The sequence below is a fragment of the Pseudoalteromonas arabiensis genome, assembly GCF_001550155.1.
Classification (GTDB): Bacteria; Pseudomonadota; Gammaproteobacteria; order Enterobacterales; family Alteromonadaceae; genus Pseudoalteromonas; species Pseudoalteromonas arabiensis.
The window spans coordinates 115344-173014 of sequence record NZ_LRUF01000008.1; the positions used below are offsets into that span (position 1 = coordinate 115344).

General features: G+C 39.2%; 52 protein-coding genes (2 of these 52 cut by a window edge). 8 read left to right on the forward strand and 44 right to left on the reverse strand.

Annotated elements, in window-relative coordinates:
- The 3 genes from PAARA_RS03170 to PAARA_RS20700 all read right to left on the reverse strand — a co-directional run.
- A protein-coding gene (locus PAARA_RS03170; protein ID WP_062567627.1) for a M1 family aminopeptidase crosses the window boundary here: on the reverse strand, positions 1 to 2890 show its 5' portion. 251 nt of this gene lie to the left of the window's left edge; 2890 of the gene's 3141 nt are visible here — the first part of the coding sequence; it begins with the start codon at positions 2888 to 2890; its stop codon lies off the left edge, out of view.
- On the reverse strand, positions 2877 to 3752 hold the full coding sequence (locus PAARA_RS03175) for an ABC transporter ATP-binding protein (protein ID WP_062567628.1): 876 nt from the start codon (positions 3750 to 3752) through the stop codon (positions 2877 to 2879). The genes PAARA_RS03170 and PAARA_RS03175 overlap by 14 nt, the downstream gene beginning before the upstream one ends.
- Positions 3753 to 4036: 284 nt before the next feature.
- The gene (locus PAARA_RS20700; RefSeq protein ID WP_245219877.1) at positions 4037 to 4231 is read right to left on the reverse strand and encodes a hypothetical protein; all 195 of its coding nucleotides are present in this window, start codon (positions 4229 to 4231) and stop codon (positions 4037 to 4039) included.
- Positions 4232 to 4740: 509 nt separating this feature from the next.
- Between PAARA_RS20700 and PAARA_RS20705 the strand changes: the two genes are divergently transcribed.
- Positions 4741 to 5535, forward strand: a complete 795-nt coding sequence (locus PAARA_RS20705; protein ID WP_245219878.1) for a sensor histidine kinase — start codon at positions 4741 to 4743, stop codon at positions 5533 to 5535.
- Positions 5535 to 6209, forward strand: coding sequence for a LytR/AlgR family response regulator transcription factor (locus PAARA_RS03185; RefSeq protein ID WP_062567630.1), 675 nt, complete (start codon positions 5535 to 5537; stop codon positions 6207 to 6209). Before PAARA_RS20705 ends, PAARA_RS03185 begins: the two co-directional genes overlap by 1 nt.
- On the opposite strand, the gene PAARA_RS03190 is transcribed toward PAARA_RS03185, so the two are convergent.
- Genes PAARA_RS03190 through PAARA_RS03200 form a run of 3 tightly spaced genes read right to left on the reverse strand, consistent with a single transcriptional unit; the run spans position 6206 to position 7842 of the window.
- Positions 6206 to 6805, reverse strand: a complete 600-nt coding sequence (locus tag PAARA_RS03190; RefSeq protein ID WP_062567631.1) for a GDSL-type esterase/lipase family protein — start codon at positions 6803 to 6805, stop codon at positions 6206 to 6208. The two genes, PAARA_RS03185 and PAARA_RS03190, sit on opposite strands and share 4 nt — an antisense overlap.
- Positions 6805 to 7329, reverse strand: coding sequence for a DsrE family protein (locus PAARA_RS03195; protein WP_062567632.1), 525 nt, complete (start codon positions 7327 to 7329; stop codon positions 6805 to 6807). The genes PAARA_RS03190 and PAARA_RS03195 overlap by 1 nt, the downstream gene beginning before the upstream one ends.
- 48 nt (positions 7330 to 7377) lie before the next feature.
- Positions 7378 to 7842: a flavodoxin family protein gene (locus PAARA_RS03200; protein WP_062567633.1), complete on the reverse strand. Its 465-nt coding sequence runs from the start codon at positions 7840 to 7842 to the stop codon at positions 7378 to 7380.
- A gap of 77 nt (positions 7843 to 7919) precedes the next feature.
- On the opposite strand from PAARA_RS03200, the gene soxR reads away from it, so the two are divergent.
- Positions 7920 to 8381 (forward strand): redox-sensitive transcriptional activator SoxR, encoded by a 462-nt coding sequence (soxR, locus tag PAARA_RS03205; protein WP_062567634.1) that lies wholly within the window; start codon positions 7920 to 7922, stop codon positions 8379 to 8381.
- Between the two features lie 73 nt (positions 8382 to 8454).
- Positions 8455 to 9060 carry a hypothetical protein gene (locus tag PAARA_RS03210; protein WP_062567635.1) on the forward strand — a complete coding sequence of 202 codons (606 nt, stop codon included), beginning with the start codon at positions 8455 to 8457 and terminating at the stop codon, positions 9058 to 9060.
- A 34-nt stretch (positions 9061 to 9094) separates the two neighbouring features.
- Here PAARA_RS03210 and PAARA_RS03215 read toward each other — a convergent pair whose 3' ends face one another.
- The 34 genes from PAARA_RS03215 to tagH form a co-directional block, all read right to left on the reverse strand.
- Positions 9095 to 10261, reverse strand: a complete 1167-nt coding sequence (locus PAARA_RS03215) for a lipase family protein (RefSeq protein ID WP_062567636.1) — start codon at positions 10259 to 10261, stop codon at positions 9095 to 9097.
- 27 nt (positions 10262 to 10288) lie between these two features.
- Positions 10289 to 10807, reverse strand: coding sequence for a DUF6795 domain-containing protein (locus PAARA_RS03220; protein WP_062567637.1), 519 nt, complete (start codon positions 10805 to 10807; stop codon positions 10289 to 10291).
- A gap of 16 nt (positions 10808 to 10823) precedes the next feature.
- Positions 10824 to 11291 (reverse strand): DUF6795 domain-containing protein, encoded by a 468-nt coding sequence (locus PAARA_RS03225; RefSeq protein ID WP_062568150.1) that lies wholly within the window; start codon positions 11289 to 11291, stop codon positions 10824 to 10826.
- 252 nt (positions 11292 to 11543) lie between these two features.
- Positions 11544 to 12335 (reverse strand): hypothetical protein, encoded by a 792-nt coding sequence (locus tag PAARA_RS03230; protein ID WP_062567638.1) that lies wholly within the window; start codon positions 12333 to 12335, stop codon positions 11544 to 11546.
- 52 nt (positions 12336 to 12387) lie between these two features.
- Positions 12388 to 12654, reverse strand: coding sequence for a hypothetical protein (locus PAARA_RS03235; RefSeq protein ID WP_062567639.1), 267 nt, complete (start codon positions 12652 to 12654; stop codon positions 12388 to 12390).
- A 333-nt stretch (positions 12655 to 12987) separates the two neighbouring features.
- Positions 12988 to 13422, reverse strand: coding sequence for a hypothetical protein (locus PAARA_RS03240; protein ID WP_062567640.1), 435 nt, complete (start codon positions 13420 to 13422; stop codon positions 12988 to 12990).
- Positions 13409 to 14296 carry an N-acetylmuramidase domain-containing protein gene (locus PAARA_RS03245; RefSeq protein ID WP_062567641.1) on the reverse strand — a complete coding sequence of 296 codons (888 nt, stop codon included), beginning with the start codon at positions 14294 to 14296 and terminating at the stop codon, positions 13409 to 13411. Before PAARA_RS03245 ends, PAARA_RS03240 begins: the two co-directional genes overlap by 14 nt.
- A 251-nt stretch (positions 14297 to 14547) precedes the next feature.
- Positions 14548 to 15312: an immunity protein YezG family protein gene (locus PAARA_RS03250; RefSeq protein ID WP_062567642.1), complete on the reverse strand. Its 765-nt coding sequence runs from the start codon at positions 15310 to 15312 to the stop codon at positions 14548 to 14550.
- 9 nt (positions 15313 to 15321) lie between these two features.
- On the reverse strand, positions 15322 to 16827 hold the full coding sequence (locus PAARA_RS20865; protein ID WP_062567643.1) for a DNA/RNA non-specific endonuclease: 1506 nt from the start codon (positions 16825 to 16827) through the stop codon (positions 15322 to 15324).
- A 322-nt stretch (positions 16828 to 17149) separates the two neighbouring features.
- Positions 17150 to 17650 (reverse strand): hypothetical protein, encoded by a 501-nt coding sequence (locus tag PAARA_RS03260; protein WP_062567644.1) that lies wholly within the window; start codon positions 17648 to 17650, stop codon positions 17150 to 17152.
- Positions 17651 to 17763: 113 nt separating this feature from the next.
- Positions 17764 to 18156, reverse strand: coding sequence for a hypothetical protein (locus PAARA_RS03265; RefSeq protein WP_062567645.1), 393 nt, complete (start codon positions 18154 to 18156; stop codon positions 17764 to 17766).
- Positions 18153 to 22865, reverse strand: coding sequence for an RHS repeat-associated core domain-containing protein (locus PAARA_RS03270; protein WP_083515244.1), 4713 nt, complete (start codon positions 22863 to 22865; stop codon positions 18153 to 18155). The genes PAARA_RS03265 and PAARA_RS03270 overlap by 4 nt, the downstream gene beginning before the upstream one ends.
- Positions 22865 to 23710, reverse strand: coding sequence for a hypothetical protein (locus PAARA_RS03275; RefSeq protein ID WP_062567646.1), 846 nt, complete (start codon positions 23708 to 23710; stop codon positions 22865 to 22867). The genes PAARA_RS03270 and PAARA_RS03275 overlap by 1 nt, the downstream gene beginning before the upstream one ends.
- The gene (locus PAARA_RS03280) at positions 23707 to 24723 is read right to left on the reverse strand and encodes a hypothetical protein (protein ID WP_062567647.1); all 1017 of its coding nucleotides are present in this window, start codon (positions 24721 to 24723) and stop codon (positions 23707 to 23709) included. Before PAARA_RS03280 ends, PAARA_RS03275 begins: the two co-directional genes overlap by 4 nt.
- 2 nt (positions 24724 to 24725) lie before the next feature.
- Positions 24726 to 25016, reverse strand: a complete 291-nt coding sequence (locus PAARA_RS03285; protein WP_062567648.1) for a PAAR domain-containing protein — start codon at positions 25014 to 25016, stop codon at positions 24726 to 24728.
- Positions 25017 to 25041: 25 nt separating this feature from the next.
- Complete coding sequence (locus PAARA_RS03290; protein WP_062567649.1) at positions 25042 to 25398, reverse strand: hypothetical protein; 357 nt, start codon at positions 25396 to 25398, stop codon at positions 25042 to 25044.
- A gap of 3 nt (positions 25399 to 25401) precedes the next feature.
- Positions 25402 to 27255, reverse strand: coding sequence for a type VI secretion system Vgr family protein (locus tag PAARA_RS03295; protein ID WP_062567650.1), 1854 nt, complete (start codon positions 27253 to 27255; stop codon positions 25402 to 25404).
- A gap of 71 nt (positions 27256 to 27326) precedes the next feature.
- Positions 27327 to 27806 carry an Hcp family type VI secretion system effector gene (locus PAARA_RS03300; protein WP_062567651.1) on the reverse strand — a complete coding sequence of 160 codons (480 nt, stop codon included), beginning with the start codon at positions 27804 to 27806 and terminating at the stop codon, positions 27327 to 27329.
- A 226-nt stretch (positions 27807 to 28032) separates the two neighbouring features.
- The gene (gene tssH, locus PAARA_RS03305) at positions 28033 to 30636 is read right to left on the reverse strand and encodes a type VI secretion system ATPase TssH (protein WP_062567652.1); all 2604 of its coding nucleotides are present in this window, start codon (positions 30634 to 30636) and stop codon (positions 28033 to 28035) included.
- A 19-nt stretch (positions 30637 to 30655) separates the two neighbouring features.
- Positions 30656 to 31636 (reverse strand): type VI secretion system baseplate subunit TssG, encoded by a 981-nt coding sequence (tssG, locus tag PAARA_RS03310; protein ID WP_062567653.1) that lies wholly within the window; start codon positions 31634 to 31636, stop codon positions 30656 to 30658.
- Positions 31633 to 33459, reverse strand: a complete 1827-nt coding sequence (gene tssF / locus PAARA_RS03315) for a type VI secretion system baseplate subunit TssF (protein WP_062567654.1) — start codon at positions 33457 to 33459, stop codon at positions 31633 to 31635. Before tssF ends, tssG begins: the two co-directional genes overlap by 4 nt.
- Positions 33456 to 33941 (reverse strand): type VI secretion system baseplate subunit TssE, encoded by a 486-nt coding sequence (tssE, locus tag PAARA_RS03320; protein WP_062567655.1) that lies wholly within the window; start codon positions 33939 to 33941, stop codon positions 33456 to 33458. The genes tssF and tssE overlap by 4 nt, the downstream gene beginning before the upstream one ends.
- Before the next feature lie 17 nt (positions 33942 to 33958).
- A complete protein-coding gene (locus PAARA_RS03325; RefSeq protein WP_062567656.1) occupies positions 33959 to 34726 on the reverse strand; it encodes a type VI secretion system accessory protein TagJ in 768 nt (255 codons plus the stop codon).
- 2 nt (positions 34727 to 34728) lie between these two features.
- Entirely contained in the window at positions 34729 to 36255 is a 1527-nt protein-coding gene (gene tssC / locus PAARA_RS03330; RefSeq protein WP_062567657.1) for a type VI secretion system contractile sheath large subunit, read from the reverse strand.
- Positions 36256 to 36283: 28 nt separating this feature from the next.
- Positions 36284 to 37777 (reverse strand): type VI secretion system contractile sheath large subunit, encoded by a 1494-nt coding sequence (tssC, locus tag PAARA_RS03335; protein WP_062567658.1) that lies wholly within the window; start codon positions 37775 to 37777, stop codon positions 36284 to 36286.
- Positions 37774 to 38277, reverse strand: a complete 504-nt coding sequence (gene tssB, locus PAARA_RS03340; RefSeq protein WP_062567659.1) for a type VI secretion system contractile sheath small subunit — start codon at positions 38275 to 38277, stop codon at positions 37774 to 37776. The genes tssC (PAARA_RS03335) and tssB overlap by 4 nt, the downstream gene beginning before the upstream one ends.
- A 12-nt stretch (positions 38278 to 38289) precedes the next feature.
- Positions 38290 to 39402 carry a type VI secretion system protein TssA gene (gene tssA / locus PAARA_RS03345; protein WP_062568151.1) on the reverse strand — a complete coding sequence of 371 codons (1113 nt, stop codon included), beginning with the start codon at positions 39400 to 39402 and terminating at the stop codon, positions 38290 to 38292.
- 176 nt (positions 39403 to 39578) lie between these two features.
- A complete protein-coding gene (locus PAARA_RS03350) occupies positions 39579 to 40370 on the reverse strand; it encodes a Stp1/IreP family PP2C-type Ser/Thr phosphatase (RefSeq protein WP_062567660.1) in 792 nt (263 codons plus the stop codon).
- On the reverse strand, positions 40363 to 41091 hold the full coding sequence (gene tagF / locus PAARA_RS03355; RefSeq protein ID WP_062567661.1) for a type VI secretion system-associated protein TagF: 729 nt from the start codon (positions 41089 to 41091) through the stop codon (positions 40363 to 40365). The genes PAARA_RS03350 and tagF overlap by 8 nt, the downstream gene beginning before the upstream one ends.
- Positions 41073 to 44573, reverse strand: coding sequence for a type VI secretion system membrane subunit TssM (gene tssM / locus PAARA_RS03360; RefSeq protein ID WP_062567662.1), 3501 nt, complete (start codon positions 44571 to 44573; stop codon positions 41073 to 41075). The genes tagF and tssM overlap by 19 nt, the downstream gene beginning before the upstream one ends.
- A 10-nt stretch (positions 44574 to 44583) precedes the next feature.
- Positions 44584 to 45864 (reverse strand): type VI secretion system protein TssL, long form, encoded by a 1281-nt coding sequence (tssL, locus tag PAARA_RS03365; protein ID WP_062567663.1) that lies wholly within the window; start codon positions 45862 to 45864, stop codon positions 44584 to 44586.
- A gap of 15 nt (positions 45865 to 45879) precedes the next feature.
- Positions 45880 to 47208 carry a type VI secretion system baseplate subunit TssK gene (gene tssK, locus PAARA_RS03370; RefSeq protein ID WP_062567664.1) on the reverse strand — a complete coding sequence of 443 codons (1329 nt, stop codon included), beginning with the start codon at positions 47206 to 47208 and terminating at the stop codon, positions 45880 to 45882.
- Between the two features lie 15 nt (positions 47209 to 47223).
- Positions 47224 to 47679: a type VI secretion system lipoprotein TssJ gene (gene tssJ, locus PAARA_RS03375; protein ID WP_062567665.1), complete on the reverse strand. Its 456-nt coding sequence runs from the start codon at positions 47677 to 47679 to the stop codon at positions 47224 to 47226.
- Between the two features lie 17 nt (positions 47680 to 47696).
- On the reverse strand, positions 47697 to 48986 hold the full coding sequence (tagH, locus tag PAARA_RS03380) for a type VI secretion system-associated FHA domain protein TagH (RefSeq protein WP_062567666.1): 1290 nt from the start codon (positions 48984 to 48986) through the stop codon (positions 47697 to 47699).
- Positions 48987 to 49253: 267 nt separating this feature from the next.
- On the opposite strand from tagH, the gene PAARA_RS03385 reads away from it, so the two are divergent.
- Both PAARA_RS03385 and PAARA_RS03390 read left to right on the forward strand, forming a co-directional pair.
- Positions 49254 to 51215, forward strand: coding sequence for a serine/threonine-protein kinase (locus PAARA_RS03385; protein WP_062567667.1), 1962 nt, complete (start codon positions 49254 to 49256; stop codon positions 51213 to 51215).
- A gap of 129 nt (positions 51216 to 51344) precedes the next feature.
- On the forward strand, positions 51345 to 51695 hold the full coding sequence (locus PAARA_RS03390; protein ID WP_062567668.1) for a PEGA domain-containing protein: 351 nt from the start codon (positions 51345 to 51347) through the stop codon (positions 51693 to 51695).
- Positions 51696 to 51754: 59 nt separating this feature from the next.
- Here PAARA_RS03390 and PAARA_RS03395 read toward each other — a convergent pair whose 3' ends face one another.
- On the reverse strand, positions 51755 to 52114 hold the full coding sequence (locus tag PAARA_RS03395; RefSeq protein ID WP_062568152.1) for a DUF1294 domain-containing protein: 360 nt from the start codon (positions 52112 to 52114) through the stop codon (positions 51755 to 51757).
- A gap of 49 nt (positions 52115 to 52163) precedes the next feature.
- Between PAARA_RS03395 and PAARA_RS03400 the strand changes: the two genes are divergently transcribed.
- Entirely contained in the window at positions 52164 to 52688 is a 525-nt protein-coding gene (locus PAARA_RS03400) for a hypothetical protein (protein ID WP_062567669.1), read from the forward strand.
- Between the two features lie 55 nt (positions 52689 to 52743).
- Here PAARA_RS03400 and PAARA_RS03405 read toward each other — a convergent pair whose 3' ends face one another.
- A complete protein-coding gene (locus tag PAARA_RS03405) occupies positions 52744 to 53286 on the reverse strand; it encodes a carboxymuconolactone decarboxylase family protein (protein ID WP_062567670.1) in 543 nt (180 codons plus the stop codon).
- A gap of 101 nt (positions 53287 to 53387) precedes the next feature.
- On the opposite strand from PAARA_RS03405, the gene PAARA_RS03410 reads away from it, so the two are divergent.
- Complete coding sequence (locus tag PAARA_RS03410) at positions 53388 to 53969, forward strand: TetR/AcrR family transcriptional regulator (RefSeq protein WP_062567671.1); 582 nt, start codon at positions 53388 to 53390, stop codon at positions 53967 to 53969.
- 41 nt (positions 53970 to 54010) lie between these two features.
- Here PAARA_RS03410 and PAARA_RS03415 read toward each other — a convergent pair whose 3' ends face one another.
- Positions 54011 to 55510, reverse strand: coding sequence for a DUF3360 family protein (locus PAARA_RS03415; RefSeq protein WP_062567672.1), 1500 nt, complete (start codon positions 55508 to 55510; stop codon positions 54011 to 54013).
- A 460-nt stretch (positions 55511 to 55970) separates the two neighbouring features.
- Positions 55971 to 57671, reverse strand: the 3' portion of a protein-coding gene (locus PAARA_RS03420) for a methyl-accepting chemotaxis protein (protein ID WP_062567673.1). Its footprint extends 423 nt past the window's final position; only the last 1701 of its 2124 coding nucleotides appear in the window; its start codon lies off the right edge, out of view — the gene reads right to left on this strand; it ends in the stop codon at positions 55971 to 55973.

Here is a 57671-nt window from a genome sequence, read left to right on the forward strand (position 1 = left end):
CAACCCTTAAAGCTTGCTTATATCGCCTAGTTTCGTAGTCAACGAGTGCATTCATCGCCGCTTTTCCATAGCGTTTTTCTATCATGACTAACTCAATATACTTCGCCATTGACTCGACTAAAAAGGCGCTGTCATCAGGAACGCTGTTACCTATATCGTGACCAAACCACTGATGAGCCGTTTCATGAACAGCGCGCCGATAGCGCTGATCAAAACCAGCATCAAAACTAGGGAATGCCCTAAACCCCACATTATTTTCAATAAGTATAATCTCAGGTAAAGCATAACCCGCTCCACCAAACTTGGGCGCGGCAACCATGCTCAATGTCTTTGCTTTATAAGCAACAATATTATCTTTAAACCAAGTCAGTGTATCTTTCATCGCCTGTAAATTAACGGCTATTGAATCGGCTGGTTCCGTAAGCGTTTTTCGATTTGCATATATTAGTAGTTTTACCTCACCTAGTTGCTCGCTTATCAGTGAGCTTGGAAGCGTAAGCCATGCAGGTAGATTATTAAATGCCGAATCGGTTTTAAACTTAAAAACTTCGCGATTATCTTCGCGTTGATGGGCTATTCGAGTGCCCTGCGTCACAACATAGTAGCCTGATGCGGTTGATACCGTACTCGACATAGTTATGCGATCATACCTTGATGGTCGATTTTCCTTAACAGCAAGCAGCTCTGAAGGTAAGGAACTTGTCCTAGCGAACAAACCATGCTTTTCCCTAAGGTGCTTGTCTATTAGTTCGTAATTAACCTGATACCCAATCGTTGGCAACACAGGAACAGCACGAATATAACTAAACTCAGGAGTAATAATTTGATGCCCCACTGCGGGCCAAAGCTTTGCTTGGTGAATTTCAAACTGCGTGGTGAGTATTTTTATTTCACCGGGTTTTATAGCATCCTCAAACTCATACACCGCTTGATTTAATGATGGGTAAAAAGCAGCTTTCCTTGCACCAGTTATTTTTATGTCTGCCCATTTATAAAAGCCTGCGCGACCAACTAGGATACGTTTTATAGCAGTAGAATGAGGGTTAGTTAGAGTATATTTAAGTTCAAATTGTGCAAACTGTTTGTCAGGATAAAAGTCTATATTAGCATCAATATGACTAATGATTGGTTGCTCTTTATATTTCCAATTCACAAATGTGCTTTCATAGTTGGCTTTAAATGCTTCACGTTTATGTGAGTTAGTTAACGGCTTTTCTGCCACTAAATTAAAATGCAACTGCGCAAATAAATAAACAGATAAAAAGACTGGCAGCGCTAACCATGTGTCTTTCACTTTTACGGCCCGTCTTCCAAGCCCAGCCCCACGATGATTATAAAGCTGGCTTATGACAACAAAACTGAGTACCGCGACAATCCACACGCTCATATATGGCCAATAACTGTTTAAACTAGCTCTGTATCCCCAAAACTCGCTAGGTGCTTGTAATGGTGTCCAAGCTAAGCTCCAAAAAGTATGTGTGAGACCAAAGGAAGTCATTACTGGCGTAAACTTGAGTATTAAGATAACAATAACAACTAAGCCAGCGACTAAAGGCGAACGGCAAATATTGAAAATGCACACGCTCACCCAAGCAACTAATGTAAGTGGTAACAGCATTAGAGCGAGTATATAAATATGCTGACTAGCATGGTACTCACTGCCAGCAAACCACTCAGCAAAAGAAGCTCCCAAAAAGCTCATCACAGAAAAAACAATTGCTAAAGTCGCCACCGTGAATAATTGGCTGTGTAAAAGCGTTGCCGTTTTTACTGGCGATGCAGCAATCAGTTCAGCCATATGAAACCGTTTTGCCGCACAACTAACCTGCCAACTCCAAAGCACAAGTAATAAACAGCCAATGAGCAAATGCATATCAAACGCATAATGATTAATTGCATCGATACTCGTAGGGCTAACCACACTCATTGCTTCTGCATATTCAAAAGAAGACGCAACGCTGTTAAATACAATGACTGACCACAATACTAAAGTCAGTTGTGTTATAGGGAGCTTGAGTACATTTAAAATTGAAACTTTATAAAGTGTTAAAAATATGAAGCAATTATGCCCTTTTGGGGCAATACCCTTGTATAGCACTTTTAAATTTAAGACTGGCTCTGAGGCCTTTGTACCTTGTTTAATATTTTTCTTAGTGGTGCGAACTGCCACAATATAGATAACAATTGTAAGTGTTACTACCATCAACCGATTTATTACAAGCGCCCAATATTGAGGCTCTACGAAGCCCGCAATAATCGTGGAGTAAGCAAAAGGATCAAGCCAAATAGATGCCTGATATAAAGACTCACTTATAATACCACTACCTGCCAAAATGGGATTGCCGGTAATACTTGCGAAAAACAAATAACCAACCCATATGGCACCCAGAATAGTGTAAGTTACCAATGCACTTTGAAACCGCTTACAAACCCAAAAAGCCAAAACCACCAAAAAGCTGCAATTTGGAATAAGTAGCAAAAAACTATTTAACAATAGAGAGTTAACAGCTTCCCAATCCAAGCCTTGCACTCTTAACTGCCAATGCCAAACTATCAAAGATCCAATAAAAGAAATCATGATAAGACATAGTAGTAAACTCACTACACGAAACAGCTCTCTGTATTTTGACGTAATCGGGGTGACACCTATAAGCTCATCCATGTTGTGTAGTTGATCCCGTAAAAAAATAGCGGGGGCAAGTATTCCCACTAGCACGGCAAGCTGCATCATGTGTATTGATATTAAGTGTAAAGAAAATTGCTTAAGGGTATCTCCCTCTGCAATAGCCAAACCGGAAGATAACGTAAATGCAAAAAGTGGCGCAAACACACAACATAACCAAACAATAGGTTGAGTAAAAAGGTACTTTAATTCATTACGAAGTCGCATTTTTAGCCCCTTGCGATTTCAACTCATAAAAATATTTATCTTGTAGCGTCGCCGTTGCAGCGACGGCCTCAGGTTCTGGGCATTGAGGGGCGTAAACACGAAATATTGGCTTACCATAACGATAACTTTTGCTCAACACTAGGGAGCCTGCGGGTAGCTCTGATGGTAAGCGTTTCAATAACCAAACATTACCTGCCAGTTGATGCACTAGTTCATCAACATTGCCACTTTGAATGAGTTTGCCTTGATTGATCATTGCGACAAAGCGGCACTGATTTTCTATATCTTCAACAATATGGGTAGATAATAAAACTAAACGCTCTTTGCTAATTGAAACTAATAAGTTATTAAGGCTCTCACGCTCAGCAGGATCAAGGCCTGCGGTTGGCTCATCTAAAATAATGAGTTTAGGATTACCTAGTAAGGCTTGTGCGATTCCGAAACGCTGCTTCATACCACCAGAAAATTTACTTACTTTTTTGTTTGCAAACCCTGTTAAATTTAAAAGTGACAGTAATTCATTAATTTGTCGCTTTCGTTGCTCTGAATTAAGGCCTTTCAATATGGCAATATGCTCTAACAAAGCATGACAACTCATTGCAGGATAAACACCAAACTGCTGTGGTAAATAACCTAGCTGCTTACGCAATTCATCTGGGGACTCTAAAATATTTAAACCATCAAAATTAATATGACCTGTGTCTACATTTTGTAAGCAGGCTAATGTTCGCATTAAGCTTGATTTTCCAGCTCCATTTGGCCCAAGCAATCCCACCATTCCTTTGGGCAAATGGATTGTTATGTTATTTAATGCATGTGTGCCATCTGCATATTTCTTATTAATATTTGCGAGTGTAAGCATAGGTACATTCCTTAATTAACGAATCGTTACATTAAGTCACTGTAACCAAACCGGTTAGCCAATTATGATCAAACTATAAAAGCACAGGATGAAAGTAAGTATTTAGCGTTCATCAATAAAAATAGTACTTTCATCATTACATTCGTGCATTAACAACGAAAATCATTAATCTTACTTGAGTATATAAGGGCATGAAACAGCATGATTTTAACTATGCTCATAGGTCATCATGTATTAAGCTGGTTTGTTAGGTTGTAAAAATAAAATGGAGTGGCGTTTGCGGGCTATTTTTTCTCTTCTATCAGGCAATTCAAATAACAAATATTTGGTTGCTTTGCTGCCAGTATTTGCAGCCATTTTGCTTGAAGGTCATACACGCTACCTGTCGTTAAGGCTTGACTCCCCGGCTTTATATTTAAAAATAAATCTGCAACTGTTATTGGAATGCCTGCCCTTTTTAATTGCCCATCTTTTAACATTCAAGGGAACATATAAAAGCCCAACCTTGGTGTGGCTTACAGGCTTCACTCTGTATCCGCTCAGCATATATACACTTGCTCTAGTTTCTTCAACTTACGCTCAATGGCAATACTTAAGCGTGCAATGTTGGATTTTGTGCTCGTTAGCCAGCTTACTTTGGCTGGTTTCACAGCGTAATAAGACCAATAAAAACAGCTTAATTGCTAGGTGGTTTATCTCTTTTATATCATTAGATAACGTGGTGCTAATGATACTGATTTGTTGGGCTTTTTTGTTCGCAGGTATACTTAATAGCCATCAAGACCCTTTATTAAATCAACCATTCGAACTAATTTTTGATGTTGGCAAATTCTTTTCAGAGTTTGATCAGTTTTTATTTTACTTTCTTCAACTTGGCGTTTATGCCGTTATTATATACAGCTTATATTTAATAAATCGCTACGTGCTTATTCGCCATTTATTAGCAAACTACGGTGTCTTCACTTTTGTGGCCTCATGTCTCATTTTTATGGCTACACTAACCCCGTTACTTGTCGCACTGGTGCTAACATTACCTATTAATGATTTACCACAACATATTGCGAATCTAACACCTAGTGGTAACCAAAATATTTTTGCTAAATATAATTATCAGTTTATGTTTTTCTTTCTGATCATTACTACACCTATCATCCTTGCTTTTGAAAGACAGCAACAGCAAAGTAAATTAAATGAAATAGCAAAACAGCAAACCAAAACCGAATTAAAACTTCTTCAACAACAAGTTAACCCACACTTTTTATTTAACACCCTAAACAATTTATATGCACTCACGCTCACAAAATCAGAGCATGCGCCACAGTTGGTTATGCATTTAGCAGATTTATTAAGATACACTGTCTATGAAGGACAAAAGTCAGTGGTTTTATTAGAAAAAGAATTGGCATACCTAAAAAGCTTTATAGAGCTACAAAAAATTAGAAGCGCAAACAAATACTTATTTAACCTAACTTGGCCTGATAGAGTCGACGATCTTCATATAGCGCCTTTATTACTGATTATAATCGTCGAAAATGCCATTAAACACGGTGTAGAACCTGCATCGGACTCAACAAAAGTAACACTCGCAATTACTATAAATGACACTGTGCTAACACTCTTTTGTGAAAACTCTATAAATACCCAAACTGAAAAAAGCCACCTAGGCATGGGGCTTAGTAATCTGCAAAAAAGACTAGAACTGTTATACCCAAATAAACATACCTTAACAGCTAAAAAACACGCGACACATTGGCAGACAACCTTAACTTTGGAGTTATCATAATGATAAGAGCAATCATCGTTGACGATGAACCCCTTGCCCATCAAGTGATTGAACATCACCTACAGGCACATTCTGATATTAAGATTATAGCTCAATATGTTAGCGCAAAAGATGCCCTTTATGGGTTAGCTAAATCCACTGTTGACTTAGTGTTTTTAGATATAAATATGCCAGAGCTAACAGGAATCGAATTATTAAGAACTTTGGCACACCCTCCCCAAGTCATCATTGTAAGCGCGTACCAAGAATACGCTATAACAGGGTTTGAATTGAATGTGACAGATTACTTACTCAAACCCGTGTCTGCGCCAAGGCTTGAACAGGCTCTCAATAAGGTGCGTGAGCATTTAGTTAAACCAAATATAATTGAGCCTAATAACATTACGCTTAAAGTAGATAGAGAAAAACGAAAGTTTAACTTAGATTCTATTGAGTATATTGAGGCATATGGCAACTATGTGAAGGTGCATCAAGCTGAGCAAGTAACACTTGCGAGCACAACACTAAAACAGCTTAGTGAACAGCTATCCCATTCATTTACCCAAATTCATAAATCGTTTTTAGTAAACAAACAAAAGGTGATAGCTGTAAACAGTGAATTTGTTGAACTAAATACAGGTAAAACCCTGAAAATAGGTAAATCTTTTAAAGATCTTTCGCAAACTCTACTTTAAAGATATTCAAATAAATAGTCGGCAAGTAACTTATGCTCTTGGGCCTGCCAATGTACGCCCTCTGTTTGGCAAGGAGCAAGAAGAGCATAACCGTTTATAAAGTGACACTCATGGCGTTCTGTGACTAATTTATACTCAACTGTTAATTGCTTCGCTTTTTTGGCAGCGCCAGCATAGATAGACTGATAAGCCCCAACCTCATAAACCGCAGATGGACTCAGCACCACTATTTTAGGCATTTCTCGATGCAGATAGTGAATCTCGATGTCGACTATTAACGTATCCAGTGCTTTGGCAATATCATCGGCTGCTAATCCAAAACGACGCTTTAAATCGTTCGTACCTAGCTGAATAATGATGACATCAATATGATACGCTCGAAGATATGGCTCTAAGTACTTAACCCCTAATTTATCACCACTAAATGGTGGTTCATCAGCTATCGTACGATTTGGTAGCCCTGCTTCAATAACCAAATGCCCAGCACCGAGCTTGTCTGCAAGCAAACATGGCCAACGTGTATGTTCGTCAAAGCGCTTACCATCTAGTGGTGAAATTCCATAGGTATTAGAATCACCAAAACAAAGAATATTCATTAAAATGGATTCAGGGTATAGCCCTGCTGCTGTAGTTGTGCGTGTGCTGTCATGGCAGATAATGCCATTTGCACACCTGGTATCAGTTGCTCTTGCTTAACTTGCATATGTGTTGCCGACTGACCACATACATAAACAACGGTGTTGTGCGCGAGTAATTGTGAAATCAATTGTTGGTTTTTATTATCGCTATTAAAACGTTGCTTATAAGCGCCCGTTTTGAGTACATCCACGCTTGCACTGCCATGCACAACCAAAGCAAGTTCAATGTTTTCTGGTTTCACCCCATGGGCAATGTGCATATTAATAAAACGTGCTAGCGAGTTAATATTGTTATTTTGCTTACCTCTTTCTGCGGCATCGGCCACATCAAAGGCAATTTTAAACCTTGTTTGCTCATCAATAGCCGTATGATTTGGCACAGTATAATAAAAACCAAATCCTTTAATCGCGGGCTCTTTTTGCTCTGCATGACTTAAACTTGCTACCAATGCGAGAGATAAACCCAACAATGTTAATTTCATAAGTAACCCTGTTGTTTTTTATCTCTAGCCTAACCTTTTTTTCTGACTTTAACTAGCCTCAATATGCTGATGTGCTTTAAAGGTCATGCCTAAATAGTTAAAGGTATTTTTAAACATATCAATAAACGCACTTGGCGCGTTAATCGAACCTGCATTTGATAGCAGTGAGAACTGCTTTTCACGAAGCGTTCTAAGCTTAGGTCTGAGAATTTCATCGTCCATATAATCAGTAATACGGTCTAAAAATGCTTTAAATTGTGGCGTTGTGTTATACCAATAAACCGGTGATGCTATCACCCAATGTTGATAGCTTAATAGAGCTTCAAAAACGGCATAAAAGTCATCATTTTTATACTGTTTATCGTAGCGGTAAGCTGAAATAATATAATCATCAAGGCAGACGATATCTCCTCCATATTGCTTTTTATAATCATTAACTTGTAAGCTCGTATTTCCTTGTTTTCTTGCACTTGAATAGATGATTACTGTATTTTCAGTCGGTTTTTGTTGCATTATTATTGCTCCTTTTTTTATGATGTGCGCAGCGTAAAACCTCAAGCTAACTTTAGGTCAACACTTTGGAGCAAATTATGTCAGGATCAGAAAAAAAACTCGTTGATGCAAACCTATCGGTTGGCTTTGTGGCTAAGCGCAGTGGCGTTAAAGTCTCAACGCTGCATTTTTATGAAACAAAAGGCTTAATCCGTAGTTGGCGTAATAATGGCAATCAGCGTCGTTATAAGCCTGATGTACTTCGCCGTATCGCCGTGATAAAAGCAGCACAGGCCATGGGCATTACCCTAGAAGATATAAAGCACACGCTGAGTACTCTCCCTGAGCAACGCACACCAACAAAACAAGACTGGGCAGAGCTTTCAAAACGCTGGCAAACTCAATTAGATGAAAAAATTCACTATATGCAACGACTCAGAGACCGAGTGAACGGCTGTATTGGCTGTGGCTGTTTATCTATGGCTAAGTGCCCTATTTATAATAAAGAAGATCATTTAGGTGAAGAACACTCGGGTGCTGTGCTTTTAGAAAGAGATTAGCTTTGTTATCTAGTGATTAAACTTTCTTTATCTATTACAATGTTTTAATAGTATAAATGAAAGGAATCTAATCATGGATAACAGTAATAAAAACCCACCAAAGATCAGCAATGCCCTTAAAACAGTGGATAACAAAGAGCTAAAAAGTACCGGCTTTTGGCTTAATCAAGTTTTTTTAGTACTATCAACTGTTTTTGGTGTTTATCTCGCAGCGCAAAGTGGTTTAGAGCAAGCGCTAAAGTTTGATACTTTTAGCAAGATGGAAGATAACTATTACCTTCGTACTTCTTTGTACGATGAAGTGAAGGATAACGCAGATAATCTTAGTAAGTTTGCAGCCTTGTTGGCTAAAAGCCCACCTAAGTCTGAGCTTGAATATAATAAGCCAACAATCGAAAAGTACATTTGGCAAACAATGCAATATTCGCCGACAACATTAGAAACACCAAGCGAGTTTCTAACTCAAGTGCGTCGCTTTTACAGTAAGAGCCAATTTATTATAGATGCCGCAATAAACCGAAAAATGTCAGCCAAATATGCATCTGAAGAGTTGAAAAAAGCAGTAGCGATAATTGAAAATCAAACCTTGCCGAACCTACAAAGCAGTGCAGCATTACTTAAAACTGAGCTAAGTAAAAACGGGATCGATATCGGCACGTTAAAAGGGAATAACAACTAATAAAAAGGGCATGCAGTGCATGCCCTTAAATATTTTAGTCTAGGCCATTTAAACCATCTCTTGCAGCTTGATATAAGGCTCCAAGCGTCGAGTCGAATGCCCACTTAATCACACTGTATGTTAGCTCTACCGCCTTACCAATCACTTTCCCTGCAAAAACCAGCATATGACCAATTAAGCCCAAAGTCTGAGATGCAAATGAAGCAGACGCTTTAGCAATCTTATCTAATGTGCGAGCTAACATATCGTAAAAGGTTAAACCTGTACCAATTGCCGCTTGTGCCGCCACAGCACTGTAATAACCCGCATCTTTTAATAAAGTGACTAACGCAGCTCCTAATTTATCGGCCCAATGGGCATTAAATGATGCTTGGTTTCTATCTTCAAAGTTGAGTCTTACCGGCGTGTTAAGGTAATGGTTTGCTTTAACGGTTAAGTTATTCCAATCACTACTATTGGCTGTATTTACGTAACCTGGGTTTCCGCTAAGCTTATGTGCCGCACCTTTAAGGCCTTGGCCGCTGTCTAGGCGTATTTCTTGACCGTTATAAGGCGCATGAGAAAATGGCCATAACGGTACTTTAGTTACCGGATCAGCACCATGCGTACATCGGTAAATGTGATCTATTCTTGAAGTAGCCGATCTTGAGAAGTCTTCTAAACCTACCCTTGGCGAACCAAATGTATAAAGTTTTACCGGTAACGAGTATTCTGCTTTAATCCAATCAGCTGCCAGTGTTGCTAAAGCGCCCCCTAAGCTGTGGCCAACTAAATGAACACCCGCTGTAATTTTATCTCTTACATTCGCTGCCATAAACTCTTGAAGAGCTGGCTTCATAGTATAAAACGTTTTATTAAAACCAGCATGAACCATGCTGCCGTTAGCGCCACCACTTAAACCGAAATGTGCATCAGTTAGGCCATCTCTCAGTGAAGCAGTCCCGCGAATGGTAATAACTGAATGCCCTTGGAATGCATTTTTACCATGTGCAACCAGACCAAAGCCAGTGCTTAAGCCAAATAGGTGAGAGAAAAAGCCGCCTGAAACGCCCTGTATAGACTTACTATTGATAGAGAAATCAAACTGGTCTCGCAAAGACGCATGCAACAGCCCATTTAAAAGTTTTGTATTTTTTAATTCTTTAGCATCATAGGCAAGTGACGCTAATTGAACTGCTTGAGTAGGTGTTAACGTATTCATTTTAAATCCCTTTATTGGTTTTAAACGTTAGAGCTTACAAGTGGTAAAAACAGCAAATGTATGCTGCTTATCCTCTTTAGCCGCTATATCATATGTTTGTGGTTCATGTGCGATATCACACACCAAATCATTCAAGTACTCGGTGAGTGTATCTTTGTGCTCATAAGGAAATACTCTAACAGCCCAAATAGTTACTTCCTCTGCATTTTCATCTAATGTGTAAATATGTTGAATAACAGATTCATTGTCGAACATGTTTGATGGCTTTGATGTTTTGATCACTTTTTCAGGAAAAGAAAAACGGCCATCAGTACCCGTTGTTACTTCATCAATATAATCATCGCCATAATTTAGTTTACGAAATACCTTTTTACCAGCAACAGGCTGCTCTTCGTATAGCAAACGACCTTCAACCGGCGCTGATAGCTCAAACTCTTCCTTACTAAAAAAACCAAACATATTTGCAAAAACCTGTGTTGTAGTAAATAAAATTAGCAACGCCACTGCTGCAATAAGCATTGGCAATTTAAATCGCTCTATTAACAATATAATCTCCTTAAAATCACAACTCACAAGCGCCATAGATTGTAAAATAATGATCTAATGCTTCTTTAATAGGCACATCATAGGTGTGTGGTTTCTTAGCAACATCACACCGTAACCCATTAAGAAGCTCCCTTAGCGTTTCACTATTTTCATAAATTGAAATACCCGCATACCACAGTACAATGCCTTCGGGTGTGCCATTGTCAAGGTACACATGCTGAATTAGTGCATCATTATCAAACATATTTGATTTCTTCGAGGTGTAAATTCGCTTTTCATCAAAGGCGAAAAAGCCGTCATCATTTGTTATTGTTTCATCTATGTACTCGTCGCCATAGGTGAGTGAACGAATAACTTTTGTATTAACAACGGGCACCCCGTTATCTAATAAAACACCCTTAATAGGAGCCGATAACAAAAAATCATCTTTATTAAACAAACCAAAAATATTTGCAAAAGCGTTTGAGCCAGTGAATAACGCCATAATAGCCACGATTATTCCCAACAATGAACACTTTAACCGCGGCAACAGCAAAACTCCTTTTTAGCACTCAGATAAAAATAGGCTCTGTAATTAAGCTACTTTAAACGTGAAATAAGAATCTATAATGACTTAAGTACGCTTTAAAGGCTAAACACACTAATACAGCTAAAAAATATAATTATTTATTCTAATAAGGTACAAGTCGGATAACAAGCAAATTGCGCAAAAAAGATACTGAAAATTCACTTAAGCTTAATTAAAAAACAGCTCATAAATAACTTTGCATATCACACTAAAGCCTATTCCCATCATGAGTATATACCCAAAAAACAGCCCAATAGCCCCTGCTGATGGATCCTTTTTTACATCAATTTTTAAACACAAGGAGCAAAAAACAATAAAGATAATAAAGTTAGCAATAATCCCAACAATATAAGCTTCTCCAAATAACGGGGCGACCCCCGCCAGCGCTGCACCCAGCGTAATAAGCAGGCCAGAAGGTGCTTTTTTAAATGAACTATGATGTTCAATAACCTTTATCACAAGCGTTATTATCATGAGGATTAAAAAGTACAATGTAGGCCACAATGCGTTATATAAATAATCTACACTAAATAGCTGGCTCACTGTAAAAGCGCTTTCATCGTTTGCAGGGGGGATAGCAGTCTGTGCGGCCTCTACGGGGTCATCCATAAAAAAGTACGCAATTGCCATAGCAATTAATTTTATAATCCCGAAAAAGATAAAGCCTGCAATCGTAAAGCTGATCGCATCATCCTTTGTGACAGGTTTTTTGGCTTTACTTGCCAAAATTACAGCGAGTAATAACCCCAATACCCAGACCCCACCTAGGTAAAGTAGCGCCTCAAAAAACTGGCTAAAATAGAAAACAGATACCCCAGGGGTGACAAACAAAAATAGAGCATCATCATTTTTGACCGGTGTATCTGTCATAGGGTGAAATTCTGGCTGTTTAAACAGAGCCAAATAAACAAACAACGGCTGTAAAACCAGCATTAACATACATGTATTAATTAATGTCACACATCATCCTTGAAACTAAGTTTTTGCTAGCAAAGGCCTGCCTAAACTCCTGTTAAAGATTAATCTTTTGAAAGTAGGTTTTTAATTTTAACAACCCAGATTCAAGCTCAAACTGTTGTATTTTAGGGTTTTTAAACTTAAATCCATTGGAAATATGCGTATTAATCATAGCAGCCATGCCTTCAAAGCCTAAAGGCGCACTCGCGACTAAATCAGTCAGCAAAGGCTCAATTAGTGGCTGATGCTCTTCAATTAAATCAGGCTTGTTGTAAACATCGTTTACAAGCTGTGTGAGAGTTTGTTGGTGTTGTTGTTCCATAATATTTCTATAACGCTTTGGAGTTCGCGTTTATAGCTCCTTTTTCAGTGACGAGGGTTACGGCACTTTGTTTATTTTTTAAGATTATCTTTTTATAGCGAGGAAGAGAATACCCCAGTTTAATTAAAAGTAACTGAGCTAGAATCACAAAAATCCTCTGTAGTTGTTCCTAAATACACCTGTAAAAGCTGATTTTTTAGTATCAAATACAAAATGTTGACTAGTGGCTCTGTTTACAGGGACCATCACTGAATATACCAGCCCAGTTACTAAACTATCATGTGCAAAATTCAAGTTACAACTAATTACCCACTTCCCTTTTAATAGCCATTCCTAAAAGTTCTCAATAGAAGATAATTTGCTAACACTTGAATCATCACAAAGCCAGTAGTCTTTTTTGTCATCATGTTCAATAGTGACTGATTTCTCTTTAGTAATCATACCCAACTCTTCACTATGGTAGTCACTCAGGGTTATTTTATTACCATTGTGTGTAAACGTCATACTGTGTTCATTAACTAAAGAACGATGATAACTGGATTTACTCGCATCACTGATAGAGGTCATTTCAGTGAGCTTGACCTGTGCGGCGTTAAATTGCATAAGCTTATAACTGCCATCATGTTCACTGACAACCACATCAATCGGTGTGGGTTTATCCGCATGGCATTTAAAAATAATCGCTGACTCATTTTGCGATGCGCTGCACGAAGCAATAAAGCATATTGGTAATGCAATAAAAATCGAAGAAAATTTACTTTTTATCATATTTATCAAAAGCCTTTTTTAATTTCACGTCATACTTATTTTGTGCGTATTGAGAACCATTGTAACCTTCAGCAAATGCAGCCCAATTCAGTGTTATTAAGTGTTTTTCTAATCCTTTACTTTTCACAAAGTTGACAAATGCATCTAACTGTTTTCTTTGTGATGTAAACATTGTTTGAACAAACGCCTCTACACTAGCAAACCCTGCTGCACTATAGTTAAACCCCATAATTTGAAAACGCCCCCAAGAAGTCGATTTTAAAGCTTCTGTTACATCTAATTCCATAGCCTTTTCAAGCCTTGCGTATTCCTGCGGACCTCCTACGTATAAACTACGATTCCAACTTCGGCTCGAAATAGACGGATGACTTGAATCATATTTATGATTCGTTAGACGAGAGAAAATATGTGCTTCATATAGAATCTTAGGTTTGCGATTTGAGAAAAAAGCATCACCTGCGGATTCAACCTCAGCAACAGCTTTAATAGCAGCAACCTTACACCCAAGTTGATTCGCAACATCTTGAAAATCAGATTCTGACAATGCTTGTACATTCGAAGAGGCCACTGGTAATTTAAAATGAACCTGACCTATCGTTGTCAGCTTTTCATTTATTTTTCGGTGAGAACGACCATTTGGATCTATCCTGCCATCGGGACGCACCATACCTGCAACTTTGCTTTGAAACTGTTTTATTGCAGCAACAGTTTTAGAGTTTTCTGGGCGAGAACCTAAACGTCCGTCTACTGCTAATGCTTTTGTTGGTGAGATAAGTTTTAGTAATTTATTTAAAGCGGTTTGTACTGTTTTTACATCGGCTGGGGTATTAACACCACCTAGCCCAACAGATTGGGTTATTCTAATTACTGACATGTAAAAGTCCTTTTCATGTTTAAATATATAAACTGTGTTTATTTAAAACTGCTCTTAACCATATAAGAACGTACAGCGCGCATCTTATTATTAGTGATAGCGCTCTGTATCAACCTTACTTGACGCTTTCTTGAAATTACCAGAAGAAACACTCTATCTGTTATTTAGATTAACTGAATTTTAGTATTTGAACGCCAGAGCAAAAACAAGATAGACGCTTGGTTTATAAATAAAAAACCTTTAAAGAAACTCTAACTTAATTTAGAAATCTCTAAAAAAATCCATTTATAAAAGTCCAAGTCATCATTATCATTTTGATAAGGCATAACTGCAAAGTCATAATTAAGAGCAAAAATTAATTCATCTATGCTATATTTTTTTTCTTTTTTATTTTTATAGGTTTGCTTTACCTCTTCCCATAATCGCATTGCATTATCGGAATAGTTATCCTGCCAGTGCTCTTTCAATAAAGCCGAGTTATTGTATTTTAAAGTAAATGCCGACACATCTGCTCTTGTTAATGTATCTACATTTGGAAGTACTAATAGCGTTTTTGCCCAATACCTAGGATAACTTTCAGGTAAACCTTCCCATGACTTAATTTGATTTATGACATCTATGTCAAGATCTTCATATTCTTGACTATCAATATCGAGAGATTTGTACCACGCAAAATCTTCATCATATTTAAAATCAATTGAAAAGTCGCCTTCAGATGTCATTTCAAAACGTGCTTTATTCCAAGGAACATCATCTTCATTCTTTTTCATTATATGAAAGAGTGCATAGAAAGCATCAGAAACTTTTGATTCATATGCAACTCCATTTCGTTTATTAACACTAAAATATTTATAACCCTTGGAATCACTCTTATCTAAATATTTCTGAAACATCGTTACGGAAACATCTACTTTATCCATTAGTAATGTTAATGTGGCTATATCCCATTCATCAGGGAGAGCGTCAAACATCGCTTGCCCTATATGATTGTATATATCGTCGATTGTATCGAACATTTTGTATCCTTAGTTATCAAACTCTTTTTCTATTGGCTCATTACCATCAACCATATAAGTAGCAAAAAGAGTCTTCGGTGAAGTATTATCACCATCATATGTCACCGAAATCTCTACTTCTACTTCATTATCTTTATCTAATTCTTTAGCCCACTCTTTCTCCATTTCTCGCCATTCACCATAACGATTTTGGCCTTTTAGCTGGGGTACTAAATTTATTTTTTCTGCTGGGCCTTGAAAAAGCGTACCAATTAAATGCCCACCATCATACATTGGATCATCGCCACCATAGCTACTTTGTTTAGAACTGCGGTGTTTTTTATCTCTTGTCGTTTGATCTTTTATTGCTGATTTTGTGAGCTTACCTTTAACTTTTATTGTACGCCCTTGTTCATCTGTTTCATAAGTATAAATTGCAGGCTGACCATCATGAATAGAAGTTACCTCATAGATAGTATTAGCTTTAGGGTTTTCAAGTTCTTCAGCCCAACTTCCCCTCCCTCTCGGTTTATCAGACGCACTTCCAGCCAAGATTTTTACAATTGGCTTATCTACTTTTTCATTCTCAGCTTTAGGCTTTTTAAAGTTGAGTTTTTTCGGCTTTTCTTGCTCTTTGGATTTTTCTGGCTGATTGTTTGTGACTACAATATACCCACCAGACTCTTTACCCAAAACAGAACCATTAAACCTAAAGTCAGATAAAACTTTAGCATCTGGGTTTTTCTCTAACAACTCACCAACTGTTGCTTCTTTTAGCTCTACATCATTATCAAAATATCCCTGCTTCTTCCTTAGCTTTGTTAGCTCTCCCAAGTTTGGTTCTGAAGCTGCAAATAGGGCTTGATAATAATCAGGTTTTAAACCGTACTCCATTGCCTTTGAAACATCGAAAAACGGAGATTCATGAGGTGTCATAGGTGTACTTTCTAATGGACTTTCGAACCTGACTAACTTTGTATCGCTTGAAATATGCTCAACTATTTTTCCTGACGCACCTATAACTGGGATTAAATTATCAGTAGACGCACCTTCCTTACAACTCAATCCAAACGGATCTACCCAATTCACTGGATTAGGCGCATACTGATAATGATTTATACCACCTACCAAGCCAATGGGGTCTTGGTTTATAAAACGTTGTTGTTTTGGGCTATAATAACGGTAGCGGTTGTAGTGAAGACCACTTTCCTCATCAAAATACTGCCCTTGAAAACGTATTGGCTGAGTGAAGCTGTTTTTAATAGATGCCTCAGGCTCTTCATAGCCATACACATCCGCGTGGTTTTGCCATACAACTTCTGCGTTGTTGTTGGTTACAAAACGTGGGGTGTTGAGCTGGTCTAAGTGGTAGTAATACACCTCACCCTGTTTAATCAGTGCAACTGGGTGAAATTGATTGGGTAGGTTGATGTACCAGGTATATTCGCCGTGTTGGTATTCGCCAATTAGCTGGTCGTTATCCCAAATGTAATCAATCTTGCCATGCTCGGTATGCTTGGCAATGCGTCGACCCAATGGGTCGTAGTCGTAATGAGTGAGCGTACCATTGTTATTAAAGCTGCTTAATTGGTTGAACGCATTGTATTCACGGTGTGTTTTAATACCTTTACCGGTTTCACGAATTTGGTTGCCACATTCATCGTAATGAAAGTCGCTGTAGCCAAAGTGTGTTGGACAAAAATATCAACACGGTTTGAGCAAAACTGCCCAAACCTTTAAAACATCCATGTTGTTAAAGAGCGTTGTTGTTAGTATATAAATTTATAATTGCTGTCTATGTAATGCTAGGTGTTCTCGAAGTCAGGATTTAATCCCTTTGGATTTTATAGAATATTTATCACTCATTTGAATCATCGAAGTCAACCTCAGTGCCAAATGGCACCATTATGGCTTTCTCAACCATATGCTCTACTTTCTCATCATTTAACCTAGATAGGGAGTAAAATAGTTTTTGATTGACATACTTTGGTGTAGAGCCTTCATTTTTATCAAATGCTAAAAATGGATTACTATCGCATATTTCCGATGCTTTAAAATTGTGTAAAGTATTAATGTATGACTTAAGATCTTTAAAACTGTAAAGCTCTTTTAAAGAAGCAAGATCATCGTACTCCTCTTGATTCTCAGGAAAGTCGAACAAAAATACACCTTGAGCAGGTAAGGAATATTGTTGACAACAAAGTTCACAGTACCAAACCAAGTTATAATGATCAGCACTAAAACCAATAATGTATGGTTTCGGAGTTATTTCACTCTTTTTATTAATAGAATCGTTTAAATGGCTACACACTTTTTCACTTGAATTAAAAGCAAAATTTAATTTTTTATCAGATTTCATGCGCTGCCCCCAAATTTGGAAAGTTTCATCCTAAAAAACCTTACAAGGCTTAAGTAAAACAATATGTGTTTATTCTGCAAATTGAAGCTCGTTCCTACAATATTGTATTAAAATCAATCAAACTTAGGACGGAGTTTCTCTCGCATTTCGAACATATTACTAGGTGTAATGGCCCACCGTTTTGGATCATCAAATTCGAAATCAATTTTGAAGCGCTTTGTTTCTTTTTCCATTTGAAATAATAGTTGATTAAACTTTTCACCGCATTGCAAATAAATATCTTCTCTTAATTGTTCTAAAGTATTATCTAATAGCAATTGTTCATCTTCAATTGAAGCTATAGCAGGTCTAACCTTTTCACCATCGTATAAAAAACCTGAATTAGATATGTGCCCTTCTCCGAACTCAAAAATAAACACAAACTCTGTCCAAGGATTTTCCACAACTTTCTTACAACGCAAAAATAATCCAGCAATCTCGATTAATGTTTCATCTTTAATATTCATAAAATTCCTTTAAACTTCTCAATATCTTTCTTTGCAACCCGCCCAAAAGTCTCACCGCTCTGGTTATTAAACTTGTGTCGTTTTTCATAAACCACATCACCAGTTTTTGAGTCACATACCTCGTACTCACTAATTACATCAGTAGGCCGAACAGCTCCAGAAGGCTCAAGCGAAACCTTTAGCTTGACTTCAAATCCAGCTTCGGTCCAATCTGCCCACTCATTTTCCATCGACTTATAACTACCTCGATTGAAGTTAGAGTTCTGTGGGAATAAGTTCTTCGTTCCTTGATCACTCATAAAGCGATGGCCAACTAAATGACCGCCATCATCATCAGCTAGCCTATCTTCACCTCCAGCTTCACTTTGTGCTTTTTTCTCTTCATGTGAGCGTTTACCATGATAAGTAGATTTCAACGTTGCCTCAACTGAAATAGGCCTACCTTTACTATCAATTTTCCAAGTTGCTTTATTATCCTTAAACTCTTCCACAACTTCTGAAATATCTTCTTCACCTATCTTCCCATTCATCATATCACGTGTAAATTTACGGACTGATTTATCTCGAATAGAAGAGTTTTTAGGTGTACCTTCTATCCCACCAGCCTCCAACACGTCGAAAACGTGCGTTAAGCAACTTTGAGTAGCAGCATCATATAGAGGTGTTTGTAAATTATCAGGATCACCATCGGCTGCATCTAGGGCTATTTCACTATTGAGCATTAGCTGCCTCTGTAAATCAATCGCAGCTATCGCATCTGGCAACTTTATTGTAGCTTTTTCTATCAATTTACCTGCAAAGTCATCCTCTTCATCGTAGCTATCAATAAGGGTTCTACTACTAATACCATTATCATCAGTTCCACCCAGTTGATGTGTCTTAGTCACTTCAAGTTTAGTTTTTACCTGAATGGCAAAATGAGTATCTTTACCCCTGCCTATTCTAAGGACGGTGGCAATACCTTCCTTACAACTCAATCCAAACGGATCCACCCAATTAACTGGGTTCGGCGCATATTGGTAATGATTAATACCTCCCACTAAACCAATCGGGTCTTGGTTTATAAAGCGCTGCTGTTTTGGGCTGTAGTAACGATAGCGGTTGTAGTGTAGGCCGCTTTCTTCATCAAAATATTGCCCTTGAAAACGTATTGGCTGAGTGAATGTGTTTTCTTTATTAAAGTCAGCATTGGCCTCAGGTTCTTCATAGCCATACACATCCGCGTGGTTTTGCCATACAACTTCTGCGTTTTTATTTGTTACAAAACGTGGGGTGTTGAGCTGGTCTAGGTGGTAGTAATACACCTCTCCCTGTTTAATCAGTGCGACTGGGTGAAATTGATTTGGTAGGTTGATGTACCAGGTATATTCGCCGTGTTGGTATTCGCCAATTAGCTGGTCGTTATCCCAAATGTAATCAATCTTGCCATGCTCGGTATGCTTGGCAATGCGTCGACCCAATGGGTCGTAGTCGTAATGAGTGAGCGTACCATTGTTATTAAAGCTGCTTAATTGGTTGAACGCATTGTATTCACGGTGTGTTTTAATACCTTTACCGGTTTCACGTATTTGGTTACCACATTCATCGTAATGAAAATCGCTGTCGCCAAAGTGTGTTAGGCGGTCAGCCTCGGTTGCGGTTTGGATAACAGTATCATCAGTTAAGTTACTATCTGATGCTGCAATCGAATCGCTGTATTCGCTGTGAATAACATTAGTTGTATAGGCTGAATCGTTATTTTCAACGTGATTAATTGCATCGCTGGTATCAGCTTGCTGCTCGGTTAATTCGCCATTTTTTAGTTTTGACTGGCTAACAGGGTTACCAAAGCTGTCCCACTGGTATTGGGTAGTAGTATCAACCTCAGAGCTTGCTAGGTTTTGCTTAATTAACTGGCCAAGGTTGTTGTATTCAAAATTAATGTTATGACTACTAACCCCTTCTTCTTTACGCGCAATCAACTGGTTAACACTGTCGTAATTGTATGTACAGGTATCGAATAGTGCTTGCGCAGAATGGGTTAACTGCTGCTGTGTTAAGCGGTTGAATACATCAAACTGTTGAGTAAGGGTGACCTCATTACCAAAGTGCTGTGTTTGAATGTTATTTTGGCTGTCGTAACCAAGTTCAACCAGTTTTGTTAAATCGCCATTCGCCTGCTTTACTTGAATTGCACTAAGCTGACCAAATTCATTGTAGTGATAATCAAGCGTTGTTGAGTCAGGCAGAGTGAGAGACTGCCTTCTACCATAGTCATCATAGGTGTATGCAAGTTTATGTGTTTGATGTTGATTATGAATTTGCTCAACACTAATTAATCGCCCACCTTTATCAAACGCTTGTTTTATCGTCGACTGCGCATTATGAGCTCGCGCTATTTTGCCTTCTGCCGTGTAGGTATAATGGTTAGCGTTATTAATGATTTGTTTGCCTGTGGCAAGGCTTGCGTGCTGCGAAATTATGCGGCCTAGTTTGTCACGCTTAATTTTTACATGGCGTTTATCGCTTTGTGTAACTGACACTAAGCGATTACAAGCATCATACTTGTATTGTTGTATCGTGCCATCAAACCCCGTTACCTGAGTCGGGTTTTCATTTGCATCGTAGTTTATACGGTATACATGGCCGTCACTGCGCTCAATTGCCGTTAAGTTGCGCTCTTTATCATAAGTTAAATGCAGTGCGCTGCCGTCGGGTTGAATAACACAATGCGGCTGGCTTAGCCCTTCAAAATGTTGTTCTGTGGTATCGCCGTTGCTGTTTTGTGAGCTAACTAACCTACCCGCTTCATCGTATGTGAAGTATTGCTGTTGTTTATTTTCTGGATCATTTTGAGCAAACGCGGTGGTTTGCACAAGTTGCCCCTGCTCATTGTATTTATACTGAGTAAGCAGCCCTGCTTGGTTTATTGTTGCATTAATGCGGCCTAAGTTATCGTAGCTATAACGAATAAGCTCATTATTATGCTGCTTAGCAAGTAGCTCACCATGCTCGTTCCACGTATATTTTAAAACATGACCGTTAGGCGTGATATGTTGCGTTAAGTTACCTTGTTGATCGTAGCTATAAAGCGCAATTCGACCATCTGCTAGGGTTTCGCTTTGCAGTAATCCAGAGGCACTGTACTTACGTTGGATCTTGTCGCCATTTGGCAAGATAGTTAACACTTGTTGGCCGAGTTGGTTATAGCCAAACTGAGTACGAGTACCATCAGGTTGAGTAACAGAGGCAAGCTGACCATACTCTGTATAGGCATACTGAGTTTGATTGCCCAAGGGGTCTGTTTGTGTCAGCTTTTGTCCAAGCGCATTGTATCCGTAGGTTGTGGTGTGACCGTTGGCATCCGTATGCTCAATCAATTTACCTTGTTCGTTATGAACAAAATGCTCTTGATTACCGCGAGAGTCGATACTGGTTGTCTTATTCCCTTGATACTCAAACTCATAGCAATAGGTATTGTCATCACCCCATTGTTTTATACATTTGGCATCATAACCGTATGAATCCCATTCAAAATGATGACTAAAACCGCTTGCTCTGGTCCGCTTTATTAATAAATGCGCAGCATTGTACTCATAGCGCTCTTGCTCACCATGTTGGTTTGTTGCAGCAACTAAATTTTGCTGTTCATCGTATTCATAACGTGCCAGAGGCTGATCAATCAGAACAAGCTTATTTTGTTCATTTGTTCTATAAGCGTGAACTGTTTTTAGCAGTCCTTGTTTATTATATTTTAAAACGCAACCACGTGCTTTATTCACCTCTATGCGCTCTAAGCGCTCTTGAGAGTCATAATAAAAACGTGTGCTCTGGCCTTTTTCGTTAATGATTTTTTCAAGTAACCACGCAGATTCACTAGGCATAAACGTTAAGTGATGGTCATTCGGTGTTACCAACACTTGTTTGCCATTTGTTTTGTAATGCAAGGCAAGGTTACTGCTCAGCTGGTAGCTAGACTGGCCTGGTTTTACTTTTTCAAATCGATGAGTCGCACCATGTTCATCATGGTACTCTAACCAATAAGTGCCTTTTTTCTTCGGGCCTACTTTTGGGGGTGGTAAGTAATGCTCAGTTAATTTCACCATGTAATCATGGCGCCAACCATTACCAAGCAATGAGCGTTGATTACACTTTGATGAGCGATACAAACGTCGCCAATTAAGTGGCTTATTCGCAGCGAGCGTAAAATCCACTAACGGCAGTATTTCCTCGCCCGTCAACATTGAAACAGGGTCTGAACGACACTCTTGCTCTGTAATTGGAGTTTCACTGGCAGTGGCATTGCTTGCCCCTCCGCTATTACTTGCAGGTGCTTGCGTTGCTTTTTTACCGCTACTTGAGCTGCTTTGTGATTGTGATTTTTTGGCTTGCGATGAGCGAGTATTATCGCTCACTTGAATAACTGTTTTAGCTTTTTGTCGGTAACAGCTCACTGCGCCAGAGGTAAGCGCACTCACTAAGGCTGTGGCGGTTTCACGCGCAGATGCTTGCCTTGGACAATGAATACCCGCAGCTTGTAGTAGTTGAATGAGATCTAAACGTTTCGATGCATCACCACTTAATGCCGTGCCTAACTCAGCAACGTACTTGTACGCACTATCCGGCGTGCTCGTCGAAACAGGCTCAAAGCCACTGGGGGCTTTTTGCTTAGCTAACACCACACAAATTGGGTAGCTTATTCCTTGTAAAACAACTGCTCTGCTATCCATTAGTTGCACACTTCCTTACTTGTCCATAAGTATGACGCGACGGCTTGGTACTTGTTACTTTCTTGAGTTATCACTAACGCCTGAGACAAACTGTCATTGTAAAATGGGCTATTTGTCAGCGTTGCAAGGTTGATAATCCCTTCTAATGCACCTAGTTTTCCTAATTTATAATTAGGTAATTGAAAAATCGTCTGTTCATTAATTTTGTTACTTAACACTGGTAAATAATTTAACCAGTCATCACTTTCTACGCCATTTCCTGGGGCGAAAATTATATCTATTGGCTGCTCATTAAGCGATAAAACACGCTTTAGCTCCCCTTGAATAGGGTTATGCTTAGCAAGGTCTATCGAAGCAACCATCTCTGCTGATTGTAACATCCAACCAGTATTTATAAACTCGATATTAGCCGTGCTTGCAGCAACACCTAAATAATCAAACTGTTCGCGCTTATTTGCCTTAAAAACACCATCAATGGCAATCACTGTTACATTTTCAAGGCTGTTGGCTTGAGCCAACATTAGTGCTGAATGTATGCCATGGCAACCTTCAAAAAACAGATGCTCTAAGGGCGTGCCAAAGCATTGCTGTAAGCTCGTTGCAAAAAGTGTTTTTAGTTCACCTTGAAACGGCAACGCAGGTAAAAGCCACATTACAGTACCATTTTGCGCGAAATCCGTTTTATAAACAGACTTAGCTTTCATGATGCAGTCATACACAAACGCATCAGTTGAATGCCAAGGAACTACACAGCCTTCACTAGAGCCACCCTCTAATAGTAATTCTTCAGGACTGAGCTTATACGGCGTTTCAAACTGGTCGATGTTAATTTTAAATGCACTCAATGAACACTCTCTTGATAGTTTTTACTATCCAACTTAAGTGCATTTAAAATTGCTAATACTTGCCAGCTTTGTTGATCAACACCTTGCTGTTTTACTTTATCAATCGGTTGATTTAATGCATAGCCATATACTAAAGTTTTGCCAGCATAATATGACTCGTGCTCAGGCCAATGCTGGTTAAACTGCTGTTGAAAATCAACGATTGCTTGTGCATCTGTTAGTGCTTGCACCTGAGTTTCATAGGCCACTAAATTATCTAATTCAGCCCCCAAACAACGCTTTATACCATTAATAAGTGGCTCTGCATCTTCAATATCCGACAATAACGACACAACTAACGGAACATATTTAGGCATGCCTGTATGCAGCATCACTTGTAGCGCCTCTTCTCGAGACAGTGCTTGGCTTGCAAAGTTGCACACATGATTCACGCGTTGTTGATCCAGCAATAATAAATAAGCAGACATTAACGGTGAATTAATTAAATTTAGCTCAGCAAAATCGTTCGTGGTTTTAAACAACGCCTTTGTTGTTGGTAATTCTATAGCGGCTTGTTTAAATGCTTTAAATAACTCAGCATGCTGAGCAGACTGACTAAAGTAAATCGGCTTAAGTGCATCAAATGTCTGCGCATAAGCCGTTTGTGTACGACCACGATAAATTGCTAACTTTTCAACGAGTAGCTGTTTAACTGGCAACTCTTTTTCGTCATTTTCATTTAACTGCGCTACGCACTCATGAGTTAACTTTTTAGGCGACGTTAATAACGTGACCAAGCATGCTTCAGCCAATGTGCTTGTTAATACTTCGCCAGTATTCAAGTCTCGAAGAGCTTGCAGTAACTGGGTGGCTGACAATGTAACTTGCAGAATCTCAGAATCATAAGCATGAAGTTTTAATATGAGTTGCTGACGAGCTTGCATCAAATAGTCAACAGAATAGAAAGGATTCTGTTGTGCACTGTGTAGTTGATTTAAAGTATTTGAATGCGCTTTTAGCAACATAGCAAGCATGATTAACCACCGATCAACACGGTGGGATTACCAACGATAATTTTGCCGCCATGAGACGTTCCGTCTCCCATTCTAGCTGCTGGCTTTCCGTTTATTTTAACGGTAGATGATCCACTATTAATGCTATCAGGAGGGCCAACACAAATCAGCATATCGCCTTTTCTTGCTGCTGGCATACTACCAATTAATACATTTGATGAACCCGCCACAATTGGGCCACCAACGTGAGGAACTTGTGCAGTTACTTTAGGACAAAGGTGCATATGACCAATTGTTGAAGCGGGTTTACCCATAACCTATTCCTTGTTTTCACATCCATTAATCGTACAGAGGGATAACTTGTAACTTATTAACACTCACAAGCTTCGCTAGCTCTTCTACGATATCATCATAAGATAAGTCGTTTATGATTGAGCTGGTCTGTGTCGCATATTGATATACATAAGAAAGCACATTACTACTGTTCAAATTAGGATGAAGGTTATAAAAAAATTGCTCAGCAAAATAACCATCATGGCCTTTAAAGTAATCAATTGGCAGACTCAAAAAAGGATCATCTGGACGGTTTACCGATAAACACACTAAATGCGGTAAACCATAGCGACAATACACGGTAAAGCCGCTGCTAGCAGCTCCATGAACAGCACCTGTTTGAAAAGTTGTAATCAGTTCCATAGCTTAATTCAGCTTAATCATGCCGGCAGAGAGTGTAATTGCACTGCCATCTACTTTTACATTACTGCCTTTGATATCAATATTTGTGCCTTCAATGGCAATATTACCACTGCTGCTCATCGTTATTTTTGCTGAGCCCGTTTTAATAACAATTTCTTTTCCAGCTTCAATGTTAAGTGTTTTACCCACTTTTAAAGTGTCATTATCGCCAATATCAACCGTACGATTTACTTTTATTTTAGCGTCATCGTTGTTGCCAACTTCTAGAAAACGATCGTTATCAATTTTTTCTTTTTGATCGTTCTTTACATACAATTGTTTGTCTTTTTCTGCTTGCATGTAAACTAATTCGCTGCCTTTTTTATCTTCAAAACGCAGCTCATTAAAGTTATCGGCCCCACCTTCTTTTGTAGAGCGAGTTTTTATACCACTTTGTGTTTTTTCAGCAGGTAAAGCATACGGAGGCATTAGATCGGCGTTATAAACCGCGCCGCTAATAATCGGTTGGTCAGGGTCACCATTTATAAAGTCGACCAACACCTCTTGTCCAACGCGAGGGAAAAAGAATGCGCCCCATTTTTTACCTGCCCAATTTTGAGCAACCCTAATCCAACACGAGCTTTGAGAATCTTTTTTACCTTCACGGTCCCAATCAAATTGTACTTTTACACGACCATACTGGTCGATCATAATTTCATCGGCACTGTCACCCGTCACGATGGCCGTTTGTACACCGTTTATAACAGGTTTATTTTTAATATGGGCTGCACGGTAAGGCACATCTTTTGGAACACATTCAAAGTGATTAGAAAAAACCTCTTCAGTTTGAGATTGTTGTCCGCCAGATTGGTTTGGCACCGTGATCGCGGTTAGCAATGAGGTAATTGCAAATGTTTTGCCCTCTAGGCGCGGATCTTCGTGTTTTTTAAAACTGAACAGTTTACCAACAGAAAAAGATCGGCAGTCACTTCGACCACTACTTAATTTCATATTTCGCTGGAGTGACTCTAGCTGTAACGCAGCTAAATTTGCAGCACGAGGATGTGTTTCTGCTTCGCCTGTGTATTCAAATACTTCTGCAACCGACTGAGTGGGTAAATCAGCTTTAGCGTGATCACCATCTGGGTATCTTGGCGGTTGCTTAAAATCATAACCAATTCGTTTGTAGCTGCCTGGTGCTAAACTTAAGCCACCTTGCCATTTATTGACATGAGACTCGCTTAAATGGCCAGAGCTAAACACAACTTTAGCCTCTGCGCACTCTTCATAGGCAGTGATATCATCCGCAAGAACCAAAGTATGATTACTTTTACTGTGTTCGAAGAAGTAAAAAATCCCTTCTTGTTGTAGTAATCGCTGAATAAAGTCAAAGTCAGATTCTTGATATTGAACACAATATTCATACTTAGGGTACGTTTTAGTGGTGTTATCTTTGAATGCAACATTATGCTGACCAAATAAATCAGCAAAAATATCTTGAATGGTTTTCTTTTGAAAAATACGACTGTTCTTTCTGTTACGCATTGACGCTGCGTAAGGAACAATCGTTGCGTGATAATCAATATAGTTCTTTTGTTCGTCAACATCAGCCGTGCGGCTTCCGTTAGATACCAACTGGCTAACAATACCATGAAAGTATCGCTCACCTGTACCGTCGGCATTTCGAACTTTTATGGAAACAGGCTTACCAACAAGATCTTCATGTGCGATTTGCGTCCCAATAGTGAACATATTCACTGACATCACAAACAAATCTGACATCGATTCTTGTGCGACAAGTCGAGTCAAATACAGTGCGTCTTTGCCTGCTGGGGTGTTTATCTGAATTACATTTTTATCTTGTGTTGCTTTTTGCATTCCTTGCTTCCTATTCCTACAGATCAAAAAAGCTCTGAGTAAAACTCAGAGCTAGTCGGTTTCGCAAAAAATTACATTTGCTGACCTTTAACGCCACTGTAACCATAAACAAGTGGTGCAGTGATGTTGTTTTTATCATCAGTAGGCGTCACTGTCATCATCATTTCAGTGTAGCTGATAGTGATAGTTTCAATTGGGCGATCGTTTTGAACTGATACAGAGTAGCTAGAAATCATTGCATCTGTTAATTCGATTTTCATGATTTCTTCAACTTTATCACCTTGTTTAGTGATATGGAAAACAGCCGGTAAGCCTTTACCAATAGTTGCTTCTTTGAATAAGTCCGGAGACGCTTTATCTTGAAGTTTAGTGATAGTTACATCGCCTAAACGAGTTGAGCTAGACTCACGGTCCATTGCTGTACCAGTGTGAGCTGAAATTTCACGACTTACATTCCAATCTAGTGATAAAACCGTGATTAAGTCTTTGAAAGACTCAGCTGTAGTTTCACCTTTAATTGAACCGTATTTTAAATATGTATTTGCTTGCATATGATAATGCTCCTTTTTAATTTATAAATTTTATCCATTAAACTGGATTATTTACTTTTGGTTACCCAAAATTCCTTTGAAATCACTATCTTTAACTGCGCAACGAAAGGGTCTTCTCAATCCTTTCCCTAGACGAAGACAATGTCTCAATGTTCCATCAATTAATGAAGACGGAGAAATTATAATCCGACTCAAAAAAAGAAACAAGAAAACTTATGATTAATAATTAACTTACTTTAAAATCAAAGTGACCATCATTAATAAATAATGATATCTCATTTAACTGCTCACCTGAAACTATGTTATCAAGTAGCCTCTTCGATAAAAGTGGCAATACATTATTTTGCAACAATGTATGTATATTCCTAGCACCCGAACCAGAGTCATTGCAATTACTAACTATATAATCAATAACGCAATCAGAGTATACAAGCTCAGAATTATAATTATTCTTAACTCGCTTACATATTTTATTCAATTGCAGTCTTGCTATATCTGCAAGAGTACTCTTACTTAATGGAATGTAAGGAATAACATTTATGCGACCAAGAAATGCAGCTTTAAACACATCTAACAAATCATTTTGTAATGCTTTTTGCAGACCGGCAATGCTTGGTGCAGTCTCCTCATCCTCAAATAAGCTCATTGTGGTGTCGGTACCCACGTTAGAAGTCATGATGATGATGGTATTTTTGAAGTCGATATCTCTACCTTCACCATCCTTTATTGTACCTTTATCAAATACTTGATAAAAAATATCGTGAACACCTGGGTGTGCTTTTTCTATTTCATCTAACAAAATTACGCTATAAGGTTTACGACGAATAGCTTCTGTTAGTACACCGCCCTCACCGTAACCAACATAACCAGGAGGAGAGCCAAGTAACAGCGACACTTTATGCTCTTCTTTATACTCAGACATATTAATGATGGTGATATTTTCTTCACTACCATACACTTCGTTCGCTAAAGAGAGCGCAGTTTCTGTTTTACCTACCCCGCTTGGGCCTGCCAACATAAAGATACCATTAGGACGGCTTTCATCGGCTAAATGTGCTTTCGATGTTTGCACAACTTTCGCAATCAGATCGAGTGCATGGTCTTGGCCTACAACACGTTGTTTCATGGTATCAGCAAGTTTTAAAACACTGATAACTTCATCTTCATGCATTTTACCTACAGGAATACCAGTCCAATCAGAAATAACTTGGGCAATTAATTCATCATCGACTTGCCAATGCACCATATTCGAATCAAATTGTGCAAGGTTCTCTTTATACTGCTGCAGTTTCTGAATTTCCTCAGCGTTGTCATTGTCATCATCGTTAAGCGCAGTAAGTACTTCTTTTACGTCTTTAATTAATGACATTTCACTCTCAAATTGCGCTTTTAGAGGTTCAAGCTGCTGAGAGATTTGTTCACTTTTTTCGTTGAGTGTTGCAAGTATCTCGCTGTGATCAAGGCCGGTACGCTGTTCACGGCTTAACATAGCAATTTGAGATTTAATTTCTGACTGCTCGTTTTCTAGCTTTTCAATCGAGTTAGGTTTAGATGCTTGGCTCATAGCAACGCGCGCGCATGCAGTATCAAGTAACCCAACCGCTTTATCTGGCAGTTGTCTGCCAATGATATAGCGATGAGATAAGTTAACAGCGCTTTCTAATGCTTGCTCAGAAATAAATACATTATGGTGTTTTTCCATCACTGGCACTAAGCCACGTAACATAGCAATGGCTTTTTCTGGTGTTGGTTCTTCCACTTTAACAACTTGGAAACGTCTTGCTAATGCAGCATCTTTTTCGAAAAACTTCTTATACTCAGCCCATGTTGTTGCAGCAATCGTTCTTAACTCACCACGCGCTAATGCAGGCTTTAATAAATTTGCCGCATCATTTTGACCCGCTTGGCCACCGCTGCCGATCATGGTGTGTGCTTCATCAATGAAAAGGATGACTGGGTAAGGGGCATTTTTAATTTCTGAAATAAGTGACTTTAAGCGATTTTCAAACTCACCTTTCATACCTGCGCCAGCTTGTAATAGTGCAAGATCTAAAGTATGGATTTTTACATTTTTTAATACTTCAGGAACACTTCCTTGCGCTATACGCAGTGCTAAACCTTCAACTACCGCAGTTTTACCTACCCCAGCTTCGCCCGTTAAAATTGGGTTGTTTTGTCTGCGGCGGGTAAGAATATCGACCATTTGGCGGATTTCAAAATCGCGGCCTAAGATAGGATCAATTTTGCCTGCTTTAGCTTGCGCCGTTAAATCAACCGTAAACTGATCGAGATTAGGTGTTTTCGATGACACATTTACCGGCGCATCTTGTTGTGTCTGTGAAGCAGGGTTTACCTCATTCGACTTAGTAACAAGTTCTGGCCAAGCATGTAAAAGTTGCCCTGCATCAATTTTATTGAACTCTTTACTACAACGGCTGACAACGCTTGCTAACGTATCGTCTTTCACTAGCGTATAAATAATGTAGGCACTGCGTATTTGTGTGTCTGTAAACTCAATGCTTGTACTTAGCCAAGTTTGTTTCAATAAGCTTGTCACATGAATTGATAAACTAGGTGATGAGTTACACCCTGTTTTATGCGATTCAAGTGACTTATTTAAGTCGTGCTTAAGTTTGTCTTCATCAATATCGTAAGCACTTAAAATGAGTCTAAGGTCATCAACTTGCTGTTCAAGCAATGCTAAAATCCAATGCTCTAGTTCAACAGTAAAATGGCTGCGGCTATTACAAATAGCAACAGCTAGCTCAAGACTTTTTTTACATTCAGGACTTAGCTTTTCAACTAGTTTATTTAGTGTCATGGTAGACATAATATTTCCTTGTATTTATTTATCCTTTAAACGACAACTCAGTGACGTTTCCCTTACGAACACCACTTTGCGGTAAAAGAAAGCTATTACAGCCTAATTGAAAACGCTCTTCTTTTAGTTGTGTTGCATCTAATTCATAAAAATTCGACTTAATAACCAGCTCATGTTGAACTTGATTACCGAGAAAATCTTTCGTTATTTTGTGTGCCAGATCGTATAAATCTCTGCGCGGCAAAAGACGCGTTGTTTGCTTTGCATCTTTTGGTTTAACAATCACTTTTACTTTTGTAGAAATATCCCATACTTGCTTTCCTGCCATCGCATCAACACCTAAACGCGCATGCTTTGCATTAAAACCCGTACTGGTTATTTGTGTTTGTTCGCTTTGTTTTAATGGTTGCCACTGGCCAACAAACTGCGCAATCTCAACATCACAATCGAGATAGAAAGCGAGAATATTTCGCAAATCAGCAGCATTACGTGCTCTTCGGCTAAATAAGCCACCAAAATACAACTGGTGCGGGGCACGACCGCCGCTTAGCAAAGATAAGATCTTTGTATGTTGATCATGCTCTTTATTGGCAAAGTTAAGTGTGGGCTTATACTTCTTCCAAGCACGATAATATAAAGAGACTAAGCGATGATTAAACATGTCATAGAAATCACGCATGGTTGTATCTTTAAAGCGCAACCTTTGCATCACCAGCTCACTATAAAAATGAGGCAACGCACCAGAGCATCCCGTCATTCCCATAAATGAGACTTCCATATTAAATTTTGTGGCGCCTTCGTATGTTCCTGATGATTTTAGGTTTGTGATCGCATTGCCGGCAAAACCAAATTTTTGAGTGGCCGAAAAACGAATAAGTTCTAGTTTAGGGTGACTGTCATAGCCAACCTTACGATACTGCTGCGCAGATTCTTGTAACTGTGATTCAATAATGAATACGGCTTTATAAAAATCAGTTTGAGTTGCACTGTGCAGTAACTTATCAATCATAGTAAAACCCCAGAACCAACCCGAGCAGGCCATTGATGGTAAACTCGATCTTGCTCTTTGAGTTTTAAACTCAAACGGGTGAAGCTATTAATTGAAGCAAATTGTGAGAAAAAACAATCTAAAACAGATGCAAAAAAGAATACACCACTGCCCGAGAAGTCATCATTTGCAAAGGTAATTTCGATATCTGTGCCAGATGCAAACGCCACTCGACCATTTTGCACTACACGCGCCGTTGCTGGCTCAATCTTTACATTGTAGATATTATCGATCATGCCTTTTGATTGTGGCGTTGCTTTGAAATCATATAATCGAAGTGTTTCTTTCAACTTATCGACTGCGTTTTCACCGCTAAATGAATCAATGGTAAGGTGATTAATTAACTGCCAACGCGTGCTACTTCCTAATACCGGTCTGACTGCGTGAGTAGGTGCCACTAAACACCTAATTTTTTTAATTACATCGCCCCGTTTTGGCATAGACAAACCAAGTTCATCATCACCAAACGGTAAGCTTGCTGGCAGATTTCGGTTACTGCATTGAGCGCGCACGGTTAACACACTATTGCCTTCACTCAGCTCTTGGGCGCTATTTTCAAAGCCACCATTAACTAAAGATAAATAGGTTTCTGTTCCCGCCTCTGCATAGCCGCCAGCCCATAAAGCGGTTTCACGGCGTGTATGCCAAAATAGATCTTTATGTTCTTGATATTTAGGGTGTGTTTGCCCATAAAAAGGCGTAACGATTTGTTTATTACCTTTATGGTCAAATGCCACGACTTCTTCAATGCTTATGATTTCAGATATTTCAGAATCGATATAACGTGGTGCAAGCTTGTACTCGTACTCACTTAGCTCAGGTCTGATCGGCTCAATTTCCTGCTCAAACATATTAATAATGGGTGTGCATCCCAATAAGAACATGTCTTTATCAACCTGTTTTTCTAACTCTGTAGATTCTGTATCTAAATAGAAATACAAGGTCGTTGTGTTTGAATCACGCGGCAACACATGGCGAATATTTTGTAATTCGAAAAATTTAAACTTTTCAGGAAAGATAAAGTGTTCAACCAATAACCTAAAGCCAGATGAAGAGCGCAATGAATAAGGCACTACAGCCTCATCGTGCTCAAAACCAACAGGCTTTAAATGCTCATTTGACAGATAGTGAACACCTTCATCGCCATTATCAACGGCAATACCAATACAGTGTTTAAATAATAATTCGTACACTTTTAACGAAAAATGCCACTGCCCGTGTATAAATACTTTTAGATTATTAAGCTCAGTCTCATGCAGCGGTACTCCTTCGTACTCACCTGTGAGCTGTACTTTGAAAATGGCTTTTGCAGGCTCATTCCAAGTTGGTTTTGGTGCAATAAACGGACTATTATCAAATTGAGCCGCCGTGATTTCAACTGGCCAAAGGTTGGTGTCAAAGCAGCTTTTAAACTTACACTGCTTCATGTTTTCAACATTGGTCTCGACTTCACTTCCTCTCGGTATGACGATACCGGTTGTCGATAAGTTTTCTGACTCAAGCTTAATAACAGACAATGAAGGGATAGGCGCTTGGTAATCAGGATAAAGCTGACCTAATAGTGCATCTGTAAGTTCAGGAAAACTATCATCAAGCTTTTGTCTGATGTTGGCTGTCAAAAACGCAAATGATTCAATCAACCTTGAAACATGAGGATCTTCAATCGTTTCATCACTGAGCTTTAGTCTTCCAGCAACCTTTGGGTACTTCTCAGCAAAGTCTTTACCTAAGTGGCGAACATACGCCAACTCACGGTTGTAATATTTTAATAATTCATCATTCATAGTGAAGACTCGAAAATTTTCATGCCAAGGCTAACCGGCTCAACCTCAGAGTTAAAACTAATAAACTCAGGCTCAGGATCGGCATATAACAATGCATTTATTCTTAGGTTTAAAACACGATTAATTGGCAACTCTTCGTCAACTAACACTTCAACTTCAATGAAACGCGGCTCAAATCGTAAAATGGCATCGCGTACTTTTTCGCACAACACGAGTCGCCCTTCATGAGAGCTCACAGACATACTCGAAAAGTCGGGGAGCCCATAAGATAAGCAAGATGTCGCAAGCTCAGTATACTGACTAGGCCATGTATGCCATTGAATACGAGCATTAAGCAAAGCTTCCATATCTCGTCGCACTGAATTTTTTAACTGAGATAAACTAATTCCATCCGTTCTTTGTGGCGACTCCTGAATTTCAGGTTCATCGTCAATTAAACGGTCTAGAATCGAAGCTTTAAGTGACTGTTTGCTTTCAATCATGATTATGCGAACACTGCTTAAGCGATGAAACGACCAAGGTCAGAAATAAGAATGGCTTCATCATTTGCATAAAACATTTTCATTCCTTTACCTTGAATCAAGTTTTCGCTTAATTCTTGCCATTCAGTGACTTGCCCTAGCTTCTCAAGCTCCGTTTCAGAATACGGATAAACGAGAGGGATATGAGCTGTACCACTTGGGCCATTTTTGATGATAACTTCAGCGCGCAACCAAATTTGTTCAACAATTGAATCAACAGGTTCGAACTCAAGCTTTTCTATTTCATCAAAGCGAGCTAAATAAAACTCACCGTTCGTTCCAAGTATCTCTAAGTACGGATTAATCGAATCATCTAGGTCACGGATGGCAGCTTGTTGATCTTCAACTGTGTTAGTACGAAGCTGCTCAACTTGCGCTGCAATTTCAGTTGCTTTATCAATATCGTTAGCTAGTAAGTTGATATGCATTTCAAGAAAAGCTTCATCTAGCTCATTCGCATCATGAAATAACTTGGGTGCAGCTTTACCCGCGTAAAAGTCTTGTCTTGCTTGCTCTGCTCTAATCAGGTGTCTTAAATTAACAGCGCCTACAGCAAATTCTGGTGACTTGGTGACCATAAAATCAAGCTGTTTATCTGCCTTTTCTAATTCACCATTGACACATAACAATTCCGTGTAAGCACTTCTGATGTCAAAATTAAGCGGATCATCTTTTAATTTTTCAGCACAATACTCAAGTGCTTCTGTTAATTTTCCGTTTCTGATGAGTGCATGGATCTCTCTCATTTTTATTCCTTTATTTGGTGGTGAGGACTGAGCTCAGTCACTAATTTGATACTCGATATCATTTGATCAAGTTGAAAATGCGGCTGTAGTTGCAAAACTGAAAAATAATGCCCTGGCCTCGATTTATTTTCGGTCACTCTCACTTTTGCATTCGCAAGTGGGTATTTACTACGAATATGCTCAGACGCGGAGTCAGACGCCGTAGTGTAATTATTGACCCACGATTGCAACCCTTGCTCACATGCTTGTGCTGTGCTGTACGAGCCAACACGGTCACGGGCAAGTAATTTTAAATAATGGGCAAACCGTGACACACATAAAATATACTGCAGCATGGATGACAGGCGCGCATTGACAGTTGAAACTTCACTGTCGTAGTACTTAGCCTGTTGTACCGAAGCATTACTATAAAAAACTAAGTGTTCAGTATTTGTCACAGATGATGCAGGGATAAAACCTAACTCAGAGAATTGTTTTTCTAATTTACTCGTTACAATTAAATCCAGCGGTGGTTTCGCTTCTTTTCTGTAAACATCTGTCGAATAATAGTTTTTCGTAAGGCCGGTGACGATGCCTTTGGAAACCTTACCAGGCTCAATACCACGAATTTGACCAAACCAACCACTTTCAGAGTAAGCACGCACAAGCGTTAATACAAACTGATAAGCTGCATTGCCCCAAAGCATTTCGGTTTCTGGGCTGGTTATTCGTTCTTGATAAGCAAAATCTTGGTTGCGAGTGCCATCATTTTTATAAGGGGCACGCGCCAGCACATGGGGTAAAACAAGGCCTACAAAGCGTGAATCTTCCATCTGCCGAAAGCTTCGCCATTTAACATATTCAACTTGCTCGAATTGATTATACAAATCGAAGTAATAGCCAAGATCAGCAAAACTATCGGCACCAAATAAGTTTGCCGAAGCTGAACTTATAAAAGGTGAAAAAGAGGCAGCGGCTACTTTAGATATTTCTTTTAACGTATCTATGTCGTTATAAATCGTCCCTTTTGTATACCCATTGGTAATTTCATAATCACCAATAAGCACACCAAATGGCTCTCCACCTGGACGGTCAAATTCATTTTGATAAATAAGTTGAAAGAAACTACTTTGATCAAAGTCGATTGCTTTATTTACATCACGAGATAGCGTAATCCAATCGCAATTAAGTACACGCAACTTCACTTTTTTTTCTTTGTCGTGAAGTTCGGTTTGTCCTACTAACCACCACAAATTACGCCAACTTGCTTCTAAGCGTTGTAATTGTGGGTGATGCAAAATGTGATCTAATTGCTTAGATATAAGTGCGTCTATTTTGACAATGGTATGTTGTAAATACGAACCAACTGATTCTTTGTTCCATATTAATGGTGAATCTGATGAGCCTTCAAGCCATAGCAACAGTGCCTTATAGGTGTCTTTCTCGTTGAGAAAACGTTCCAATAAAGCACTGTTATCACATATATTAGATGCTGTATTGTGATTCAATACAGCATCTGATTCTATGAATGAAAACTCTTCAGAGTTCATTTTGCATCATCCTTAATGCACATAGGTATTAGCCAATCTCAGGGATCTTCGCTACTAATCTTAGTGACGAAGTTAGCTCTTCCATTTGCAACCATGGACGTAACCACGCAACAGCGTTGTACGCACCAGGTTGACCTGGTATTTCTTTTACAGACACTTTTGCATCCGCTAATGGGTAACGTGCACGGATATCTTGACCACCACCCTCAGTCGCATTCACGTATGACAGGATCCAACGGTTTAACCAAGACTCAACGTCTTCTGCTTCCATGAAGCTACCAATTTTATCGCGTGCCATTACTTTTAAGTAATGAGCAAAACGAGATGTTGCCATCAAGTAGGGTAGACGTGCTGAAATTGCAGCATTTGCTGTTGCATCTGGGGTTGAGTAAACTTGTGGTTTCTGACAAGACTGGCCACCAAAGAATACCGCATAATCAGTATTTTTATAATGACAAAGCGGTAAGAAACCAAGTTTGCTTAGCTCTGCTTCACGACGGTCAGTAATACCGATTTCAGTTGGACATTTAAGATCCGGATCACCATCATCACTGGTGAAAATATGGGTTGGTAAGCCTTCAACTTTACCGCCACCTTCCGCTCCACGGATAGCTGTACAGAAGCCATACTGAGAGAAAGCTTTTGTCATGTTAGTCGCCATTGCGTATGCCGCATTACTCCAACAGTAATCACCATTATCAGTATTCACAGAACGGCCATCAATCGGATCAACAGTGAACTCTTCAAAGTTAAACTCTTCTACTGGCTTAGACGCCGCACCGTAAGGTAAACGAGATAAGAAGCGTGGCATAGTAAGCGATACAAAGCGAGAATCATCGCTGTCTCTGAACGAGCGCCATTTAGTGTATTCAAGTGACTCAAATACCTTTTCTAGATCTCTAGGTTTTGTTAGCTCTTCCCAGCTGTCAAAACCGAATAAAGAAGGTGATGACGCAGAAATAAACGGACAGAAACCTGCTGCTGCAACATTAGACATTAAGCTTAATGTTTCTACATCTTCTGGGTGATTTGTGAATTCAAAGTCACCAACAATCGTGCCGTAAGGTTCACCACCTGGTGTACCAAACTCTGATTCATAAATCTTTTTAAATGTCTGGCTTTGGTCAAACTCAACCGCTTTACTTAAATCTTTATGAAGTTCTTTTTTCTTCATGTTAAGCACGCGTATTTTAAGCGTTGAGCTGGTCTCTGAGTTCATCACTAAGTGACTTAGACCACGCCATGAACCTTCAAGCTTTTGGAAGTCTTCGTGGTGCATAATGACGCTAAGCTGTTTTGATATTTTTTGATCAATCAGCTGAATGGCTTCATTAAACGTCACTGTCATGTTTTTATTCCATTGCACAGTGCCCTTCAATGCTTCTTCAGTTAGCGTACGTAATAACTCTTCCGCTCTGCTTGCATCAGTTTGTTTTGTTGCGCCAATCGCTTGCGTTAATAACGACGCCGACTCTGTTGTTGCTGTATTTTCTACATCTTGTGCTAACGTTTCGGTGCTCATTTTTCAGACTCCTCAACTTTTAATTCCTTCGCAATAGAGTCAAGACTCGCTGTGTTGCTCAGTACTTCTTCTAACACATTCTCTAACTCTTCAGAGCGGTCAATCTTTGTCATTAAGTCACGTAACTTGTTGCGTGTTTCCATTAGGTTACGTAATGGTTCAACTTGGTTAACAACAGCCGCAGGCTCAAAGTCATCAATCGTTTTAAAGTTCAGATCAACACTGAATTGTGAGCCATCATCCGTTAAAGTGTTGTCTACATTTAACTGCAGCGAAGGGCTCATTTTCTTTAAAACATCATTGAAATTGTCACGGTCAATTTGAATAAATCGTCTGTCTTTTAATGGCTTTAATACTTCTTTATTGTGGCCAGAAAAATCACCCATTACACCAACAACAAAAGGGAGTTCTTTTTTTACAACTGCGCCTTCAGTTTCTACATCATAGGTAATGTGGACTCGTGGTTTACGAACACGTTTTAATTTGTCGTGGATACTCATTCAAAACTCCTTTTACTCGGTTTCTGTTTCGCTAACTTTGATGCCAGACAGCTTAAAGTATCCAGTCCTAGCATCACTATCGGTTATTAATTCATTTAATAGCTCTGGTAACGACAATTCGCTCCATCGAATAACTTGCTCAATGGTATAAGACATAGGTGAATGTGGTTCTGTCTTTCTAAAATAGAGAGCTATTTCTTGTAATTTTTTAATTGCGCCTTCGCGGCTGGTGATTGCACCATTATCACTTTTGCTAGTGCTCGCTGAAGACGACTCTTGAGACTCATCTTCCTCAGCAATATCTTGTTGTTCTTCTAAAACTTGCTGTTCAAGCGCAGACAGTTTATCTGCACCAAGATGAAGTACAGCATTTAAACATTGTTCAAGCGCTTGTTTAATATAAGAAGTTGGCTGTGATTGGTTTGTTGCTTTATCAAGTGATGCACTCAGTTGTAAAAACTCTGTCAGCGCATTTTCAATGCCATTCTTTAAATCAACAAAATACTCAACGGGCGTTTCTTGGGCGCCTTTTTCGATGACATCAAAATCAATAGCACCTTGCGCTATTTTCTTTTCACGTTTTTCATCACTTAACCTAGAGGTGTCATAAGCTTGTTGATATTCCCAGAAAGTAAAAGGTTCATAGTTATGGCTTTCTGTCAGAGGAATACTTTTAATAGGGATAATTAGCGCACCTTCACTGGCAACACCATTTAAACCTATTAATGCAGAGACTTTATCTGATATCTCGTCGTCTTCATCCAGTAATGGGTATAATTCGTCGAAATGATTTTCGATAAGCTCATGCGCGGCACGAAAAGCAAAGGCTAAGCCTTTGAAACCGTGTACTCTACACATTGCTTCAATAAACCAAGCTAAGTATTCAATATCTTTACTTTCGGTTTTTAACGCATTGCTACATTGGTCAAGTAATGGCAACCAATCACGTGCTATAGATGCAATTCCTTCATCATCAACAAGCGCTAAGCGCTCAGCTGCACGCAACTGATTTCTTAAATCTTTCAGAGAATAATACGTTGATGTTGGAGACACATCTGAGCGAGGTTCAATACCCGCAAAATGATCTTCTGAGATGGGGGCTATATATTCTTCAAGTGTGAACATTCCATTGCCTTTATTACCTTCCATTTTACACCTAAAAAAGAAACGATATGGTATATTACATTTCTTATTTAAGATTACAAGAGAACATCGCTCTTATAAATACACAATTTCAATTATAACAACCAAAATAAATAATAAAACCATATTTATGATGGAGTTAATAAAAATAACAAAACTTACTTTCTTGACAACATCGGGATAGTCAAATCATCAAGCGTTAACTTTTGATTAGCACAAGAGTTAACCCCTTCATTCTTCACTAAAATAAATGTCACATTATCTTTTGCGCCACGCACAAGCGAAGAGTGAATTAGTGCCATGCCAGAATCAATAATATTTTTTGGTTCTAACGCCAGACTTATCTCTGAGTCGTTCAATTCTCCAGTTAAGCCATCCGAACAGAGCAAAAAGATGTCTTCGCTGCGCAAATCACCTTCTTTAAAATCAACATCAACTTCGTCTTGCACACCTACAGCACGCGTTATCACATTCGCTAGAGGGTGATGCCTTGCTTCTGCTTCAGATAAAACACCTTCATCGATAAGGTCATTGACTTGACTGTGGTCCCGAGAGACTTGTGATAAGCCACCGTTACGGTATAGATAAATGCGACTATCCCCCACCCACAGTACATAGTATTTGTCATCCTTCAACAGCAAAACGGTGACCGTGCTCCCTGCGGTTTTATTCGATAGGTAGTCAGTGCTGTACTCAAACAACTTTTGGTTTGCTTTTTTTATCGCGTTAATAAGGATGACTGTTGATATGGAAGAAGCAGGTAATGACTCTACTTCATTTTTAATCACATCAACAACCATTTGGCTTGCAAAATCACCAGCCTCATGGCCGCCCATACCATCAGCGACAACCCAAATATTAAACTTATTTAGCTCAACATAAGCATCTTCGTTTAACTGCCTTACTGCACCTCGATGAGACACCGCATAACTTGTATAATTTTTATTCACGCTCTCTTACCTGAGTATAATTCCACTCCCAATGCTGCCATCGGCCATCTAGCATTGCTGCAACCTGATTAACAGGCGGTAATCCAGCAGTAATAAATACCACTGGTTTGATGTTTATCGAACCATGTGTCCACCAAACACTGTAATCGCCATACTTACTTGAGAGTAAGCTATGTAAAACGTCCTCTAATGATTCGTCGCCAAGCTCAACCCCTTGAAACTCAAAAGCTATCGCTGATTTGTTTTCATCTGGTGAAGTATGCTTACTAAAACGTTTTTTAGTCACAGGCGTATTTTGCAATGTACCCAGCACTTTTTTACGCCACACGCTTAAGTCAACACTCTCTTCAAGAACAGATAGCACTGCATCCTCGTACTCCAATGAAAGCAAGTTTGAATGTAAAGCCTTCATTGGTAACTGCTGCGTGTCTAGCACGACGGTAAACGGGTAATGCCTGCCAACGGCATCAACACTTGGCAGTAATGTGCCTACTTTTCTATCCTCGGTGACGACATTTTCACATAATGCAAAATGCCACACAGGGCTGGTCAAGTATCGCTCCTGCCACTGTGAACCGAGCTGCTCTTTGCTTACAGCAATAGCAGCTTGTAACCAATGTTCCCAATGCTCACTAAATTGCTGACAAATGCCATCTTGGACAAAATCACCTAGAAAAGGGACCTTACCCAAGTAGCCTAACTTTAAAGCCTGGTCGGACATGAAAAACTCTCTATACTTGCGTTCCAGAATGGATGTCTAATCGATTTTGGCAGTAACTCAACTGTCGCATTATTTCCTTGCAATGAAAATTGCAGCTGTAAATCCTTTTCTGTCTGTGCTCTTTTCGCCTGTAAGTCATCTAACATGCGATACAAAGACCATTCACCCTCGTAGCTGGCATTGATAGTGCGTCCTCCATATGGTGGAGTAAACACAATACGCGTTTTATTTTGAGCGACATCACCAGGCCAAACGATGCTTTTAACTTTAGGTGGACCATGACGATAAATCATTGATTGACCATCTATCTCAAGCATGAAACTGGAAACTGTTTGATCTAACTTTAATGGTTTTAAACCAAACTCAATGCGCGGTGTTTTGCTGTTACCATCAAAAAATACTTCGCGAATTTTGGCGGCTTTTTCAAACATTTCTAATGCTGACTTGCTTACACCGATATTCTTTTCGAATCGCCAAGGGCTCTTACTGGTGTCGACACTTGGTGCGATATAAGTATTAAAAAAGCTATCGATTGTGCCATCTGGACCAAAAAAGTCTGAGAAATCTTTAAGATTTACCTCTTTAGATGAAGTCGAAACAAACGGATAACGACCCACAATTGCATCGTTGTACTCACGTAAAACAGTACTTTTCCATATTTCATTCAAGTGACGATTTGCACTGCTTCTGGTGATATTTGATGTATCTTGACTGATATTCAATAACCAATTGTTCGCAGGATAAGGTAACCCTTTACTCTGGAACTCTAATTGACTAAGGAACTCAGGCTTACTCTTACCACTTAATTGATTTTTTACAGATGATTTTAGTAACCCGCCTCTATCAAGTTGATTTAAGTAAATATTTAACTCTCTTAAACTTGCTTGAATTTGCTCAAGTTGCTGCTCATCAATTTCTAAAATATCACTAAAGGCTTCTTCAACCTGATAACCCGGAAGCTTTATATCAAACTGTGGTGCTTCATTTGGCAAATAACGCTTAAGTCTATTAGCCTTAGTATGCATTGCAACTTCAGCGGCATTCGCCGCAACCTTACCGGCTGCCTTTTGATTTTCTGAAATAGGTAGCTTAGTTAAACGCACATTCTTTTGTACGGTGGTAATAATATTTTTTATTGGAGTTTCTGGACCCGCCAACACATCAGTAACTCTGACGCCTTCATTAGGTGAGTTAAACTCATTTAGCGAAAGTTCATTAATAAACGAGCGCCAATAATAGATGTAATCTTGGAAATATTTCTGTTCAAGCTTTTTCTCTATATCTGCTTTCGAAATATCATAGGTCCCTGACGCTTCTTCACCATACACCCAGCTACTTGCCATCAAGTTACCCAACATCTTACTTTTCTCAACATTGAAGATGCCATGATAGCCATTATAAGTATAAAGACCTGGGATACTTTTCATGATTGAGTCTGAGTTTTGGAAGCTAAACTGTTTCGCACTTTCATAGCTGATAATGTCAGTTAATTTGAAAGGCGGAATGCTGCTGTCGATAAAGTCAGCTTGCAACCTTTGATAAGCACGCTCTGCAATAGGTAACTTAGTTAGCTCCGCTCGTGCTAATCGCACAGCTTGATGATCAATTTCTGATTCAGAGAAACCATGCTCTAACAATGCTTTTGTATGCTCAAATAATTCAGCACGTGTTTGGAAATTAACATCGCCTGGTAAGTTTCTCTCGTAATATGCACTAAACCAAGCAAGCACATCTTCATTATTGTAATGCTCAGGTTCAAAGAACATTAAATAACAACGTAAGGTTTCGTAGAGATAACTTAAATAATCAGCCTGCTCTGTCATCTCAGAGGTCAGCGCATTTAATAAGTAAGGCTCTAAGTATGTTTTTAATGAACGTATATATGCTTTTTGCGAAGCCTCCGTGAGAGGTTCTACTTTGCTAAAGCCATAAGCTTCAAAATCATCGGCTTCTAACTGATTAACCGGGAAATTTTTAAGCATATTAAAGCGCTGATTTAGCACAATTAAGTTCGCTTTATCGACCGTATTTTGATCAAGAGCTTGATACTCACTGAGCGCATTATCGGTTTTGCTGATAAGCTCATTGTTCCACGAAAAGCTCACATACCAAGAAATACTCAAGCCTAATAAAACAACACTCGTTACGGCTAAGCAAGATATACGTAGCCACTTGTTCTGCTTTTCATGGTGTTTGTTAGTGCTTGCTAAGTTTTGCTCAGGAAAAATGACTTTTTCTAATAAGCGTTTAATAAAGAAGCTTCTTGTCTGATTAATATAATCTTTCTTTACCGTACTTTGCTCGTTTAACAGGTTTGAAGGCACGCCTTCTTGAGTCGAACTTGTTAAATAAACACCGCGGAATATTGGCAGGCTCTCGTATGCATTAGGTGTGAAAATTTCTTTTAAGAATGAATAACCGACATTTTGTAAAACACGAAGCTGTTTAGGAAACTCAAAGATCTTCGATCTATTCGTTAGATCATGTTCATTGATCAAACGTCGATTAAGTAATGTTGTTAAATTAGAGATAAGCGCGTGAAACTCTTTATTAAATGCATCCATTTGATTGTCAGAGTTAGCATCAAGCTCGAAAGTAACACCCCAAACTTGCTCACACTCTTCATCACTGAGTTCACAAAAGAACTCTCTAAACCCTTCAATTAAGTCAACTTTTGATAAAATAACATACACGGGGAATGTCATTCCAAGTTGACTTTGTAGCTCTTGTAAGCGCTGTTTAATGGCGCGTGCGTGTAAGTTTCTCTCTGTTTTTGTTTGGTTCATTAATTCAGAGATGCCCATACTAATCACCACACCATTAATAGGTCTTTTCGGGCGGTACTTTCTTAATAAGCCTAAAAATCCTTGCCATGCTTTCGCATCATGTAGAGCATGACTATTTTGTGTTGTATAGCGCCCTGCGGTGTCAATAATCACGGCTTTATTGGTGAACCACCAGTCACAGTTTCGCGTTCCGCCCACACCATGCACTAAATCAGTGCCAAGCTTATCTTTTAACGGAAAATCAAGACCTGAGTTATTGATGATATTTGTTTTACCAGCACCAGGAGGGCCAATCATGATATACCAAGGCAATTGGTAGATGTTTCGCCCGTTGAATAACTTAGCATTCTTAAGTAATTCAATTGCCTCAACCATACGTGCTTTTAATGTTTTGATCTCCTCTTGGATTTCATCGCCAGCACCTTCATCAACCTCAATTAGTTCTTCGGCCATGCTTTCGTTGCGTTTATTTTGCTTTCTTAGATGCAATAGCTTGGTTAAGGTATAAATTAATAAAATAGCAAGTATCAGAATCGCGCGTGCCGCAACACTTGCCAAAGGAGTGTAATCAGCAATAGAGATCAATGGACCGCCAAACCAGATCAACAAGAAGAGCGCTATAAAGCCAATTACAATCATAACTTTACGAGAGGTAAGCGCGTACATAGCACGCTTGCACTTTTGAATAAAACTCATTGCAACTCCATTAAAAAAGTAAGTCGATTTCAATTCTGCGATTCAATGCTTTCTGATTTGAATCGGCATTACTCACCAAGGGCTCCGCAGAACCTCTTCCTTCTGGCCATAACCTACCCATTAAGCCTGTATTTTTGGCCATAGAGTTTGCAACTTGCGTTGCTCTTGCTAATGACAGGTGCCAATTTGAGGGGTACTGGTTGGTACTTATTGGACTGTCATCAGTGTGACCTGTTATTAAAATTTTACCTTTTGTGCCCTCAAGGCTCAGCGCAAGCTTTTCTAATATTGGTTGGAATGAAGGACGTAACGACGCTTCACCAACATTAAAGAGGCTTTCGTTATTAATGGTAATTCTAATTCGATCCGATTGACGCTCAATACTAACTACACCACGTTGTATTTCGGTGTGCATTAACTGTGTTAGTAGATCAAGCTGTGTATTTTTAGTGTCTTCGGTTTGTGAAGATGAAATAGGATGTACTAAATTTAAATTATCCGTAGTCGTTGCCACTTTTTCATTTAAACGCATATTAAAAAATAAATACACGGCCAATGTGAGTAGGGTTAAAACAGATACAACGACCCAAAGTGGGATCTGGTTTCTTAACTCCATACCGGCTGCAACACGGCTCTTCCAAGACGGTGTTAGGTATTTACTTTGAGGTCCATCTAGTTGATTTAAAATGTGATATACGCGATTTCGATAATCATCTATCTTACTATCGCCGCCAGTATCAACCCGATACTTACCTTTAAAGCCTAAATTTAGACAGTGGTACTGTAATTCTAAAAATTCTTTGTTTGCTTCAGGGTGTAGCAAGGCATCATCCAGCAGAGTGAAAAAGTATTCTCCGCCAAACGTCTCTTTATGGAATGTTGATAGTAAGCTTTCTTCCGCCCACTCCAGTGAGCTCCACTTAGCATTTAACGCAGCTTCATCCAATGCAGCACACAAACAATAGCGGGCATTATTTATCACTGACAAATCGATAGATTTGGCACGCAAAGTACTTTCAAAACGTTTAATCGACTCAATGGCTCGGTGCTTCAAGGCCGCTAAATTTTCAACTTCCGAAGATTGGTTGATGAAAATCACTAAAGAAAAGCAGTCATTAGCGGCTTCAAGTAAACCATTTTTGAATATTGAAATATTATTTAAAGGCGCACTTCCACTTTCAGATTGACTCAGTGATACGACTGTTTTATCTGAATGCGATTTTGAAGTATTTGCATCCTCCATGCCTCGACTCAAACGGCCTGGACGTGGTTTAATTATTGTTTCATCCATTGAAACTTCCCTCTGTTAGCTTCTAATAGCCCATAAAACCAAGTTAAGATCCGGATAGTTACCGGACAAGTGAATTGCAATCCCACCGCTTGATTTTAGCTTATTCCAGTGTTCACTTTGTTTGTTAAGCTCAAAGTAATGATAACCCGCATGATATGGAACCTGACGCGGTGCTGTTGGCAGACTGTTAATCGATATCCCTGGTATTTGGTTATTAACCAAGTCACGAATTGTCTCCACACTACCTATCTTAATTTGTGAAGGTAGTAATTTACGTAATTCTTCATGCGGCACGCTGGCTTTAACTGCAAGCACAAACTGAGACGAATCAAGAATACTTTTATCTTTTAAGGCACCAAAAGAAATACCAAACTTGCTTTGTTCAAGCTTAATTTCGGTTGCAGTTTGTTCAATAACTTGACTCAGAGATTGATACAAGAAGCTTACAACCTCTGAAAAGACGAACTGTAAATTTGCATGATCATACTTAGGTAAGACGGGCACACGCTTATTGGCTGCACTGAATGTTGCAAGTTCGCCAGCCATCTCAATTAAGCGCGTGTAAAATGCTCTTGGATGAACGTGAGAATGATTTAATAAGCTTTCAAAAACAGCGTCGTATTTGTTAAGTGTTTGAAGCATGATGAAGTCAGCCACAGACGCACTGCCAGCATACCCTTGACATAATCTTCCAGAGATACTTTCAGCGCGCTGTTTTATCAAACTGCCAATCTCTCTTACAAGACCAATTAACGGTTTACAATGAGTAATTTGCAAGCAGGGTGGAACGTATTTAGGGTCAAGCTTAATCGCCCCCTCGTTCGTTACTTCACTAATACGCGCAACGGGCAATGTTACGTAACCTGCTGTATCATCAGACATTAACATTAGTTTGCTATGAAGCTGTGCCACCTGAATAACTTCTTGCGCTTGAGAACCTAAGTTATCATCACTAATCGATAAATCGGCAATTCGATATCGCGTAACTAGCTCATCTTCTTCAGTCGCTAAATTTATACCACTGCTTTTCAACGCTGGAACAGCTAAACATACAATTTCATTGTAGGTATTTTTTGGTACAACAAGCGGAGCAGGCAACTGCTCATTACTTGGCATGTTAATTGGACACAAATCAGAGGTAACAGCCGTTAGACTGTCAATAGCAAACTGCCCTGTTACCAATAAACCGGTATCAATATCGATATCAACAACGCCCCACGAGTCAGCAACATTCGCTTCTATAATTTTCCTAATCGTGCTGAAGGTATGCTTGTCTGCTTGCTGGAAATGTTGGGGCCTTAAAAACATGCCCTCAGTCCATGCGACCCGCGTGTAATCACTCATTTTAATTCCTTTTAATCATCTCATGTAAGTCGCTAGCGACTCTACATTCACATCGATATCGTCGTAACCTGTTGGATCTACTTCAATAACTGAACGCCAGCGTGCTTTTTCAATATCTCTATACGCCAACACAACGCCAATGAATCGCGTGTTCCTATTTAAGCTCATTTTATACTCAAGCTTAGACCCTGGCTGTAACTCTAACTCATCTTTCTTTAGGAGATCTGGTCCTAAAATTTCTTCTGGTGTATCGTAAAGACTGAAAAAGTCTTGCGTATCAAAAATAGTTCGCGAACTAAGTTCAAACACTTTTAAAACTACAGGAGAAGGACGTCCTGAAATATCAGGGTTAACGTCAGCGGCAACATTAATATTTAGATCAGTTGACGGTGGCACAAATTTATTAACCGTTGAGCAGCCAACTAAAAAAACTAATAGAGCTCCAGCAAAAGTAAGTTTGGACTTTAACATGCTTTTATTCCCTTATATCACGCTTTACTGTGATTATTGTACGCTCGCAAAAATTCTTCAGATAATGCTAATACACCTTTTGTTTCAACATCTTCAATAATTTCAGCGTGTAATTTTTGATATATATCCCAACTCGATGAGTCAGAATAAGTTGGTAAGTAATTTAAAATACTCTCTTTGTTACGCACTTGCTGCTTGATGCCATCAGGAGATAATTGCTCTAATGCACCAGAAAGCGCGCCGGTGGCACCTGCTAACAGCCCTTTTTCATGGGCTTTGGTGTCGATAAAACTCTCTTGAACCGCTTTATTTGCCTGTAAGTAGCTTGAACTTTTACGAATAAATAAGTTTTGAATAGCATCATCAAGCGTGGCAGAGAACTTCAAAGGGTTATTTTGTTCAACCTGAAATGTCGTGTGGTTCAACTTGAGTTGATTTTTTAGTAAAGAACGTTGGCGAATTAAATCCATAGAGCCGACTAAAAAATGTCTCAAGCTCTCGCCCATTTGTGCCCAAACACGTTCATCGTTTAATTCATTCGCAAGTTCATCATTCACTCCCAAGCCTTCTAAAAAAGCAGCAACTAAAGGCGAATCACCATTGCCAGTAACCGGTTTAGGTGCTTTAGCAGGTTGAGTAGTACTATGCTGAGCTGGCTTTTGTTGAACTTGCACAGGCGGTTCAGCAACAGGTGGACTAGCCAAATGTTGGCTACTTTCACTTACTACTTCGTTACTTGAACCCATAAACGCTATTTCATCCCAGTCTTCAGGGATTGGTTGGCTTAATGAGCTACTGTTAACTGGCTCTGAAATAGGTGCTTGCGGTTGCTGGAAAGAAGGCGCTATCATCGCTTCGTCCATGCCACCAGCAAATTCATTGCTTAGCGAAGAATTCGCCATGTCATTATTCTGGTTATAGTTCTCTACTGACGGACTGGGCTGACTAAAAGCAGCAGCTGATTGATGTGAGCTTTGCTTTTGAAGCTGATTAGACAACTTAGCTTCAATTTGAAAATCACCAATGGATAGTACATCACCATCCGATAGCAAATGTTTATTTTCCTTACCCAGCGGTGAAACAGAATAGTTAATAAATAAACCATTCGTAGAGTAATCATAAACGTAGAAGCCATCTGCTTCTTTGACAACTTTACCGTGTTGACCAGAGATGACCTTTTCAGGGTCAGGTAAATGCCAATCACATTGATCAGAGCGGCCAAAAGTTAATTCCTGTTCTACTGTTTTTGTAGCCTCAATCTCAGGTGAAAGTCTATGATAGCTGGTAACATTTAAAACCACTTCCATTTGATTGTTAGTCCCATAAATCTAAACATTCTAATAGAATAAAATACTTCGTTAACCAAAGTCAACGCTGTCTAATATACAAAAAACCAATTTAATTATTTCATAAAACTAAACAATAGGCGTTCTATCTAATAAAAACAACTCAAAAATAGTTAAACAACATAGTTCCTTGTTTATTTATACTAGCTGAATGATTGCTTATTATTTTGTTTTTTGTAAAATACACACCAATCAAACAGGAATGTTGATTTCAAAAAAGGAATTTAAATGACGACCGATAACGATAAAACACGCATTGCTTCAATTGAAACTAAAGGCAAAAGCCACAATTCAAATAAACTTCATCTTATTGGTAAGAAGTTAGCCCAGCGATACCTAATTGAAGAGTTAATAGGCGAAGGCGGTATGGGCCACATATATCGTGCCCGCGACATTCACCTAGAAACAAGCACCCATCAAGATAACTTTGTAGCAATTAAAGTTTTACATGAGGAGCTGTGTGATTCTGAGGAAGCCATTTCGCTTCTAAAAGATGAAACAGTCAAAACTCGTTCTTTATCTCATCCAAATATTGTAAAAGTATTCTCTGCATCTTCAGATGAATCGCATCACTTTGTTGTTATGGAGTGGGTTGAAGGTGAAACATTAGAACAGCTTATAAAAAGAAATAAACCTAATGGCCTCACTCAAAAGCGTGCCAAACCTATTCTAAAACAGCTTATTGATGCATTGTCATACGCACATGCAAAAGGGATCATTCACAATGATCTTAAACCGTCTAACGTCATGTTTGATTCTCAAGGCAATCTAAAAATTTTAGATTTTGGTATTGCAAAAACACATAGCCATGAAGATCTATATGCAGCACCTAGCCTAAATGATGACAAACCAACCAGTACTGGTTATACCCCGACCTATGCAAGTCCTGCACAGCTAAATGGTAAAGAAGCTACCAAGAAAGACGATATTTTCTCTTTGGGCTGTATTGCGTACGAACTTTTAACCAGCAAACATCCTTATAACAGAAAAGCCGCTAACACGGTTAGCAAAGACACCACGGTTAAAAAACCAAGCAACTGCTCAGTCTTTCTCTGGTCAAAATTAAAAAGATGCTTACAGCTTGATGAAGCTAAAAGAGCTGAAGCTTTAACTGAACTTAATAATGAGCTAACTAACAGCAGAGTTCCTTTACTTGCGCATGTTGCATGTTATTTCATTATTATTGCGGGTAGCTTTTTCTACATCAACTCGGTTCAAGAGCAGCAAACAACATTGGATGCTAATTTCAAGAACTCAGTTGCTAAAGTTGAACAGCTAGAAGCATGGATGACTTGGGGCGGCGATGAGTTGCCTCAACGATTAGATGAAATACCTCCACAATATAATGTTTTAAAAGAAGGTCTTTTAAAAGTTCATCAAAACAAAATAGTTGGTAGGTTTGAGCAACGAGTCGACAACTTAGCTCGCACGTCACTTAATACAAAAGACTATGACAAAGCGATAGACATTTATAATGAGGCACGGGTGTATTACCCAGATTCACAATTATTAGCTAGCAAGCTTGATAGCCTACTAACAGAAAGACAGTCTATTATCTCAGATTTAAGCTACCGCTTAGATGTGCTGCTTGCCCAAGCTAGATATGATGAAGGTGGCGAAAACAGTATTGAAAACTTGATGAAGCAGCTTTCAATTATTGACCAAAGTTACCAGTATAAGCCAAGCGAAGAGTACGAGAATGTTTATAAATTAGCGGTAATGGATGCGATTGAAAACGATGACTTCGCAATGCAAAAAACACTGTTAAATGTTGGTGAGCTCGCATTTAAAAATGCTGACAATCTTCAACCTCTGCTGATTGCACTTAGGAAGAAAGAGTCAGCAATGACTGCACTTATTAGCTACAACAATAAAGTAAGCAACGGTCAATCAGCAAGTTACCCTTCTGAAGATGCGCTTATTTTTTATCATGAAAAACTAGAAGGCTTCAAAACTCGTTTAGCTGAAATAGAAGACTATAAAGAGCTAATGGAGTTCGATGAAGCATTTTCTAAACAAGCTGAGATTTTCCCAGATACATTTGAGCCTATTTTATTAATTAAAGATGAAATTGCGAGCAAGTATATTTCTATGGCAAGTCAACTAATGAAGCGCAAAATGTATAGAACCGCGGAAAAATTAGTCGAACGAAGTGAAGTAATAAGAAAAAGTTTAGAAAATACAATTTAGCGCTATTTATAAATTAGCCAAACGTCAAGGAAGACTCAATTTGCACATCTCACGTGCTGGTTTTCCTTGTTGTTACATTTAATTTTAGTCTATGCAGTCAACGTCAATACAACAGAATATGGAGTAGTTATGAAAAAGTTAAGTACGTTATGTGTCATGTTATTTTTAACAGGTTGTTCGACAACCTCTACCGAAGTTGCTCCTAAACCCGAGCCTGTAGTAGAGCCAGCGGCGACAGCCGTTGTAGCAGAAGAGACAGCAACCTCTTTAACTGTTATCACAACACCTGACGATGCGCGTGTGCGTATTATGAATATTAAGCCTGTTTACCAAGACGGTATTGAGCTTGATGAAGGTAAATACGATATTGAGGTAAGCAAACCTGGCTTCTTAACTTATCGTAAATGGGTCGAAGTAAATAAAAAGACTGTATTAACTGTTGAGCTTGATAGCGTCCCAGCAACTGAATCAGCACAATAACGTATCGTTACTTTTTAACAACCACAAAGGAAAGCTTAGCTTTCCTTTTTTATGCTCCACTACATATATTGCAAATAATACAACAATGATAAAGCACATCCATTTGCAATAATTGTAAGCCAAAGCACAAAGATAAAACGGCGCTTTTTAGATTTATGCCTTAACCATTGCTGAGCAAGTAATGAGCCTGGCCAACCGCCGAAAACACCTAAAATATGCAAGGTACGTTCAGGGACTCTAATCACATTCTCACCATGTTCAGCTGCTAAACGTTTATCCCAGCCATACACCAAAAAGGTTATCAGACTTACTACCGAGTAAATACCAGCAATCAAGTAAGATAGATTTAGCTGCCAAGATGCAACCCATAAAAATAGTAAAAAACAAACAGCAAAAAATGTTAGAGCTTTCTTAATCAAAGAATTATCACCTATACTAGACAAAATTATAACTAAACGAGGCATTATTATGGCACATCTAAAATCGCTTTTACTATCAATGTGCTTGTGTACTTTTTCGGTATTGTCGGCAGAGCCGCAGCTATCAGAACATTTGCAAGTTTTTAAACCTTATTTAGGCACATGGCAAGCTGACTTTGATGTTGCACAAGGTAAGCCAGCTGTTCAGGATGTAAGTACCTGGCAACGCGCACTCAACGGCATGGCAATAAAAACCATTCATTCAATAAATGAAGGTGAATATGGCGGCGAGTCGATGATTTTTTGGGATAATAACAAGCAGTCTCTGGTATTTTATTATTTCACGACCGCAGGGTTTTACACAAAAGGAACGATGAACGTCCTCAGTCCTACTCAATTTGTTGCTTACGAGAATGTGACTGGCAGTCAAGAAGGTATCACGAAAGTAAAATCGACCAGTGAGTATAAAGATAACAGCTTTATTGTTTCAACGTCATACTTAAAAAAAGGGCAATGGACAAAACCTGAAAAGCGTATCTATACCCGAAGTAATAAAGAGGTGAAGTTTAAATAATCACTCAGTTTGAGCACGGTCTAAGCGAGTAAACCTAAACCGTGCTCAGTAAACGCTATTTTGCAAACTTTTTAAAAGGTTCATCAATCTCAGTGTTAGCAAGATGATTAGTATAGTTACTCATCACTTTTTGCGATAAGCCTAATACAATTTCTAATAACTGCTGATTCGAATAACCCGCATCAAAAAAAGCGTCTAGTTGCTGTTTATCAATAACCCCTCGATTCCGCGTCATCGCTAATGTAGTACCACGAAGGATCTCGAGCTTAGCACTCGCTAAAGGGGTTTTATTAACAAGCGCATCCACAATTGCTTGATCAACTTTCATACTTGCCGCTATTGCACTATGTGCTGGCACACAATAGTGACAAGCATGTTCTACATTAATCGTCTGCCATACAACCGTTAGTTCCTCAGCCGTGAATGATGTTTTTTGGAATAGCTCATGCAACACTTGATATCCCTCAAGTAATGTTGGTGCTTCAGCCATTACAGCATGCAAGTTAGGGATCATCCCAAACGCAGACACTGAATTATCTAGAAGTGATTTTGCCGCTTCTGGAGCCGTATCTTTAGTATGTAACGTAAAGTTTGACATGTGTTCTCCTTAGTCTTTTTTAAGTGATGGATGCATAGCCTAGTTGTTTTTGAGCACTCGCTCAAGTTAAAATTGAACAAGTGCTCAAATTGGTGTTAAAAATGGTAAATAAAGTTAAGTTCGACCGAGAAAAGGTAATAAAAAAGGCGGGGATTCTATTTTGGCAAAAAGGCTTTTCGGCCACCTCAACGCGGGATTTACAAACCACTGTTGATATGCGCCCTGGGAGTATTTATGCCGCCTTTGGCTCAAAAGAAGGTCTATATAGTGAAGCGCTTAAAAACTACGCTGAACAACTTAAGACATTACTCGCCACACACTTATCAAGTAGTGCTAGCATACTTGAAGGGTTGCACTCTTTTGTTCAAGCTGTATTGGAAGATTCAGAACCCGGTTGTGAAATATGTATGTTAATTAAAGCGAATGCTGAATTTGACTACTCACAGCCACTACTGAAAAACTTAACGAATGATCTATTGCAACAGTTTGAATGTTACCTAACAGATATTTTTGACACTGCACAAAAACAAAATGAACTAGCAACTAACCATGCTCCGCTAGAATATGCGCGCTTGTTTCAAATCCAATTTACAGGTCTAAGAAGCTACATGCATAGGTCCCAATCAAACACTATAAGCAATGAATTAGTGAACATGATGTTTAAATTAATTAAAGATTTTTAACTAAGCAAGTTAGGGCAAGACACTCAGCTTGCCCTTAAAAATTAATGTCTAAAGTCAGCCATTAACGCTGGAATACCAGGTAGCATACCCACAATAGCCATCACACCAGTTAAAATAACGAACATCACCAGTGGAATAATCCAACGGCTCATTGGGGTTAACTCAGAGCTACGTTCTTTACAGCCAATCAAACCCAAGTTATCTAATAACATAGTCAGTGACCAACCAAACGCAGGATTCACCAAAGCAGAAGAAAACACCACAATAGCTGCCGACTGAGTGGTTTTGCCTTCTCGCGTCATTTCCATACCAGCTTCAAGTAATGGAATAAATACCCCGACAATCAGTGCCACACATAATACCGGTTGCCAAATGGCTAAATCCATTGGGTAGCCCCAAATACCTGCAATGATACAAAATAAAGCCGTCAAAATCGCACCGGCTGGTATCGGTCGCTTCGCGATGGCTGCTGGCACAATGTAAGTTCCCCATGACGAGGTAAAGTTTGAACCACCTAACAACGAACCAAAGGTCTGACGAATTGAGGCGCTAAACATTGTATCATCTATGTTCATTTGAACCTTTTCAGTGCGCTCAGGGTAACTGATTTTTTGAAACACTTGATGCCCCAAAAAGTCAGGTGACCACATCGCAACCGCAAGCACCGCGAATGGCAATACCACTACAAAGCTCTCAAGTGTCGGTAAGCCAAGCATCCAGCCGGTGTTTTCACCCCACCAATACATCGGGTTCATATTAGGCAATCCAGGAGCTGTTTTAAACTCAAACGGCGCGCCCAGTAAAAAGGCGATTAAACCACCCAACAAACAACTTAACGGTACGGCTAACCAACGCTTTTTGTAATGCTCAAGCAGTGCATACAAAACAATAGTCGATAAGATCACAATAAAGGCAATGTGAGTCATATCGATGCCCTCAGCCCATGCAAACAGCTTTTTAACCTGTGAAATTGTACCGATAAAGCCAAGGTAAAGCAGTAATCCCCCACACACACCACGGCTTGTTAAGCCCGCCAGTAAACTGCCTCCTTTACTGAGTGCGAGCAATAAACCAAATGCCCCGATCAGTAATCCAAACGCCATAGGATGACCACCCGCAGCAACCACTATAGGTATTAAAGGGATCAGCGGCCCATGCGTACCAGCCAAGTTTGCTGTAGGTAAAAAGAATCCTGAAAACAATAAGATAAATATAGAAACAATTAATAGCTCATAACGAACGTTTTCTAAAATAAATGCTTCGCCAAGGCCAAGCGGGGCTGCAAATGTGGCAGCAATTGCACCCACCATCACCACTTTACCAATCGTGCCTGCCATCGCGGGGATTGAATCTTCTAACTCAAAACGATAATCCCGAAAGGGTAAGTTTGGTCGCCAACGCTTAGGTTGCATGATTTGCAGTTCATTCTCGAGGTATTCATCGCGGCTTGAAAATTCGCTGCTAGGTTTGTGGAGTGCTTTATAGCTTTGCTGGTCGAGCTCAGCAGGCGCAGTTGATGCTTGATGCTGCGTCTTATTCATGACTTCTCCTACTACTTAATCTTGAAAATTGTGTGAGTCTTTATTCTGCATTTAGGGTAAAGCAGCGAGGTACAAAACACGATTAAGCAAAAGGTAGGGTATGAATTTGTAAAAAAGGCAGTTTTAAAATATAGAACATTAAGAAAGAAAAGTTAAACTCATGAAATCAAAAAACTTTTTAATATCTAGTTTATAAAAAGGCAGGCAAACAATAAGTAAATGCTTACTTTTTAAGCATATTAACTATTAGTCTAATAAATTGTATGAATAGCAAACAGATAGATAACAGTCGAGAAATGGGGTGCAAGATACGAACATCTAGCAGCGATTTCACATCGCGTTTGTCCCATATTTCACTCATTGCATCTTGTTACTGTTCACTTATGACGCGGTATAAAACCGCTGCTACATGCAGGCGTAAGACAAGTTTCACGCCTGCATTTAATACCTAATTTAACACCTATTTGGTTTTCAACTTATTCAATTCATCATCTTGCTGTGCAACGAGTGCATTAAGCGTTTGACTACCATCTCCAGCTTGTGTTGATAGCTCGGCTAATTGCGATGCGGCATCTGAAATTAAGGTAAGATTACGATTTATCTCTTCCGTAACTGAGCTTTGCTCTTCTGCTGCCGTTGCTATATGGGTAATTTGTTGTGTAATTTCATCAACTTTTACCACAACTTCATGCAGCGCATCAAAAGCGACCGAGGTTTCATCCACCGCTGTTTGAGCTCTCACAACCCCTTGCTCAATAACTTTAGAGGCATTGCCCACTTCAAGCTGCAAGCTGTCGATAAGACCACTGATATCATCCGTTGAAGCGCGTGTTTTAGACGCAAGCGCCCTTACCTCATCGGCAACCACAGCAAAACCACGGCCTTGCTCCCCTGCCCTTGCCGCTTCAATTGCTGCATTAAGCGCAAGCAAGTTAGTTTGCTCTGCAATTGTTCTGATCACGTCTAGAATTTGTGTAATATCGTTACTTCGCGCCGCTACTTTCTCGACGGCTTGATTAGCTTCTTTTATCTCGCTCGACATTGTTTTAACTTGTGTAACCGCAGACGATAAGCTTGACTCACTGCTGACCACTAACCCGTTAATTTCATCAGCTTGTTGAGCTGACTGCTCTGAAGCTCTCGCTACTTCCAGTGCAGTCGCACTCATCTCATTCATTGCAGTTACTACGCTCTCAATTTCTTGGAACTGAGCTTGAACATTGTGTTTGGTATCAACGGCAACACTGGTGGCAAGCTCTGCCTGTTGCTTTGTTTGAGTTGATACGTTTTTTAGCTCGCTAATCAGTGTTCGTAGTTTGGCAAGAAACGCATTAAAACCTGTAGCCAAAGCAATAAGCTCTTCGTGGGTCTCAACATGCAAAGTCTGCGTTAAGTCACCTTCAGCACTGGCAAGATTATCGACCCGTTGCTGAATTTGTTGCAATGGTGCAACAATCGTTCGTATTACCAGCAGCATAATCAAAAATGCGGCACCAGCAATGATTAGTCCTGTAACCAGTATTAAACCGCCTAACGTATTTGCATTTTCACTCATCGTATTCGCAAGAGCTTGCGGACCTTCAAGGGCAAGTTCTGCCGGCACCTCTATTAATAAATTCCACTGTGTGTTTGCAAGCTTAATGGTGATTGGATAATTAACTAAATACTCTGCGCCCACCTTAAAAATACCACTTTGCTTTTTTAACTTATTGTAGTTTTCAAGCATATTTTTTGGCACCGCTTCTTTAAGAGGTCTGCCAAGTTTATCTTTGTAATGACTACTGCCAACGACTAAATCAAGCGAGCTTAATAAAGTAACCCGGGCTTTGCCGTTATAAAGCTCTTTTGACAACTTTTCTGTCATTTTTTGGAAAACAGGAAGGGTTAAATCAACACCTGCAACGCCTATAAACTTTTCACCTCTAAGAATTGGAACTGTTAAAGAGGTCATCATTTCTGAATACCCAGGCGAAATTTCATAAAGATACGGCTCCATAATGCAAGGGACTTTCGTGTCTTTCACACACAGGTACCATTCAGCTTCTCGTTGACCAAATTCATTGAGTGTGTCTACGTATTTTTCTTTAACATCTTCAACAACTTGCTGTTCAATAGTACCATCACGATTACGGGTAAAATAAATTTCAAGCGTCCCCGCCCC

Bases quoted from the DNA above. Each gene is read 5' to 3' on its own strand.
- tssM (WP_062567662.1), bottom strand. From the start codon at position 44,573: ATGAGTTTTATTCAAAAGTGCAAGCGTGCTATGTACGCGCTTACCTCT.
- PAARA_RS03285 (WP_062567648.1), bottom strand. From the start codon at position 25,016: ATGGGTAAACCCGCTTCAACAATTGGTCATATGCACCTTTGTCCTAAA.
- PAARA_RS03250 (WP_062567642.1), bottom strand. From the start codon at position 15,312: ATGTTCGATACAATCGACGATATATACAATCATATAGGGCAAGCGATG.
- tssB (WP_062567659.1), bottom strand. From the start codon at position 38,277: ATGAGTATCCACGACAAATTAAAACGTGTTCGTAAACCACGAGTCCAC.
- PAARA_RS03210 (WP_062567635.1), top strand. From the start codon at position 8,455: ATGGATAACAGTAATAAAAACCCACCAAAGATCAGCAATGCCCTTAAA.
- PAARA_RS03225 (WP_062568150.1), bottom strand. From the start codon at position 11,291: ATGGCGTTATTCACTGGCTCAAACGCTTTTGCAAATATTTTTGGTTTG.
- soxR (WP_062567634.1), top strand. From the start codon at position 7,920: ATGTCAGGATCAGAAAAAAAACTCGTTGATGCAAACCTATCGGTTGGC.
- tssL (WP_062567663.1), bottom strand. From the start codon at position 45,864: ATGGATGAAACAATAATTAAACCACGTCCAGGCCGTTTGAGTCGAGGC.
- PAARA_RS03185 (WP_062567630.1), top strand. From the start codon at position 5,535: ATGATAAGAGCAATCATCGTTGACGATGAACCCCTTGCCCATCAAGTG.
- PAARA_RS03280 (WP_062567647.1), bottom strand. From the start codon at position 24,723: ATGCTTGCTATGTTGCTAAAAGCGCATTCAAATACTTTAAATCAACTA.
- PAARA_RS03240 (WP_062567640.1), bottom strand. From the start codon at position 13,422: ATGATAAAAAGTAAATTTTCTTCGATTTTTATTGCATTACCAATATGC.
- PAARA_RS20700 (WP_245219877.1), bottom strand. From the start codon at position 4,231: ATGTTAAAAGATGGGCAATTAAAAAGGGCAGGCATTCCAATAACAGTT.
- tssJ (WP_062567665.1), bottom strand. From the start codon at position 47,679: ATGTTAAAGTCCAAACTTACTTTTGCTGGAGCTCTATTAGTTTTTTTA.
- tssH (WP_062567652.1), bottom strand. From the start codon at position 30,636: ATGTCTACCATGACACTAAATAAACTAGTTGAAAAGCTAAGTCCTGAA.
- tagH (WP_062567666.1), bottom strand. From the start codon at position 48,986: ATGGAAGTGGTTTTAAATGTTACCAGCTATCATAGACTTTCACCTGAG.
- PAARA_RS03405 (WP_062567670.1), bottom strand. From the start codon at position 53,286: ATGTCAAACTTTACGTTACATACTAAAGATACGGCTCCAGAAGCGGCA.
- PAARA_RS03290 (WP_062567649.1), bottom strand. From the start codon at position 25,398: ATGGAACTGATTACAACTTTTCAAACAGGTGCTGTTCATGGAGCTGCT.
- tssE (WP_062567655.1), bottom strand. From the start codon at position 33,941: ATGATTGAAAGCAAACAGTCACTTAAAGCTTCGATTCTAGACCGTTTA.
- PAARA_RS03300 (WP_062567651.1), bottom strand. From the start codon at position 27,806: ATGCAAGCAAATACATATTTAAAATACGGTTCAATTAAAGGTGAAACT.
- PAARA_RS03295 (WP_062567650.1), bottom strand. From the start codon at position 27,255: ATGCAAAAAGCAACACAAGATAAAAATGTAATTCAGATAAACACCCCA.
- PAARA_RS03410 (WP_062567671.1), top strand. From the start codon at position 53,388: ATGGTAAATAAAGTTAAGTTCGACCGAGAAAAGGTAATAAAAAAGGCG.
- tagF (WP_062567661.1), bottom strand. From the start codon at position 41,091: ATGTCCGACCAGGCTTTAAAGTTAGGCTACTTGGGTAAGGTCCCTTTT.
- tssC (WP_062567657.1), bottom strand. From the start codon at position 36,255: ATGAACTCTGAAGAGTTTTCATTCATAGAATCAGATGCTGTATTGAAT.
- PAARA_RS20705 (WP_245219878.1), top strand. From the start codon at position 4,741: ATGGCTACACTAACCCCGTTACTTGTCGCACTGGTGCTAACATTACCT.
- PAARA_RS03235 (WP_062567639.1), bottom strand. From the start codon at position 12,654: ATGGAACAACAACACCAACAAACTCTCACACAGCTTGTAAACGATGTT.
- PAARA_RS03200 (WP_062567633.1), bottom strand. From the start codon at position 7,842: ATGCAACAAAAACCGACTGAAAATACAGTAATCATCTATTCAAGTGCA.
- PAARA_RS03195 (WP_062567632.1), bottom strand. From the start codon at position 7,329: ATGAAATTAACATTGTTGGGTTTATCTCTCGCATTGGTAGCAAGTTTA.
- PAARA_RS03265 (WP_062567645.1), bottom strand. From the start codon at position 18,156: ATGAATATTAAAGATGAAACATTAATCGAGATTGCTGGATTATTTTTG.
- tssC (WP_062567658.1), bottom strand. From the start codon at position 37,777: ATGAGCACCGAAACGTTAGCACAAGATGTAGAAAATACAGCAACAACA.
- tssK (WP_062567664.1), bottom strand. From the start codon at position 47,208: ATGAGTGATTACACGCGGGTCGCATGGACTGAGGGCATGTTTTTAAGG.
- PAARA_RS03385 (WP_062567667.1), top strand. From the start codon at position 49,254: ATGACGACCGATAACGATAAAACACGCATTGCTTCAATTGAAACTAAA.
- PAARA_RS03415 (WP_062567672.1), bottom strand. From the start codon at position 55,510: ATGAATAAGACGCAGCATCAAGCATCAACTGCGCCTGCTGAGCTCGAC.
- PAARA_RS03260 (WP_062567644.1), bottom strand. From the start codon at position 17,650: ATGAAATCTGATAAAAAATTAAATTTTGCTTTTAATTCAAGTGAAAAA.
- PAARA_RS03390 (WP_062567668.1), top strand. From the start codon at position 51,345: ATGAAAAAGTTAAGTACGTTATGTGTCATGTTATTTTTAACAGGTTGT.
- tssA (WP_062568151.1), bottom strand. From the start codon at position 39,402: ATGTTCACACTTGAAGAATATATAGCCCCCATCTCAGAAGATCATTTT.
- tssF (WP_062567654.1), bottom strand. From the start codon at position 33,459: ATGAATGATGAATTATTAAAATATTACAACCGTGAGTTGGCGTATGTT.
- PAARA_RS03245 (WP_062567641.1), bottom strand. From the start codon at position 14,296: ATGTCAGTAATTAGAATAACCCAATCTGTTGGGCTAGGTGGTGTTAAT.
- PAARA_RS03325 (WP_062567656.1), bottom strand. From the start codon at position 34,726: ATGAGAGAGATCCATGCACTCATCAGAAACGGAAAATTAACAGAAGCA.
- PAARA_RS03175 (WP_062567628.1), bottom strand. From the start codon at position 3,752: ATGCTTACACTCGCAAATATTAATAAGAAATATGCAGATGGCACACAT.
- PAARA_RS03215 (WP_062567636.1), bottom strand. From the start codon at position 10,261: ATGAATACGTTAACACCTACTCAAGCAGTTCAATTAGCGTCACTTGCC.
- PAARA_RS03270 (WP_083515244.1), bottom strand. From the start codon at position 22,865: ATGGATAGCAGAGCAGTTGTTTTACAAGGAATAAGCTACCCAATTTGT.
- PAARA_RS03190 (WP_062567631.1), bottom strand. From the start codon at position 6,805: ATGAATATTCTTTGTTTTGGTGATTCTAATACCTATGGAATTTCACCA.
- tssG (WP_062567653.1), bottom strand. From the start codon at position 31,636: ATGATTGATAAGTTACTGCACAGTGCAACTCAAACTGATTTTTATAAA.
- PAARA_RS03400 (WP_062567669.1), top strand. From the start codon at position 52,164: ATGGCACATCTAAAATCGCTTTTACTATCAATGTGCTTGTGTACTTTT.